This window comes from bacterium, from assembly GCA_026708055.1.
Lineage (GTDB): Bacteria > Actinomycetota > Acidimicrobiia > Acidimicrobiales > CATQHL01 > VXNF01.
This window is the reverse complement of the sequence record JAPOVS010000075.1, coordinates 1-57,671: the sequence shown is the minus strand read 5'-3', so window position 1 is coordinate 57,671 and position 57,671 is coordinate 1. Positions and strand designations below refer to the sequence as shown.

The 57,671-nt window shown below is 68.5% G+C and carries 51 protein-coding genes and 1 riboswitch (1 of these 52 running past the window's edge); of the genes, 10 read left to right on the top strand and 41 right to left on the bottom strand.

What is annotated here, in order from left to right:
* The 7 genes from OXG55_15925 to OXG55_15895 form a co-directional block, all read right to left on the bottom strand.
* A protein-coding gene (locus tag OXG55_15925) for an ABC transporter ATP-binding protein (protein ID MCY4104724.1) crosses the window boundary here: on the bottom strand, positions 1–736 show its 5' portion. It extends 86 nt beyond the left edge of the window; only the first 736 of its 822 coding nucleotides appear in the window; it begins with the start codon at positions 734–736; its stop codon lies beyond the left edge, outside the window.
* Positions 733–1,812: an iron ABC transporter permease gene (locus tag OXG55_15920; GenBank protein MCY4104723.1), complete on the bottom strand. Its 1,080-nt coding sequence runs from the start codon at positions 1,810–1,812 to the stop codon at positions 733–735. The genes OXG55_15925 and OXG55_15920 overlap by 4 nt, the downstream gene beginning before the upstream one ends.
* 22 nt (positions 1,813–1,834) lie before the next feature.
* Entirely contained in the window at positions 1,835–3,016 is a 1,182-nt protein-coding gene (locus tag OXG55_15915; GenBank protein MCY4104722.1) for a helical backbone metal receptor, read from the bottom strand.
* A 49-nt stretch (positions 3,017–3,065) separates the two neighbouring features.
* A riboswitch (adenosylcobalamin (AdoCbl) riboswitch) is annotated at positions 3,066–3,212 on the bottom strand.
* 47 nt (positions 3,213–3,259) lie between these two features.
* Entirely contained in the window at positions 3,260–4,411 is a 1,152-nt protein-coding gene (locus OXG55_15910) for an aminotransferase class I/II-fold pyridoxal phosphate-dependent enzyme (GenBank protein MCY4104721.1), read from the bottom strand.
* Between the two features lie 99 nt (positions 4,412–4,510).
* Complete coding sequence (locus OXG55_15905; GenBank protein ID MCY4104720.1) at positions 4,511–5,029, bottom strand: N-acetyltransferase; 519 nt, start codon at positions 5,027–5,029, stop codon at positions 4,511–4,513.
* Positions 5,026–5,313, bottom strand: coding sequence for a DUF1778 domain-containing protein (locus OXG55_15900; GenBank protein ID MCY4104719.1), 288 nt, complete (start codon positions 5,311–5,313; stop codon positions 5,026–5,028). The genes OXG55_15905 and OXG55_15900 overlap by 4 nt, the downstream gene beginning before the upstream one ends.
* 90 nt (positions 5,314–5,403) lie before the next feature.
* Positions 5,404–7,749, bottom strand: a complete 2,346-nt coding sequence (locus OXG55_15895) for a UvrD-helicase domain-containing protein (protein MCY4104718.1) — start codon at positions 7,747–7,749, stop codon at positions 5,404–5,406.
* A 260-nt stretch (positions 7,750–8,009) separates the two neighbouring features.
* On the opposite strand from OXG55_15895, the gene OXG55_15890 reads away from it, so the two are divergent.
* Positions 8,010–9,512, top strand: a complete 1,503-nt coding sequence (locus OXG55_15890) for a hypothetical protein (protein MCY4104717.1) — start codon at positions 8,010–8,012, stop codon at positions 9,510–9,512.
* A 71-nt stretch (positions 9,513–9,583) separates the two neighbouring features.
* Here the strand turns inward: OXG55_15890 and OXG55_15885 are convergent, their stop codons facing one another.
* The 17 genes from OXG55_15885 to OXG55_15805 form a co-directional block, all read right to left on the bottom strand.
* Complete coding sequence (locus OXG55_15885) at positions 9,584–10,504, bottom strand: nucleotidyltransferase domain-containing protein (GenBank protein MCY4104716.1); 921 nt, start codon at positions 10,502–10,504, stop codon at positions 9,584–9,586.
* 135 nt (positions 10,505–10,639) lie between these two features.
* The gene (locus OXG55_15880; protein MCY4104715.1) at positions 10,640–11,557 is read right to left on the bottom strand and encodes an NAD(P)-dependent oxidoreductase; all 918 of its coding nucleotides are present in this window, start codon (positions 11,555–11,557) and stop codon (positions 10,640–10,642) included.
* Between the two features lie 379 nt (positions 11,558–11,936).
* Complete coding sequence (locus tag OXG55_15875) at positions 11,937–13,052, bottom strand: hypothetical protein (protein MCY4104714.1); 1,116 nt, start codon at positions 13,050–13,052, stop codon at positions 11,937–11,939.
* Between the two features lie 5 nt (positions 13,053–13,057).
* Positions 13,058–14,722, bottom strand: a complete 1,665-nt coding sequence (locus OXG55_15870) for a GH3 auxin-responsive promoter family protein (GenBank protein ID MCY4104713.1) — start codon at positions 14,720–14,722, stop codon at positions 13,058–13,060.
* The gene (locus OXG55_15865; protein ID MCY4104712.1) at positions 14,719–15,612 is read right to left on the bottom strand and encodes a sterol desaturase family protein; all 894 of its coding nucleotides are present in this window, start codon (positions 15,610–15,612) and stop codon (positions 14,719–14,721) included. Before OXG55_15865 ends, OXG55_15870 begins: the two co-directional genes overlap by 4 nt.
* Entirely contained in the window at positions 15,609–16,079 is a 471-nt protein-coding gene (locus OXG55_15860; protein MCY4104711.1) for a hypothetical protein, read from the bottom strand. The genes OXG55_15865 and OXG55_15860 overlap by 4 nt, the downstream gene beginning before the upstream one ends.
* A gap of 133 nt (positions 16,080–16,212) precedes the next feature.
* Positions 16,213–17,172 carry a cyclase family protein gene (locus OXG55_15855; protein MCY4104710.1) on the bottom strand — a complete coding sequence of 320 codons (960 nt, stop codon included), beginning with the start codon at positions 17,170–17,172 and terminating at the stop codon, positions 16,213–16,215.
* Positions 17,169–19,037: an NAD(P)-dependent oxidoreductase gene (locus tag OXG55_15850; protein ID MCY4104709.1), complete on the bottom strand. Its 1,869-nt coding sequence runs from the start codon at positions 19,035–19,037 to the stop codon at positions 17,169–17,171. Before OXG55_15850 ends, OXG55_15855 begins: the two co-directional genes overlap by 4 nt.
* Entirely contained in the window at positions 19,037–20,806 is a 1,770-nt protein-coding gene (locus tag OXG55_15845) for a PEP-utilizing enzyme (protein MCY4104708.1), read from the bottom strand. Before OXG55_15845 ends, OXG55_15850 begins: the two co-directional genes overlap by 1 nt.
* Positions 20,807–20,846: 40 nt before the next feature.
* A complete protein-coding gene (locus OXG55_15840) occupies positions 20,847–22,082 on the bottom strand; it encodes a Xaa-Pro peptidase family protein (protein ID MCY4104707.1) in 1,236 nt (411 codons plus the stop codon).
* Positions 22,083–22,282: 200 nt separating this feature from the next.
* Positions 22,283–22,696: a PIN domain-containing protein gene (locus tag OXG55_15835; GenBank protein ID MCY4104706.1), complete on the bottom strand. Its 414-nt coding sequence runs from the start codon at positions 22,694–22,696 to the stop codon at positions 22,283–22,285.
* Entirely contained in the window at positions 22,693–22,914 is a 222-nt protein-coding gene (locus OXG55_15830) for a ribbon-helix-helix protein, CopG family (protein MCY4104705.1), read from the bottom strand. Before OXG55_15830 ends, OXG55_15835 begins: the two co-directional genes overlap by 4 nt.
* A gap of 183 nt (positions 22,915–23,097) precedes the next feature.
* Positions 23,098–24,534 (bottom strand): class I SAM-dependent DNA methyltransferase, encoded by a 1,437-nt coding sequence (locus tag OXG55_15825; protein ID MCY4104704.1) that lies wholly within the window; start codon positions 24,532–24,534, stop codon positions 23,098–23,100.
* The gene (locus OXG55_15820) at positions 24,531–25,868 is read right to left on the bottom strand and encodes a restriction endonuclease subunit S (protein ID MCY4104703.1); all 1,338 of its coding nucleotides are present in this window, start codon (positions 25,866–25,868) and stop codon (positions 24,531–24,533) included. The genes OXG55_15825 and OXG55_15820 overlap by 4 nt, the downstream gene beginning before the upstream one ends.
* Positions 25,865–28,708: a DEAD/DEAH box helicase family protein gene (locus OXG55_15815; GenBank protein MCY4104702.1), complete on the bottom strand. Its 2,844-nt coding sequence runs from the start codon at positions 28,706–28,708 to the stop codon at positions 25,865–25,867. The genes OXG55_15820 and OXG55_15815 overlap by 4 nt, the downstream gene beginning before the upstream one ends.
* A gap of 215 nt (positions 28,709–28,923) precedes the next feature.
* Positions 28,924–29,244, bottom strand: a complete 321-nt coding sequence (locus OXG55_15810; GenBank protein MCY4104701.1) for an XRE family transcriptional regulator — start codon at positions 29,242–29,244, stop codon at positions 28,924–28,926.
* A 17-nt stretch (positions 29,245–29,261) separates the two neighbouring features.
* A complete protein-coding gene (locus tag OXG55_15805) occupies positions 29,262–29,555 on the bottom strand; it encodes a type II toxin-antitoxin system RelE/ParE family toxin (protein MCY4104700.1) in 294 nt (97 codons plus the stop codon).
* On the opposite strand from OXG55_15805, the gene OXG55_15800 reads away from it, so the two are divergent.
* Complete coding sequence (locus OXG55_15800) at positions 29,502–29,648, top strand: hypothetical protein (protein ID MCY4104699.1); 147 nt, start codon at positions 29,502–29,504, stop codon at positions 29,646–29,648. The genes OXG55_15805 and OXG55_15800 overlap by 54 nt on opposite strands.
* A 130-nt stretch (positions 29,649–29,778) precedes the next feature.
* Here OXG55_15800 and OXG55_15795 read toward each other — a convergent pair whose 3' ends face one another.
* The 7 genes from OXG55_15795 to OXG55_15765 all read right to left on the bottom strand — a co-directional run bounded on the left by OXG55_15795 (position 29,779) and on the right by OXG55_15765 (position 34,776).
* Positions 29,779–31,203: an MFS transporter gene (locus tag OXG55_15795; GenBank protein ID MCY4104698.1), complete on the bottom strand. Its 1,425-nt coding sequence runs from the start codon at positions 31,201–31,203 to the stop codon at positions 29,779–29,781.
* Positions 31,204–31,268: 65 nt separating this feature from the next.
* Complete coding sequence (locus tag OXG55_15790) at positions 31,269–32,234, bottom strand: amidohydrolase family protein (protein MCY4104697.1); 966 nt, start codon at positions 32,232–32,234, stop codon at positions 31,269–31,271.
* Between the two features lie 146 nt (positions 32,235–32,380).
* A complete protein-coding gene (locus OXG55_15785; protein MCY4104696.1) occupies positions 32,381–32,734 on the bottom strand; it encodes a hypothetical protein in 354 nt (117 codons plus the stop codon).
* Between the two features lie 131 nt (positions 32,735–32,865).
* Positions 32,866–33,174 (bottom strand): type II toxin-antitoxin system PemK/MazF family toxin, encoded by a 309-nt coding sequence (locus tag OXG55_15780; GenBank protein ID MCY4104695.1) that lies wholly within the window; start codon positions 33,172–33,174, stop codon positions 32,866–32,868.
* Entirely contained in the window at positions 33,161–33,406 is a 246-nt protein-coding gene (locus OXG55_15775; protein MCY4104694.1) for a ribbon-helix-helix protein, CopG family, read from the bottom strand. The genes OXG55_15780 and OXG55_15775 overlap by 14 nt, the downstream gene beginning before the upstream one ends.
* A gap of 275 nt (positions 33,407–33,681) precedes the next feature.
* Complete coding sequence (locus OXG55_15770; GenBank protein ID MCY4104693.1) at positions 33,682–34,026, bottom strand: hypothetical protein; 345 nt, start codon at positions 34,024–34,026, stop codon at positions 33,682–33,684.
* Positions 34,027–34,071: 45 nt separating this feature from the next.
* Positions 34,072–34,776: a DUF433 domain-containing protein gene (locus OXG55_15765; protein MCY4104692.1), complete on the bottom strand. Its 705-nt coding sequence runs from the start codon at positions 34,774–34,776 to the stop codon at positions 34,072–34,074.
* A 198-nt stretch (positions 34,777–34,974) separates the two neighbouring features.
* Between OXG55_15765 and OXG55_15760 the strand changes: the two genes are divergently transcribed.
* Positions 34,975–35,715 (top strand): serine protease, encoded by a 741-nt coding sequence (locus tag OXG55_15760; GenBank protein MCY4104691.1) that lies wholly within the window; start codon positions 34,975–34,977, stop codon positions 35,713–35,715.
* 141 nt (positions 35,716–35,856) lie between these two features.
* Here OXG55_15760 and OXG55_15755 read toward each other — a convergent pair whose 3' ends face one another.
* The gene (locus tag OXG55_15755) at positions 35,857–36,924 is read right to left on the bottom strand and encodes a hypothetical protein (protein ID MCY4104690.1); all 1,068 of its coding nucleotides are present in this window, start codon (positions 36,922–36,924) and stop codon (positions 35,857–35,859) included.
* On the bottom strand, positions 36,917–38,719 hold the full coding sequence (locus OXG55_15750) for a site-specific DNA-methyltransferase (GenBank protein ID MCY4104689.1): 1,803 nt from the start codon (positions 38,717–38,719) through the stop codon (positions 36,917–36,919). Before OXG55_15750 ends, OXG55_15755 begins: the two co-directional genes overlap by 8 nt.
* A 534-nt stretch (positions 38,720–39,253) precedes the next feature.
* Here OXG55_15750 and OXG55_15745 point away from each other — a divergent pair.
* The 4 genes from OXG55_15745 to OXG55_15730 all read left to right on the top strand — a co-directional run bounded on the left by OXG55_15745 (position 39,254) and on the right by OXG55_15730 (position 41,825).
* Positions 39,254–39,961 (top strand): ion transporter, encoded by a 708-nt coding sequence (locus tag OXG55_15745; GenBank protein ID MCY4104688.1) that lies wholly within the window; start codon positions 39,254–39,256, stop codon positions 39,959–39,961.
* Positions 39,958–40,299, top strand: a complete 342-nt coding sequence (locus OXG55_15740; protein ID MCY4104687.1) for an exonuclease domain-containing protein — start codon at positions 39,958–39,960, stop codon at positions 40,297–40,299. Before OXG55_15745 ends, OXG55_15740 begins: the two co-directional genes overlap by 4 nt.
* Before the next feature lie 90 nt (positions 40,300–40,389).
* The gene (locus OXG55_15735; GenBank protein ID MCY4104686.1) at positions 40,390–40,635 is read left to right on the top strand and encodes a hypothetical protein; all 246 of its coding nucleotides are present in this window, start codon (positions 40,390–40,392) and stop codon (positions 40,633–40,635) included.
* 179 nt (positions 40,636–40,814) lie between these two features.
* The gene (locus OXG55_15730) at positions 40,815–41,825 is read left to right on the top strand and encodes an NADP-binding protein (protein MCY4104685.1); all 1,011 of its coding nucleotides are present in this window, start codon (positions 40,815–40,817) and stop codon (positions 41,823–41,825) included.
* A gap of 196 nt (positions 41,826–42,021) precedes the next feature.
* On the opposite strand, the gene OXG55_15725 is transcribed toward OXG55_15730, so the two are convergent.
* From OXG55_15725 to OXG55_15695, 7 genes are all read right to left on the bottom strand, one after another.
* A complete protein-coding gene (locus tag OXG55_15725) occupies positions 42,022–42,654 on the bottom strand; it encodes a hypothetical protein (GenBank protein ID MCY4104684.1) in 633 nt (210 codons plus the stop codon).
* A gap of 226 nt (positions 42,655–42,880) precedes the next feature.
* Positions 42,881–45,838: a DUF499 domain-containing protein gene (locus OXG55_15720; protein ID MCY4104683.1), complete on the bottom strand. Its 2,958-nt coding sequence runs from the start codon at positions 45,836–45,838 to the stop codon at positions 42,881–42,883.
* An 18-nt stretch (positions 45,839–45,856) separates the two neighbouring features.
* A complete protein-coding gene (locus tag OXG55_15715) occupies positions 45,857–48,598 on the bottom strand; it encodes a DUF1156 domain-containing protein (GenBank protein MCY4104682.1) in 2,742 nt (913 codons plus the stop codon).
* A 55-nt stretch (positions 48,599–48,653) separates the two neighbouring features.
* Entirely contained in the window at positions 48,654–49,121 is a 468-nt protein-coding gene (locus OXG55_15710; protein ID MCY4104681.1) for a hypothetical protein, read from the bottom strand.
* Positions 49,122–49,134: 13 nt separating this feature from the next.
* Positions 49,135–49,659 (bottom strand): hypothetical protein, encoded by a 525-nt coding sequence (locus OXG55_15705; protein MCY4104680.1) that lies wholly within the window; start codon positions 49,657–49,659, stop codon positions 49,135–49,137.
* On the bottom strand, positions 49,656–50,516 hold the full coding sequence (locus OXG55_15700; GenBank protein ID MCY4104679.1) for a hypothetical protein: 861 nt from the start codon (positions 50,514–50,516) through the stop codon (positions 49,656–49,658). Before OXG55_15700 ends, OXG55_15705 begins: the two co-directional genes overlap by 4 nt.
* Positions 50,517–50,583: 67 nt before the next feature.
* Positions 50,584–53,961 (bottom strand): helicase-related protein, encoded by a 3,378-nt coding sequence (locus tag OXG55_15695; GenBank protein ID MCY4104678.1) that lies wholly within the window; start codon positions 53,959–53,961, stop codon positions 50,584–50,586.
* A 346-nt stretch (positions 53,962–54,307) separates the two neighbouring features.
* Between OXG55_15695 and OXG55_15690 the strand changes: the two genes are divergently transcribed.
* From OXG55_15690 to OXG55_15680, 3 genes are all read left to right on the top strand, one after another.
* Complete coding sequence (locus tag OXG55_15690; protein MCY4104677.1) at positions 54,308–55,075, top strand: SDR family NAD(P)-dependent oxidoreductase; 768 nt, start codon at positions 54,308–54,310, stop codon at positions 55,073–55,075.
* A gap of 49 nt (positions 55,076–55,124) precedes the next feature.
* Entirely contained in the window at positions 55,125–55,868 is a 744-nt protein-coding gene (locus OXG55_15685; protein ID MCY4104676.1) for an SDR family oxidoreductase, read from the top strand.
* A gap of 104 nt (positions 55,869–55,972) precedes the next feature.
* A complete protein-coding gene (locus OXG55_15680) occupies positions 55,973–56,164 on the top strand; it encodes a type II toxin-antitoxin system prevent-host-death family antitoxin (GenBank protein MCY4104675.1) in 192 nt (63 codons plus the stop codon).
* Here the strand turns inward: OXG55_15680 and OXG55_15675 are convergent.
* The gene (locus OXG55_15675; protein MCY4104674.1) at positions 56,145–57,269 is read right to left on the bottom strand and encodes an ATP-binding protein; all 1,125 of its coding nucleotides are present in this window, start codon (positions 57,267–57,269) and stop codon (positions 56,145–56,147) included. The genes OXG55_15680 and OXG55_15675 overlap by 20 nt on opposite strands.
* Between the last annotated feature and the right edge of the window lie 402 nt (positions 57,270–57,671).

The following is a 57,671-nucleotide window of genomic DNA, read 5'->3' as shown; positions in this document are numbered from 1 at the left end:
AGACATCGGAGAGTCTGCCCGGTACAAGCACGCTCTGGGGCGGGCCGTCGGCGACGATGCGGCCCCGGTCGATCAGGGCCAGCCGGTCGGCGAAGCGGGCGGCCGTGCCGAGGTCGTGCATGGCGGCGACGACCGAGATCCCGTCGTTGCATCGCAGGTCGTCGATCAACTCCAGCACGGCGTCCCGGTGGCCCAAGTCCAGGGCGCTGGTGGGTTCGTCCAGCAGCAGGATCGGGGCCTGCTGGGTGAGCGCTCGGGCGAGGACGACCCGCTGGGTCTCCCCGCCGGATAGGTGCGTCACGGGGCGGTCGGCGAACTGCTGCAGGTCGAGGCGCTCCAGCACCGACGCCACGATGCGGCGATCACGGCGCGACTCGACCGCCAGCCAGCCCAGATGAGGGCTGCGCCCCAGCAGGGCGTACTCGGCCACTGACATGCCCTCGGGCAGGATCGGGATCTGCGGCACGAGGGCCACGTCGGTCCCTTCGGGCCGCCGGCCGCAGTCCAGCGCCACGGTGCCGTCGTGGGTCACCAGCCCGGCGATGGCCCGCAGCAGTGTGGACTTTCCGGCGCCGTTGGGGCCGATCAGGCCGAGCCACTCCCCGGCTGCCAGGTGCAGGTCCACGCCGCGCAGCGCCTCGGTCTCGCCGAACGTCACGCGCACGCCGCGGCAGGTGAGGGCGTGGGCGCCGGCCGGCTCGGTCGCTATGGTCGAGGCCGCTGCCGCCGAGGTCATGCCGCCACTTTCCGGACGCCGCGCCACAGCACCAGGGCGAAGAACGGGGCGCCCACGAACGCGGTGATCACACCGACCGGCAACTCGGCGGGGGCGGTCAGCGTGCGGGCGCCAGTGTCCACGAGCGCCAGGAAGGCCGCCCCCCCGAGCGCCGAGAGCGGCACGATCACCCGGTAGCTGTGGCTCACCAGCAGCCGGACGATATGCGGCACGACGAGGCCGACGAAGGCGATGAGGCCGCTGACCGACACCGCCGCAGCCGTCAGCAGCGACGCCGAGGCGATCACCACGAGTCGCGCCCTGCCGGGGTTCAGGCCCAGCGAGCGCGCTTCATCGTCGCCGACCCGAAGCACGTCGAGGTGCCGGCGGTGCAGCAGCACGATCATCCCGCAGACCACCACGTAGGGCAGCAGGATCCAAACCTGTCTCCAGCCGCTCGTGCTGAGTTGGCCGAACAGCCACGACAGCACCTCGCGGGTGCGCGTCTCGCTGAGCCGGCCGATGGCGTAGGTCTGCGCCGCCGAGAAGAACGCCGCCATGGCGATGCCCCCGAGCAGCAGGGTGGCCGGTGAGCGCCAGGCGCCCCGGGCGATGGCCGCCGAAGCCGTCACCGCGACCAGGGCTCCCAGGAACGCCGCCGCCGGCAGGGCATCGAATGGCCCCCAGCCCACGTCGAGGCCGAAACCCAGCGCTAGGACCGCCCCGAACCCGGCGCCTGCCGAGACGCCCAGCAGGTACGGATCCGCCAGCGGGTTGCGGAACACCCCCTGGTAGGCGGCTCCTGCCATGGCCAGCGAGCCGCCCACGAGCATGCCCAGCACCAGCCGGGGCAGGCGAATCTGGAACAGGATGCCCTCCTGGCGGCTGCTGAGTGGTGAGTCCACGTCGACGAGCGGCAAGCGGTCCACGAGGCTGGCCAGCACGTCGCCGAACGCCAGACCTGCCGCACCGGTCGTGGCGCTGAGTAGCGCCACCGCCGCTAGGGCCACCAGCGTGCCCGCGGCGGCCAGCGGGGGCAGCCGGAAGGCGCGCCCGGTGGCCCGCTCGGCGCTGTCCGGCGCGGGCGGTCTGGCCATTGTGCCTGCGGCTCCGTGCCGCCTAGGACGCCGCGGCGATCGTCGCCAGCGCTTCGGCGACGGCGCCGATGAACTGCGGCAGGCGAGGGCCCCATCGGGAGGCGATGTCGGCGTCTACCACCAGGATGTTGCCGTCGCGGACCGCGGTCACCGTCTCCCAGCCCGGCCGGGCGGCCACGTCCTCCGCGCCGTAGGCCAGCAGGTCGGTGATGATGATCAACTCGGGATCGGCCTCGATGATGTACTCCTCGGTGAGCTGCGGGTATCCGTAGCCGTCGGTGTCGGCCGGGTCGGCGATGTTCACCGTGCCGAGCGCCGCGTAGACGGCCCCGAGGAAGCTGTTGGAGCTGACTGAGAAGTGTGTGTCGTCCAGTTCGTGGTAGATGCGGATGGGCACGACCGGTGCGTCGGCGAGGGCGGCCGCGATCTCCGAACGCATCCACCCGCTGACCTCGGCCGCCTCGCTGGCGTAACCCGTGGCGAGTCCGAGTGTCTCCACCGACGCGTAGCCTCCCTCGATGTCGAACGGGCTCGGGCTGATCAGCACCGGGATGTCCAGCGCCGTGAGGCCGGCGACCAGTTCGTTGCTGTCGTTGGCGATAACCACCAGGTCGGGTTCGTAGGCGGTGATGGCCTCGATGTTCGGATCGAAGCCCGACAGGTCGGTGGTCGGTGCCTCGGGCGGGTAGGCGGACCAGTTGTCCACCGCCACCACCTGCGGTCCCGCCCCGATGGTGAAGAGGATCTCCGTCGCCGTCGGTGACAGCGACACGATGCGCTGGGGCTGCGACTCGAGTGTCCAGGTTCCCCCGTCGGAGGTGATCGTGACGGGGAATGACAGGGCCTCGGCGGACTCCGCCTCCGGCTCGCCGGTCGCGCTGTCCTTGGCCGGCGATTCCGCTTCGGTGTCCTCCGCGGGTTCGTCGCCGACGGTCGCCGGTGCCGGCTCCTCGGTGGCCGTGGTGTCCGGCGGTGGCTCGTCCTCGGACGGCTCGGGTGGTGCGGGTGCCGGCTCGGGTGTTGCAGGCGCAGGTTCGGGAGCCTCCGGCGGTGCGGGGGCCGGTTCGGGAGCCGGGACGGGTTCGGCTGCCGGTGCGGTTGCTGCCGTGGTCGGTGACTCGTCGCTGCCGCTGCACGCTGCGGCGAGTAGCCCTCCCAGCGCCAGGATCGAGACGAGAATGAGAACGAGGCGGTGTCGGAACATCCGGTACCTCCTGTCGGTCGAGGACGGAAGCTCGATCGACAGAGGCTGCCGGCCAAACCAACCCTGATCCTCGAGGGCCATGTGGTTTGCATCGGCCCGAGGTTCGACCGGACTCAGCGACAGGAGTCGCTTCACCGTTGCGGGACAGTGCCGGATTCCAACCGGACTTCGTCTCCGAGCCGAGTCGCAGTCTAGGCCCCGACCGGCCGGTCGAACTGTCGCCGCCGGCCCGGCCCTTGCCTCCTAGCCCAGGAAGCGCTCGACCGGCTCTCGGCGGCTCCGACCACCGCCGTCTGCGGCGCGCCCGCCGACGGCCGAGTCGCCCGCGTCGGACACGGTGGCCGCGATGTCGGGCCTCCGCCCGGTCCCGGCGCCGTTGCCGGCAGCGCCGGGCGCCGCGCCGAGTCCTGTGTCGGCGGCCTCGTCGGTGAAGCCGGCACGGTCCAGTGCCGCCGCCAGGCGTGCCAGATCACCGGCGTCGCCGACGGCGATCCGCGCCGTCCCGCGCAGTCCGAAGCCGGCGCAGTCCCGTACCAGGACGCCGTGCGGGGCGAGGGCCTCCCGCAAGCCAGGGGCCTGCACCAGTACCCAGGGAGCGTCGGCGGCCTGCACCGTGAGACCCCGTGTCTCGAGGAGTTCCACCAGGTCACGGCGCGCCCCGGCGACGGCCGTCGCCCAGCCCACCGGGTCGGCGCGCTCCAGCAGATCCGCAAGCAACGCAAGCGCCAGCGAGCCCACCGACCATTGCGGTTGCCGGTGCGCGAACCGGGCCACGTCGTCGGCGATGAGGTAGCCCAGCCGCAGCCCCGGGCAGGCGAACGTCTTGGTCAGCGAGCCCACCACGACGCCGTCGCGCCCGGCCGTCCAGCGCCCGGTGGCCAGGGCGTAGAACGCTTCGTCCCATACGTCGGCCGCGTCGTCCGACCCGGCCAGGCGCCCGGAGGGGTTGTGCGGGTCGCTGCGCCAGACCGGCCCCGCGTCGCGGCGCACCCGGGGCGGCAAGACGCGCAGCGCCACGTTGTGCGGGTCGCTGCGCCAGACCGGCCCCGCGTCGCCACGGGGATGCAGCCCGAACTCCGGCTCGGATTGAACACGCCCACCGATCTCGCCCGCCACGAGCCCGATTGCCTCGGCGGCTCCGTTCGTGAGCACCAGCCGGGCGGGATCCACCCCCATCGCCCCGGCCAGCAGCCGGCTGGCCGCCGCCGGATCGGGATAGCGCCGCAACTCCCCCAAATGCAATGCCGCCAGCGTCGCCACGTCGGGGGCGAAGGGGTTCAGGTTCTGCGACAGGTCCAGCAGCGATCCCGGATCCAACCCCAGCGCCCGCGCCACCGCCGGCCCGTCACCGCCATGCCGCCCCGACGGCGGCACAACTCGATCGAGCGAATCCACGCCGCCGACCGTACCCGGTCAGACCGCCTCGCTGCGCTTGGACGGATGATTCCGAGAACGCTCCCTCCGCGACACTGCGATGGAGGGCTGCCTGCGGAGTCAGTCCCGGAACAGTCGGTGGATGTCCTTCATCAGCAGCACGAGATGGAGCCGGTCGGTGGGTGATGATTCGAATTCCGGGACCGCTCGGAGGTAGAAGGATCGGGCGTCGGTGGTCTCGGCGTGGACCAGCAGGCCACGGCACCCGATCTCTTGGCCTGCCCGGGCCGTCCGGCGGATGACGTCGCGCAGCAGTCCGGCACCGAGGCCCCGCCCCTCGTGCTGTATCGATACGCCGAGGCGGGCGAGAAGGGCGACGGGCTGGGGGTACCGGCCGGCCCCGCGCCTCAGTCGCTCGGGGGCGTCCGGGGTTGCGATGGCCGCCATGCACCATGCGTAGTAGGCCACGACCCTCGAGCCGGGCGGCGCGGTGACGACGAACACCCTTGTCGTACCGGTGCCGTGCGCCTGCCGGGCGTGCCGGTGGAGCCACTGGGTCTGTGTCTCGGAGCGGCACTCGAAGCCGTCGAGATCGTCGCCGGGCGCCAGCAGGCGCGGCGGCGGGTATCGGCCGGTCACTCGTCGGCAAAGGGTGATGGGCGGGCCATGAACTCGCGGAGCCCCGGCAGGTCACGCGCGGGGCGTCGGTTCAACTCCTCCCAGGCCTCCTGCGCCTCGGGATCGAGAACGAACTCGGTGCGGTCCGCCAGTACCTGACGCGCCGCCGTCGTTAGGTTGGATACGACGAACTCGGTCAGGCCAACTCCGCAGGCGGCGACTGCCTTGTCGATCAGCCTCCGATCCTCCGGGGTCGTCCGGACCTCCAGGCGCGCACTACGAGTCCGACCCTTGTGCTGCTCCATGTTGCTCCCCTCGGCATCCAACAAGTCCGTACGGCCACTATACGGCCACAACAACGAGACGTCCCGCGAACACGGCGGGTGGTGTCACACCTACGGTTCGATTCGTTCGAAGTGGTCCTCGGCGGGGCTGATCACGGGGCTGAGCCTGCTTCCGTGGAGGATCACTACGAGGTCGCGGGCCCTCGTCATTGCCACGAACAGCTGCGAGACGGCCAACTCGTGGTTCTCGGCGGCCTCCTCGGCACTCGAGCCCTTCTTCGCCTGCGGCGGGAACCGACCGAGGTGGGGCAGGAACACCGCCTTGAACTCGAGCCCCTTGGCGCGGTGGTAGGTGCCCACCTTCACCGCGTCGTTGGGCCGCCCGTCGTAGTCCTCCAACGACTGCACCTCGAGTCCGTGGCTCCGCAGGCGCGCACGGACGCTGTTGGCAGAGGTGTTGAACGGTGCCAGCACGGCCACGTCGCCGGGGCCGATGCCCGCGTCGCAACGCTCGAGAGCCTCGATTCTGCGGGCGATCTCGTCGGTCTGGGCGTCGAGCCCGCTGATCTGCACGACGACCGGGCGGGGTCCGCTCCTGACCGTCGCGATCGGCTCGTCCCCGCGACGGACGTCCTCACCGAGGTCCTCGACGCGGTGGTCGCCGGCGACCGCCATCGCCGCCCCGATGATCTCGGCGGTGTTACGGTAGTTCTCGGTCAGCAAGGTGGTGCGGCCCCGCACCTCGACGCCGGCCTGGCGGAGCGTGAACCCGCCGGGATAGATGCGCTGCGCGGCATCGCCCAGGATGAAGAGGCCGTCGGGTCGATCCCCCTCGACGGTCGGCGCGTTGACGAGCGCCCGCAGGAGTTGCAGTCCCGCCAGGGTGAGGTCCTGTGCCTCGTCCACGATGACCGCCGAGTAGGCGGGGCTGCTGCGCCCGCGGGCGTGGGCCAGCGCCCGCAGGATCACGTCGCAGAAGTCGATGGTTCCGTGGCGGGCCATGTGCGCGTCCCAGCACTCCATGAGTTCCCACACCTGGGTTCTCTGCAGGTGCCCCAGCCGTGCTCGCCGCCCGGTGCGGGGAACTTCGAGATACTCCTCGAGCGTCTCGATGGCCCGCCCCTTGATCATCTTCGTGATCTCGTCCCGCAGGTACTGCGAGGTGAAGCCGCGGTGCAGCGGCGTTTCGGCCACGACGGTCTGCTTGAAGGCTTCGTTGTAGGCCTTGGTGACCTTGTTGGGGTTGACGAAAGCGCTGTCACCCGCCTCGTCGCAGATCCGCCGGGCGAGCCGGTCGACGTTGATGAACTCCACTTCACCGGCTCGGGTGCCCGGCAGCCGGTCATAGAGTGACTCGAACACCGCGGGCAACGACCTGATGTAGGTCGTGAACAGCACCGGCGGCACCGTGGCGGCTTCGCCGCCGTCCTGCTCTCGCTCGGCGACGAGGGCACGGTTGCGCAGCGCCAACTCGGACGCACGGTGCAGGCCCACGACGGTCTTGCCGGTGCCGGCCGCGCCGCGTACCCGGGCCGGGCCCTGGTAGCGCCGTGTTGCGGCACCGCGCTGGTCGGGGTGCAGGAAGACCATCCAGTCCTCAATGGGTCGGCCGACCACCTCGGCCATGTACTCGGGCTCGGTCCGCGTGAACAGCGATCCGGCGGCCTCGTCGTTCAGTAAGTGCTCCAGAAGCCGGTCGGAGTCGTCGGCGACGGGCTCGGCGGCTGCGAGGGCTTGCGGGGCGTGCGATCCCCCGGTGGCATCGTCGGCGTCGCCCGCGGCGGTCGACCCGGTGGACCCTGCGGGCGTCTCGGCCGCGGCGGCGGATCCGTCCGGTGCCGACGTCGCTCTCGGCACCGGTGGCGTCCGACTCTCTGCGGGGCGGCCCGCCGCGTCCCCGGCCGCCAAGTTGAACGCCAGTCCCAGATGCCGCTCGCCGAGGTGCGGTTCCAACGCGAACAGCTCGTCCACGTTGTCCAGGCGGCGCAGATGGGCGATGGCCGGGCCGGGGAGGCCCCGCTCGGCTAGTTCCGCGTCCGTCCACGCCATGAAGAGCTTCCCGATCTGGTTGCGGTGCTCACGGTAGGTGCGCTCGGTGGCGCCGTCGGGCGCCTGTTCGTAAATCTGAACGATCCGGTCGGTCTCGTCGTAGGCCAAGCGCATACGCTTGGCGCGGTCTTGGACTTTGTGCGAGCCGTAAAGGAGCACCACGATCGTTCGATTGAAGATCTGCCATATGAGCCGACGGTCCGAGGCTCGGCCGCCGACATCGGAGGAGAACAGCTTGGAGCCGTTGCCGGCGACGCCGATGTCGTGCGTGGTCAGCCTCGGATTGCGGAACGGCTGACGGCGCAGCTCCAAGAGCGTGTCCACCAGGTCGGCCTTGTAGGGGTCGTTCCGGCGCAGCGAGCTGAGGCAGTCCCAGTACGACTCCGCCTCGACGAGCTGGTAGCTCATGGCGAGCCTCCGGCTGGCACCGGCACCCGCCTGCGGCCGGTCGGTGACTCGGGTGGTCCGCTGCCCCGCCGACAAAGGTCTTCCCGAAGCACGGCCGATCAACTTACCCGACTGCTGTGACAGGTGACCGTCGGGGCGTCGCAGAATCGCCGTGCGACCGCGGTGTCGGCCGCGGCTGATTCGGCACACAAGTATGATCCCGTTTCGTATAAGTGAAGTTTTATAATCAGGCTAGAACAGCGGAAGGTTCGGGGAACGGAGTGCTGCGGAAGCCGGAGAGTCTGTACGACCGGGAAGTCGAGTGGGAGGATCTCAACGGCTTCGTCTCGGCGCCCGGTCCGCGGCTGCGCCTCGGCATCGTGTACGGGCGCCGCCGTTTCGGCAAGAGCTTCTTGCTGAGGCGCCTGGTGGAGGCCACCGGCGGGGTGTATCACTTGGCCCTGCAGGAGGAACGCCGGTCGGCTCTGGAACGTTTCGCCGACTCTTTGAGCCGCCATCAGGCGCCGTCGCCGCCGCTGCACTTCGACGATTGGCGCACCGCGCTGGAGTATGCCGCCGCCCTGCTCGGCGATGCGCGGGGCGGTCCGAAGGTGCTCGTGCTGGACGAGTACCCGTACTTGCGCCGGGGCAGCGCCGAGCTGGATTCGGCACTGCAGGCCGTCATGGACGAGGCCGCTGCTGATCCGGGCTCGCGGCGGGACTCGCCGGTGACCGTCATCGTGTGCGGCTCGGCCATGTCGGCCATGACCGGGATCCTCAGCGGCACCTCGCCCCTGCGCGGTCGGGCGGCTCTGGACATGCCCTTGGCGTCGTTCGACTATCGCGTGGCCCGCGGGTTCTGGGGCATCGAGGATCGGGCGGTGGCCTTCGCTGTAGACGCGGTGGTAGGCGGGGCCGCCGGCTACAAGGATCTGGCCGGAATTGCCGGGATCCCGTCCCGCCGGGAGGATCTGGCAGGTTGGCTCGCCGCGACCGTGCTGAATCCGTCCCACGCGCTGTTCCGGGAGGACGAGTACCTGCTGCGGGAGGACCCCCGCGTGACCGTCGAGGCGCCGTACTACTCCCTGTTGCAGGCGATCGCCGCGGGGCGGGCCTCGCAGGGTCGGATCGCCGAGGCCGTCGGCCGGGCACCTGGCGACATCATCTACCACCTCGGTGTGATGCTCTCCGCCGGGTTCGTCGAACGGACCGACGACCTGTTGACGGCCCGCCGGCCCGCGTACAGGGTGGCGGATCCGATCGTGCGCTTCCATCATCTGATCAGTCGCCGGCACCGAGCGCTGCTCGAGGACCGCCGAGCTGGCGAGGTGTGGGCCGCGGCCGATGCGACCTACCGATCGAAGGTGGTCGGACCCCACTTCGAGTCCGTCTGCCGGCGGTGGGTGGACCGCTACGCCGGCGAGGAGACTCTGGGTGGTCCTGCTGCTCCTGCCGGGCGCGTGCAGGTCCACGACAGGGACCGCCGGCGATCCTTCGAGTTGGACGTGGCGGCCGCGGTGCCCGATGTCGGCGGCGAGTCTCGCCAGGGCACTGCGCTCCAGGTGCTCGGTGAGGCCAAGGCGTCCCGGTTGGGGGTGGGCGATCTCCAGCGCTTGGACCACCGGGCCGATCTGGTCGCCGGACGGAAGCGGGTGTCGTTGGCGGGCACGTCCAAGCGGCTGCTGTTCTCACTGGAGGGTTTCACCCCGGAACTCGCCGCGGTCGCCGCGAGCCGCCCTGACGTGGAGTTGGTGGACCTCGACCGGCTCTACGAAGGCGACTGACCGGCCGGTGCCGAGTCTTGCCGGCCTGCTGGCTGTTCTCTTGATCGATCCTGTGCTCGCCGGTGTGCGGCTCAGGCGATGCCCTGGGTTTCGAGGCGTCCGGCGGTGTCGGTGACGTGGCGGCGCAGCCGGCGGGACTCGCCGCAGGGTCCGTAGAGTTGCTCGTAGGCGTCGATGGCGAGGATCGCCGCGGCGAGGACGTGGCGGGCGAGGCGCTCGCTGTAGGCACCGGTGGCACGCGACGACCGCTCGGGGCGGTCCGCCGGGTAGGCGGCGTCGGTGCGCCAGCGGCTCACCGTGTCCCATGTCTCGTCGTCGAAACAACTCCGCACCTCCGCCCAGTGCCGGTCCGGTAGCTCCGCGGCGAGTTCGGGAATCGTGTGGATGCGCCGCGGATCGTCGCCGCAGATCACATGGATCAGCGCCTTCAGAGCGTTCTCGGCGCACAGCTGCGCCGCCCCGCACAGCGCCCACAGGCGATCCTGCCGGTAGAAGGCCAGTGCCTCGTCATCGCCGTCGGCGATGGCGCCCTCCTCTGCGGTGCCTCGATCCATCACGTTGAGGATCTGCGTGACCTGCGTCCGCAGGTTCAGCAGCCGGTCGAGAGCCTCGCCGGCGTCGCTGTCGGCCATGCCGATCTCCTTGCCCCAGTCCACGCCCACCTCGGGGCGTTCCACCAGAGGCACCACCTCGGGTGCAATGCGACGCTCCAGCGTCCAACGGAGATGTTCCGAGCGGGTCCGCCACTCGGGGCGGTCGGTCACCAGCACCTGCACCGGCCAGCCGCAGGCCTTCCGAGCCGCTTCGGCGAGGGCGCCCTTGCGGCGCCAGCGATCGGCGTAGTCGCCGAGATCGTCGAAGACGGCCACGAGATCGATGTCGCTGTCGGCGGTCTGCTCGCCGCGGGCGACCGACCCGTACAGCAACACGCGGCCCGCCCCGGCGTCGGCCAGTACCTCCGCCGCCCGCCGGGCGTCCGCAACAGTCGGCACCCCTGAATCTACCCCTGCGACAGCCGCGTCGACCACGGGCCAGAAGTTACCTGTCGCACGACCCGGACGGCAGACGGACGGCCCTCTTGGGTGGAGTTTGGCCAGCGCGGGTCTGGAGGCGGAGGGGTGCCTGCCTCAGCGCTCGGTCCAGTCGAGGTCGGAGAGCTCGGCGAGGGCGAGGATGAGGGACTGGGTGCCGAGGCGGCCGCGGTCGGCGCCCATCAGGCGTTCGTAGAACTCGCTGGCCAGGCGCAGGCCGGGCAGGTGGAGGCCCATGCGGTCAGCCTCGGCCAAGGCGATGCCCATGTCCTTCACGAAGTGCGCCACGAAGAAGCCGGGGTCGAAGTTGCCGGCGATCATGCGGGTGCCCAGGTTCGATAGCGACCAGCTTCCGGCCGCACCGCTGGCGACCGATTCCATCACCGTTTCGAGGTCGAGTCCGGCCTGCCAGGCGTAGAGCAGGCCCTCGCAGACGCTGATCATGCCGGCGGCGATGAGCGTCTGGTTCACCATCTTGGTGTGCTGGCCGGCGCCCGGTCCGCCTTGGTGCACCCAGGTGCGCCCCATGGCCTCCCAGAAGGGCTCCAGTGAGGCCACCGCCGCGGCGTCGCCGCCGATCATGATCGACAGGGTTCCCCCTCGGGCGCCCACGTCCCCGCCAGACACGGGGGCGTCCACCGCCGCCACGCCCCGCGCCGCGGCGGCCTCGGCGATCTCGACGGCGAGCGACGGTTCGCTGGTGGTCATGTCCACGATGATCTCGCCGCCGCCGCAGCCCGCCAGAGCGCCGTCGGGCCCCAAGATGACCTCCCGCACGTCAGCCGGGTAGCCCACGATGGTGAAGATCACGTCCGCGGCCTCGGCCACCTGCCGGGGCGAGTCGGCCCAAGCGGCGCCGCGCGCCAGCAGTCCCTCGGCCTTGGCGCGTGTGCGGGTGTGAACTGTGGCCGGATGGCCGGCGCCCATGAGGTGCCCGCACATCGAGGCGCCCATGACGCCGGTGCCGATCCAGCCGATCGGCACCTCCGCCGGGTCACATCCAGCGATGCTCATGGTCGTCTCCCTTCGTACCTGCGCGTGCGCTCCAGCGGGTCACGCTACGCCCGCTGTCCGCAACTCACCTGTCGGCAAATCTGTCTCCCGGACCCATGCCGCTGCGAGGGGTGCTGCTTGCCTTGTTCGCCGCCTGCGTCCGCGAGGTCGTAAGTGAACGTGTCGGGCGTGGGCTTCCGCCCGTACGACGGCGGCGGACTGCTTGAACGGCCGGGGCCGAGTGCGGTCTTCGCCGGTCCGGCGGTTGCGCAGGGGGCGACGCTGTGCAGCCATCCGGTGGCGGCTCGCCGGTTTGGGCCGGGGCGGGTGAACAGGGAGGTACAGGGGCGGATGCCGTGACAGTCCTCCGGCGCGCCGGGGATGTGTGAGGACGCGAGGTTCACACCGCCACGAGCTGCTCCGCCCGGACCCGCAGCCCGAGACCGGCGGCGCAGGCGTCGACGTCCTCGGAATCGAGCACACCGCCGTCGCCGAACATCAGGCAACTCCCGGTCAGGTCCTGCTGCAGCAGGTGCGTGCCGAAGGCTCCTTCGGCGGCGACGAGGCGATCCCCGACCGCGTTCATGACCGCCAACCCCGCGCGGGTCAGCAGGCTGGTCTCCCCCACCTGGGCGCCGACGATGATCCCGAGGCCCCGACCGGCGGCCTCGCTGGCCAGGTGCAGCGACCGGATGATCCCGCCCATCTTCGAGACGCGCACGTTCACGATCCACCGGGCGGGATCGTCCAGCCTCTCCAGCTGTTCGACCCGGGTGATGCTCTCGTCGAGGATGATCCTCGCTCCGCATTCCTCGCCGACGCGTGCGAACCCGTCCAGGTCGCCTGCCTGCAGCGGCTCCTCGACCGCGGAGATGCCGCGACCCATGGCCGTGATGTGTCCGACGCACTCCTCGACGGACGTCCAGCGGTTGTTGGCGTCCAAGCGGACCCGCAGAGACGGGTCGCTCCTGTTGCGGAACACGCGCATCTTCGCCCGGTCGCGCTCGGGATCGCCGGAGACCTTCACCTTGAAGTCCCGGAACCCTCGTTTCCAATAGCGGTGGAACTGCCACCGGTAGGCGAGAGGGGGCGCGTCGCCGAGCACCGCGGAGTACGAGAAACAGCCGGACAGCCGCGGCGCGCCGACGACGTCCTCGACGGGGCGCCGCGTCACGTTGCCGATCAGGTCGAGTATCGCCAACTCCACCGCGCAGAACGCCGCCGGATTCCGGTCGATGAGGCGGCGATGATCCTCGGCCCAGTCCCGGAGGCTCGCGGCGTCGGTGACCGCGCCGATGATCGACTCGGTGACGCCCCGGACGAAGTCGACCGCGCCGGGAACCGTCTCGGCGGTCACGTACGACCTCGGGCAGCCCTCGCCGTAGCCGACGCGGCCGCAGTCCGACCGCGCCGCGATGATCAGGTTCTCGGCGCGGGCCCGGCTGGCAGAGGCGTGTCGGAAAACCACCCTGAACGGGACGGGGAACGCGAAGACGTCGAGACGCTCAATACGCATCGGCCCTACCCGGACCCACCGTCGGCCTCCGTCACGACGGCACCGGCGAAATCGAACCGGCACTCGCGGGCATACTGGAGATGGAGATACTTGAACTGGGCGTCCCTCTGGCCCGACGCCACGCAGCTCGCGCGGTAGCGGTCACCGGTGCCGCTGCGAAGCTGGCGAAGAGCCACAGGGGCTAGCCGCCCGCTGCGACGCTTGGCGCGGTACTCGATGTTCGACGCGCAAAGGCGCTCGTCGACCGACTCGGCCAGGTCCGCCGCACCGATGCGCCCGCCGGCCTCGACGAAGAGCGTGTATCCGGCCGTGTCCTCGTGGGCGATCATGATGAAGAAGTCGGGCCGCACGCCCCGGCCCGGCAGTGCCGAGCGCACCGCCTCCAGCACTTGGCCCTCGGTGAGCTTCTCGCCGGTGATATTCGTGACGCCCGCGCCCTTCTGGACGAACTCGAGGGTCGGCGTCTCGTGTACCCGTCCGGTGACCCGCACGATGTCGTTGATGTCGTACCGGTAGAGCCCGTCCGGCGTCGTCGCGAACACGTAGTACTCGCACCCTTCCTCGAGTTCCTCCAGGCCGCACAGCTCGGCCGTCCCCTCCTCCCATTCCGCCCTCCGGGCGAACTCGAAGAAGACGATGGAAAGCACCGGGAGGCACACGTTGCGCCGCACGTCGACGTTGATGGTTCCGCGGAACTCGCTCGCGGCGTAGCCCAACTCGATAATCCGAGCGCCGTCGGGAAGCAGATCCGACAAACCACCGAGGGCGACCCCGCAACTTCCCCCCGTCCAGGTCATCACGCCCCGCAGTCCCGGCCAGATGTCGGCGTAGCGGAGCGGGCCGGCAGCGGCCAGTTCGGCAAGCTCCCGGGCGCGCCGCGGGCGGGGTTCGGGCGCATCGACCCCCGCGGCGCTGCACCCCAGACCATCAGGTGGGTGCCCCGTCGCAATCGCCTCCAGGATGGTGTCGAGGTTCCGGTCCACGACCGACAGCAGCCGCAGGAACGTCGAGGGATTCGCCGTCGCCATCAGGGTCACCCGCGGCTCCGCAAGGCCGCCTATGGCCATCAGCAGGTAGCAGGCGTCGTAGTCCTCGACGTCGGAGAGTTCGGGCGCCAGCACGCACCGAGACCGCACGAACCTCGACTGGCTCCGGTAGAGCAGCCCGGACGCGGAACCGAACGGCGTGCCGCCGGCCATCCGTCCCTCCACCGCCGGGCCGCTGATGGCGAACGTCCTGCCCTCCAGAACCCGCGAGCCGAGCGACCAGATGTACGCCGAGAGCTGCTGGTCGTTCTTCAGCCGCCGCAGGCTCGTCGCCGTGACCGGGATGTTCTTGGGAGCGCCGCCCGTCCCGCTGGTCCGGTTGTAGTAGACGGGCTGCGCCGCGGTGAGGCACCGCTCGCCCGTCGCCTCCTGACGTTCTATGAGAGGGCGCAGGTCCTCGTAGGTCTGTAGCGGGACGGCCTGCCGGTACTCGGCGAGGTTCGTGATCCGGTGGAATCCGTGACGCTGCCCGAACTCGGTGCCGGCGTTGTGCGCCAGGATGCGCCGCAGCAGCGCCTCCTGGACGGCCAAGGGCGCCTTGGCGTCGTTCAGCAGGCGCTTGTAGCGGCGGCCCTGGGTGAGGCGGAGGGCCGTCGTCAGGAGGCCGTACCGGGCCCTGCTCATTTCTCGAGACCGGCGACGAACGGCGTTCTCATCTGGCTGAGGAATCCTGCCGGATACCGCCTGTTCGGCAGGCCGAGGGGGCCGACGTCGCGGTCCTCGGGCAGGAAACGCGTGCCGAACAGCACGTCCCAGATGATCAGGTTGTTGCCGTAGTTGTTGTTCGACTCGCCGACCAGTTCGGAGTGATGCCAGCGGTGAAGCTCTGGTCCGCTGATGATGCAGTTCAGCGGCCCGAGCCTGACCTTGCAGTTGGAATGCTGGTAGAAGCCGTTGAGGGCGTAGAAGACGAAGTAAGCGGCCAGCACGTCCGGTGCGACGCCCAGCAGAGCGAAAGGCAACGCGTCGACGAGATACTGCACGGCCTTCTCGAGCGGATGGAACCGGCCCACGTTCACCCAGTAGAGGCGATGCGGCGAGTGATGAACCGCATGGAACCGCCACATGGGGACGAACCTGTGAAAGGCCCGGTGCAGCCAGTACCGGGGGAAGTCGGCGGCCGCCAGCATCACGAAGGCCTGCGCCAGGACCGGAAGGCGGTGCGGCCAGATGCCCGAGACTGTGATCCCGTTCGTCGCCAGGAGATCCGCGAGCGCCAGTACCAGCGTGATCGACAGCAGGTACGGCAGCCCGACCTGGACGACGATCATGAACAGGGTGTCGGTACCCACCTCTCGCCGGGCCGGTCGCCAGTCGGTCCGGTACGGCAGCTTCAGCTCGTGCACCGTGACGAGCGCCGCGCCGATCAGTACCGCCACATAGGACGCCGCGGCGACGGGCCATCCCAGCGCCACGAACGACAGGTAGAGCACGAGCCCCAGCGCCATGACCGCGGGGTAGGCGCCAGCGGAGATCAACCTCACCGCGAGCTTCTCGGTGCCGCCTTCGGTCACGCTGACCCCCCGGGGGGTGCCGCGACGCCCGTCGTGGGCACCGGCGCCGCGATCGACCGTCTGCGGAGGTAGTGCCCGAGCGTCAGCAGGAAGGATGCGAGCACCACATGGAAGAGCGCCGGGATGCTCTTGGAGAACCAGGTGTTGTCCGCGAGGAAAGTTGTACCCGCCACCAGGCGGAACGCCATGACCGTGAAGTAGACGCCGCCCAGCGAGAAGCAGGCGCGATGCTGCCAGGCTCGGGGGCGGATCGCGTCGTTCCGTACCCGCCGGAGGATCTCCACTTGCGCGGCAATGATCGCCGCCTGCGCGGCGAGCAGCGCGCCGTACGGCAGGGTGGAGCCCTGGAAGGCGTCGAACGGCGGGAGGAACGAAACCGGGCCGATGGCCTGAACCAGTTGGCCTACCACGCGCAGGACGAACAGTCCTGTGAGGAACAGCAGCCAGCGAAAGTGGCGATGCCCCATCGGCGGCTCCCGTCGTGACCGGCCGTGCGAGTAATCGTAGCCGTACCTCCCGAGAGCGCTCCGGTGCCGGGGGGCGGGGCGGAGGACGGCGTTGTGCTGGCCACCTCTCGGTGGGCTCCTGGCGCGTGTTCCGTTACTTGATGGCCTGGGGGTTCAGCGGCGAGCCCACGGCGCCGGGGATGACCAGCGGCGGCGCCACGAGTTGGAACTCGTAGACCCCGTCGTCGGCACAGTCCTCCGCCAACTCGTCCAGGTACCAGATCTCGCCCACGAACAGCCCCATGCTGGGGATCATCACCAGATGCAACGGCTGGAAGGTGCCGGGGATCTCGTTGGGGCGCACCTCGGCCCCCCAGGTGTCGGTGGCCAGGGCGGCGATCTCCTTTTCCGCCAGCCATGGGGCCGACAGCAGCGACAGGCCGGGCGAGTCGCCGGCGGAGTAGCCGTCCCAGCCGGGCAGGTGGCGACGCCGGGCCATGTCGCCGGTGCGGATCAGCACGATGTCGCCCGTGGTGACCTCCACGCCCTGGTGACGGCAGGTGGCGTCGAGCAGGTCGCCGTCGATCGGCTCGCCCGGCTCGAGGTGGTCGCGCCCCAGCGCCCGCGGCACATCCAGCAGCACGCCACGGGACACCACCGTCTTCTGGTGCTCGATGCCGTTGCGCTCGGCCCCCTGGGCGGTCACGAGGTTGGCGTCGAAGCCGTTGTACATCTTCCCGCTGTGGAAGATGTGCGACAGGGCGTCCCACTGGGTGCCGCCCTGCAGGAACAGGAACAGGGTGTCGTCGGCGACGCCCCAGTCCTTCGGCCAGTTCTGGAGACCGGCGGCGTGGTCGCTGCCGGTGGCGACCATCTGGTGCACGGGGTTGACCCGGCCGAAGGCACCGGTCTGCGGCCCGTTGCCGTCCAATGGCAGCTCCAGCGAGAACACCTTGCCGGTCCGCACCAGCGAGGCGGACTCGATGATCTTCTCCGGGGTGATGAAGTTGAGGGTGCCGACCTCGTCGTCGTCACCCCAGCGGCCCCAGTTGTTGAACCGGGCGCAGTACTCCTCCACCAGCTCCTTGGTGAGCACGTTGCGGGCGATGGTCATGGCTTTGCTCCTTCTGTGTTGATGGGTGCGGTCTCGGTGGACGCGGCCCCGCCTGTGGGGGATCCGGCCGGCGGCCGAGATTCGAACAGGCGGCGCACGGCGGCGACGTCGAGGTCGCTGAGGCCCCCGGCGGTACCCCGCCGGTAGAAAGGCCGGGTGGCGTCGAGCAGCGGTGTCTCGACGCCGACCGCCCGGGCGAAGGTGGCGATGATTCCGACATCCTTGTCGATGATCGCCAGCCGTCCGGCCGGGGGTTCGTAGCTGTTCGCGACCATCATCGGGCCCCGGATGTCGAAGGTGGCCGAGGTGCCCACGCCGGCGGAGATCACCTCCTGGGTCACGGCGGGGTCCAGCCCGGCGGCAGCCCCCAGGGCGTGCGCCTCGGCGGCGGCCAGCGTGTGCACCGCCGCTAGGAGGTTGGCGACGAGCTTCATGCGCGTGCCGTTGCCGAACGCCCCGAGGTGGTAGGTGCGGCGCCCGATCACGTCGAAGATCGGCGACGCCGCCTCGAGCCCGGCGCGGCTGCCGCTGCCGTACACGACGAGCGTGGCGTCGGCGGCCTGCAGTCCGGTGCCGCTGACCGGCGCATCCAGAAGATCGCAACCCGCTTCGGCGAGGAGGTCGTGGGCGCGCTGTTTCACCTCCAGCGGCAGCGTGCTCATCTCGACGGCCAAGAGACCTTCCGGTCCGGCGGCCGCCAGTTCCGCCGACACGGTCTCGAGGGCGTCCGCCGACGGCAGGGAGAGCAACACGATGTCGCTGCGGGCAGCCGCCTCGGCCACCGAGGCGACCTCGCTGGCGGCGGAGGCGGCGACCTTCGCCAACTCGACGTCGTAGCCGCAGACTTCGAACCCCGCGGCGACCAGGTTGGCGGCCATGGCACCGCCCATCACGCCCACGCCGATCACCCCGACTCGCGGCCGATCGCCGCGGCGCACCTCGAGGTTCCTCGGCTGGGGCCGGGGATCCTCGCCTGTGGGGGAATCGGCCGGCGGCGGGGAATCGAAGAGGCGACGCAGGGCGGCGGCGTCGAGGTCACCGAGGCCGGCGGCGAGGCCCCGCTCGTACATCGGGACGGCGGCGTCCAGCAGCGGCGTCTCCGTGCCGACCGCCCGGGCGTAGGCGGCGATGATGCCGGCGTCCTTGTGGATGAGCGCCAACCGCGCCGACGGGGGGTCGAAGCTGTCGGCCACCATCATCGGGCCCCGGATGTCGAACATGGACGAGGTTCCCGTGCCGTTCGAGACCGCGTCCTGGGTGAGCGCCGGGTCCAGCCCGGCGGCCTCACCGAGGGCGTGCGCCTCGGCGGCGGCGAGCGTGTGCACGGCGACGAGCAGGTTGGCGACGAACTTCATGCGGGTGCCGTTGCTGAAGGTGCCGAGGTCGTACGTGCGGCGGCCGATGACGTCGAACAGCGGAGCGGCCCGCTCGAAGCCGGCGCGACTGCCGCTGGAGTAGACGACGAGCGTGGCGTCGGCGGCCTGCAGCCCGGTGCCGCTGACCGGCGCATCCAGCAGGTCGCAGCCCACCGCGGCGAGGCGGTCGTGGGCCTGCTGCTTCGCCTCCAGCGGCAGGGTGCTCATCTCGACGGCCACGAGGCTGGCCGGCTCGGCGTCGGCCAGTTCCGCCGACACGCCCTCCAGAGCGCTCACCGATGGCAGCGAGAGCAGCACGACGTTGCTGCGGGCGGCCACCTCGGCCACCGAGCCGACCGGCGTCGCGGCGGAGGCGGCGACCTTCGCCGGATCGACGTCGTAGCCGCACACTTCGAACCCGGCGTCGACCAGATGCCCCGACATGGCGCCGCCCATGACCCCCACGCCGATCACCCCGACCCGGCGCCGGTCGGCGTCGCCCGGGCCCATCACAACTCCAGGACCGCCACCCGGCCCTCGTCGCCGTCGACGGTGCCGAGGTGGAGCGGGGTGTCCGGTCCCCTGCGACCCGACGCTCCGGTACCGAACAGGTCGTCGACGGGGCAACTCACGACGGCCGGCACGGTGAGTGATCGGGCCACCTCCATGAGGTGCGCCGAGGGAGCGCCACCCAGGGCGACGAGACCGGCGGCGTCCCAAAGCAGGGGAGCGAAGTTGGGAAGCGGGTACTGCACCACGATCACGTCCCGGGGTCGCACGTGGTCCACCGACGTGGGGCTCGACACCCAGACGAGCCGTCCCGCGCCGACACCGCCCGAGGCGCCGATCCCGCTGCGCGCCTCGCCGCCGAGCGCCGCCACCCCGGCCAGGAACGGCTCCCAGCGGTCCCGCCCCACGCGCCCCCGCTCCAGCGAGGCGGTGCCGCCGAGGATCTCGGCCAGCTCATCCGCCGAGTGATACCAAACCCCATGCGGATCGCCCAGGGCATCGCCGAGCCGCTCGATGATCCCCAACACCTCCGCGGCCCCAACCGGATCAGACGCCGCCAGCCCCCCCAGAGCCTCGATCGACTCATTGGGCCGATCCCCCCGCAACCGCCGCAAAACCGACCGGGCCAAAGCCGAAGCCTCCTCAACGGGCCGCCCCCAAGCCGAAGCAGTCAACTCAGCAGAGACCAACCGAGCCCGAACCAACAAGCCCCCCAGCCCCTCCCCACCAAAGGGCTGGCCAGCGGCGCCCGGACCAGGAGAACGGGTAGGGCCGGGGGTGTCCCCGATCGGCCCATCCCCCGCCGGACGTGTACCAATAGACAAACCACCACCCCCGGCCCGGTCAGCAGAAACCCGAGCCGCCGCCCAGCCCAATACCAACTCCTCGCCCAACGCCCCCGGATAGGACATGACCAGCCGCGCCAGGCGCCGTGCTTCGGGATGCCCGAGGGCGGCCGGCAGCACCATGCTCTCGCTCGCAGCCGCCGACACGGTTCGCTGCACCTGCAGCAGCACGGGGGCCCCGCCGGTGACGGCCCACTCCACGAGGTTGCAGTCCAGTTCGGCGTCGGCTTGGCGGGCCAGCGCCGCCACCTCGCCCAGCGTTGCGGCACCGATCAACTCCAGCGCCTCGCTGCCCGAGATGCTGCCGTCGGGGCCCACGGTTGCCCGCACGCCCGGCACCCAGCCCGCCAACAGGTCGCGCGGCGAGCCTTTCACCGCCGAGATGCTCACGGCGCCGATCTCATCGACGGTCGCGGCGCCACCGCAGTCGGGCGCCAGTTCGGTCTGCACCAGCACGCCCATCCCGGCGCTGCCGGGCTCGATGCCGACTGCCTCGAATCGCTCCAGCGCCTCCAGCGTGAACATCGCCGACCAAACGCTGCGCAGCGCCTTGGGCACCTCGTGCCGGCGCAGTTCGGGCAGCGAGGCGAACGCCCCCGCCCAGGTTCCCTCGCCCTCGAGCGCACTGGAGGAGCGGGCGATGAGCGGTTCGGCCAGCTCGGCGGCAGCTTCGGCGATCTCGGCCGCCAGCGCCTCGTCGAGTTCGCTGCGCAGCAGCACCATCCGGGCCGCGCCCGAGCCTCGCCGGGCCAACTCCTCGGCGGCCAGCCGCAGCGGCTCGGCCGAGGCTGCCAGGGTGACGACGAAACCGTCGAGGGCCGGCAGTCCCGTTCGGCGCGCCCGGGCCAGGCCGGCCGCCTTGGCCCCGACGGCCGGGACGTCGAGTGCTTCAGGATCGTCCAGCCGGACGACCCGCGGCCTCATCGCTGCGGGGCCGATGGAGGATCGGTGCCGTGCGGCCCGCTCAGCCGACGGCGATGATCTCCGGCGCCGGCGTGGAGATCATCTCGATGCCGGTGTCGTTCACGATCAGCATCTCCTCGAGGCGCACGCCGAACTCGTGCAGCTTGCCGTGCTGGGTCTCCAGGGCGAAGACCATGCCCGGCTGGATCTCCACGGGATGGTCCAGCGACCAGATCCTGGAGATCACCGGGATGTCGTACTGCGCCAGCCCCAGGCCGTGGCCCCACAGGTTGGCGGCCGCCTCGTCCTCCTCCTCGTAGCCCCAGATCTCCTTCGCCGACGGCCACACCGAGGCGATGTCGGCGGTGGTGACGCCCGGCCGGGTGGCCTCGATGGAGTCGTTCAGCCACTTGAGTGCCAGGTCGTAGTACTGCTTGTGCTCGTCGGTGGGGGTGCCGCCGACGCAGTAGGTGCGGTACACGCAGGACTTGAAGCCGTTCCAGGTGAGCGCCGCCAGGTCGATGATGACCAGCTCGCCGGGTCGGATGATGCGGTCGCCGTGGTTGCGCCAGTTGGGCCAGGCGTTCGGGCCCGACGACACGATCACGTCCTCCACGTTCTCCATGCCGGGGATGTTGTAGAGCTGCTCCATGCCGTAGGCGGTGACCTCGTTCTCGGTCAGCCCGGGGCGCAGGAACTGGCTGAACTGGTAGTGCACGACGTCGCAGATGGAGCCGACCATCCGCATGGCCTTCTGCTCGTTGGGGCTCTTGATGGCACGGGCCTCCATCATCGGCGTCATGCCGTCGGTCCAGTTGATGCCGCGCTCCTCGAAGACCCGGATCATGTTGAGATCCATGAAGTCCACGCCGAGCGGCTTGTCGGCCACGCCGGCCTCCTCGATGTCGCCCATGAGGGCGTTGGTGAACTTGGCAACCTGCGAGCTGGCGGCCGGACCGGCGGCCCCCTTGATCCAGGCGTAGGAGTAGCGCACGTTCTCGGCGGGGATCCACGGGGAGTGCTCCCGCAGGTGGTAGCCGATGTCGCCCTGCTCGTAGATGATGGGCTCGCGCCCCTCCACGAGCACGGCGTAGCGCAGACCGGGCTTCAACTGGTTCCAGCCCGGCGTCAGCGTGGAGGTGACGTAGCGGATGTTCTCGTCGTACATCAGCAGCATGGCGCCGAGTTCGTGGCGGGCCATGGCCTCCCGGGCGCGCCGCAGCCGCCACTCCCGGACCTCTTGCCAGTTGATCCCCTCGCGCCAGTCGGTGTTGAGAACGCCGAACGCTTCCTTCATGGTGATGCCCTCCAGCCGTCGGTCCGGGCGGCGGCTCAGGTGCCGAGGCCGTCGCGCCGGGTCAATCTAGTTGCTGCTGGCCGGCGGGTTCACTTCCTGGGTCAGCCGCACCGGAGCGTCTCGGGCCCGAGTTATCCGGCTAGCGCGCAAGCATTCCGATGAACGTCGCCGCGTACGGCTCGCGCCGGCGCGGATTGTGCTCAGGGGAGGATCTCCAGGGCGTCGATGTGGGCGGGGCGGACGACGGTGAAGTGGCGGCGGTCGAAGGTCGCCACCTGCGTGATCCCGAGGCGCTCGGCAGCGGCGACGATCGAGCCGTCCACGGTGCCGAGCGGCAGATCGCCGTGGCGGGCGACCAGTTCGGCGATCCGCAGCCAGTCATCGTCCGCCACGGGCTCGACGATGAAGTCATCGGATGCCAGATCTCCCAGGAACCGGACCTCGGCGCCGGTGCCGAGCCGCGCGCCGACCAGATAGGCCACCTCGGTTATGACCAGCGTGGGCACCACCAGCGGCTCGGGATGGCTCCGCAGTAGCTCCAGAGCGGCGCGGTGGTTGCGGTCGTCGGCGTCGACGTAGGCGTACAGCGGGCCGGCGTCGACGAGGACGGCTATGGGGTCACCTCGGCGGCCAGGATCTCCTCGATGCGCTCGGAGACGTCGTCGCGCCCGCTGCGACCGGCTCCAGCGGCCCGCAACCGGCGGGGCGGCCCGCCGACATGTTGCTCGATGGCCTCGCGGGTGACTTCGGAGATGGTCATGTTGCGGCGCGCCGCCTCGCGGCGCAGACGCAGATCCAGATCGTCGGGAAGCATCACGGTCGTCCGCCGCATATATGCCAGCATATCCACTGCTCACGCATACCGGTCGCGCGCCGCGACAGCGCCAGCCTGCTCAACTCCGATCAAGAAGGGGATGAGCCTTGGCGAGATCCTTGAGTTACCAGAAGACTGGCCGGGTGAAGTCACGGCTTCAAAATGGCAACACCCAGGCCAGTAGCTGGCACGACGAGACCGTCATGATGTCTTTTGTCCGCCGTTGAGGCTCTCGGCGAGTGCTTGGAGTTCTTCGAGGGCGGCTTGCAGGTCTTCGACGATTTCGGCGGCGAGGATTCCGGGGGCCGGCAGGTTCTCGGTGTCTTCGAGGCTGTCGTCGCGGAGCCAGAAGACGTCGAGGCTCACCTTGTCGCGCTGGATCAGTTCGTCGTAGGTGTATTTCTTGAACCTCTCGGACTCGACTCGCCGGTGGCGGTTGCCGGGTTGGTAGCAGTTGACGAAGTCATCGAGGTCGGCTCGGGTGATCGGGTTCTGTTTGAGGGTGAAGCGCCTGTTGGTTCGCAGGTCGTACACCCACAAGTCGCGGGTCCAGGGGTGCTCGGCGCCCTCTCGGCGCTCGAAGAACAGCACGTTGGCCTTGACGCCTTGGGCGTAGAAGATCCCCGTCGGCAGGCGCAGCAGCGTGTGCACGTCGCAGTCGCCCAGGAGCCGGCGGCGGATCGTCTCGCCAGCGCCGGCCTCGAACAGCACGTTGTCGGGTACCACCACGGCTGCTGAGCCGCCGACCTTGAGCAGGCCGACGATGTGCTGCACGAAGTTGAGCTGCTTGTTCTTGGTGGTTGCCCAGAAGCTCTCCCGTTCGTAGCTGTCCGACGACGACCGTCCGAACGGGGGGTTGGTGAGCACCATGTCGAAGCGGATGCCGGGGTCGTCCCTCAGCGCGTCGTCGACGTGCACCGGCGAGTCGGACCCGGGGCTCTCGATGCCGTGCAGCAGCATGTTCATCGCGCACAGTCGCGCCGGCAGGTCGGCGATCTCCCAGCCCGTGAACGCGCCCGACCGCAGATGGTCACGCTGGTCGGGGTCCAGCGGGGAGTGGCGCTCGACCACTGACCGGTAGGCGCCGAGGAAGAACCCGCCGGTGCCGCACGCCGGGTCGCAGATCCGATCCGCCGGGCCGGGCTGCATCACGTCGACGATCGCCGAGATCAGCGGCCGTGGTGTGAAGTATTGGCCTGCACCCCTGGCGCCCTCGCGGGCGGTCTTCTCGATCAGCCCCTCGTACGCGGCGCCCTTCAGGTCGGCGTCGAGGCTCAGCCACTCGTGTCCGTCGATGAGGTCCTTGATCAGCAACTCCAGCTTGGCCGGGTTCTGGATCCTGTTGCGAGCCTTGCGGAACACGACGCCCAGCATGTCGGCGCCGACGCCGAGGTCGTCGAGGATCTCGTTGTAGTGAGACTCCAGAGCCGCGCCCGACCGGCTCATCAGTGACGGCCAGTCGAGCCCCTCGGGCACCACCCGGTCCTCGCCCAACAGCTCGTACTGCTCGTCGGCCATCTTCAGAAACAGCAGGTAGGTGAGTTGCTCCAGATAGTCGCCGTAGGACAGACCGTCGTCGCGGAGCACGTCGCAGAAGTCCCACAACTTCTGAACGAGAGCCTTGGAATCGTTGGTCATATGGATCTCTTCCTGCTGGTCGGGCGCACTGGGCGCTCGGCGGCGATGCGCGCGAGCAGGGCTGCGGCCGGTTCATCATCGGAATCCTGGGGGACGAGCCTGCCCGCGAACGCCTCAGCCAGTACAGCACGCCGGAAGGCTTGCAGTTTCGACCAAACGATCTCCAGAGCCACTTCGGCAGCGTCAAGGCGCGAGAAGAACTCCTCGATAGCGATGACAATCTGTTCTTGTTCGTCTATTGGCGGGAGTATGAGCGGTATCGAGAGAGCGACCTTCTTGGAAATCTCCTTGAAGGTAGTGCCGCTACCCATTGCCTGGATGTCGGGTGTAGCAAAGCGCAGATACCAGTACAGATACTTGCTCATCAAGCCGGTCTGGGGCACAAAGCTCTTGAAGCCTTGATTTGTGCATACGGGGCCGGAGGAGATTGCGACATATCCGATTGGAGCCCGCGACGAAAAGAGGACGGACCCGGCTGGCATCAGTTGTGCGGAGCACGATTCGTAGCCTTCGCGGGTTAGCGATCTGCGGCCTCGCTCAATGTACATTCCGTTGTGTCTCGAAAGGTCGTCTGGGGTTATCCAGGAGATGCCGTCTCCCCAATTCGCGGCGACGGTTGTTTTTGGAGTCGCACCTCCCACGACGTTAGAGACTTCCCCGATTGTTGCCTGTTCCCAGCCTGCTGGTAGCTGGCCAAGGTCGGTGTCGGCGGCGGCGGGCGGGTTTGTGAGGCGGCCGGCGAAGGCGGCGGCAAGCACTGATCGCCGCAGCGCCTGCAACTTGGATCGGGTGACCTCGAGAGCGGTTTCCGCGAAGTCAAGGCGAGAGAAGTGCTCCTCGATGGCGGCGACGATCCGCTTCTGTTCCGCATTGGGCGGGACAGGTAGCCATATTGAGGCGGCCACAGCCTTTGAGATCTCCTTGAACGTCGTTCCGCTCCCCAGCGCTCGAATTCTCGGGGTAGCAAAGCGTAGGTACCAGTACAGGTATTCACTTCTCAGGCCGCTCTGTGGTACAAAGCTCTTGAAACCCTGATTTGTGCACACCGGGCCGGACGAGATCGCGACATATCCAATCGGGGCGCGAGAGGTGAAAAGGACGGATCCGGCTGGCATCAGTTGCGCAGAACACGATTCGTAGCCCTCGCGAGTCAGTGATCTGCGGCCCCTGTCGATGTACATCCCACTGTGATGCGAGAGGTCATCTGGGGTTATCCAAGAGACGTCATCTCCCCAGTTCGCGGCGATTTTCGTCTTCGGAGTCGCGCCTCCAACGACGTTGGATACGTCTCCGAACGTTGCCCATGCCCATCCAGGTGGCATCTCGTCGTTCATGCGGCGAGAGCTTGCGTGAGTTCGTCCAGCAGCGGGTTGAGATCGGGGCCGAAGAGTTGGCGGGCTCGGCCGAGGCCTCCGTGTTCGCTGAACGGGGTCTCGATGAGGTCACGGGGAGCGATGGTGAGGCTGGCGGCGATGTGGTCCTTGATCAGGTGGAGGTAGGCGAGCTGATCCTCCGTGAAGGCACGGCCGGTGTTGTCCTGCTCCTGTAGCCAGGCGTCGAAGCGCTCGTTCACGAGGTCGGGGTACGCCACGAGTTCGTCAGCGTTGCCGAGGGCGTAGCGGACAAGGCTGACGAGGTCGGTGTTGACGCGGTGGCCTGACCCCCGGACCTTGGAGGCGTCGAGGGTTTCGTAGGCGGCCCAGAGCGTCTTGGGGGTCCACCGGCGCGGCGGGCGCCCGATGGCGTTGGCGAGTTCCCGGACGTCGGCGAAGGTGAGGCCACCTCCGTAAGGCTGGCTGTAGAGGACCTGCAGCGCTGTGATCTCGTCACGGTTGTCCTCGATGTACTGGGTGAACGATGCGATCACTCCCCGTGCGCGGTCGGCGGCGTCGGCGGAGAACTCCCCGGAGATGAGCCGGTCGGCGGAGGCGGCATCGATGACCTGCTCGTAACTGCGGCGGATATCCATGAGCTTTTCCCGGAGTTGCGGGTTCCCGGCGATGGGCTGGAGCGCTTCGGTGACGAGCCGATCGCGAGCGGCTGCGATCTGCTCGGCGGTGGGATCCGCTGAGCCGGTGTCGCCACGGGCGACGTCGAGGTGGCGGCCGGGGTCGAGGGCGTCGACGAGTTGGGCGGCCAGGCCGGTGAGGCTCACACCGGCGACCGCTTCGACCTCCAGACGGTCGGGTTGGGTGATGCGCTTGTCGAGGCGGGCGAGCCGCGAGGCCACCGAGGAGACCACCTCTTCGTCGGTGGATCCGAGACCGATCAGGTTGAGCAGCTTGTCGAAGCCGATGTTGTGGTTGCGTTCGAGCGGCACCGTGTCGTTGAGGTCGGCTTCGGTGACGCCGACGGCGTCGACGATCACGAAGTGATCCTTGGCGGTGGCGTCGGGCGTGACGATCCGCAGGTCGCTGCCGTCGATGGTCCGCACGCCCCGGCCCTTCATCTGCTCGTAGAAGTTGCGGCTGCGGACCATGCGCATGAACACGACGCATTCGATGGGCCTCACGTCGGTGCCGGTGGCGATCATGTCGACGGTCACGGCGATGCGGGTGTCGTAGGAGGTGCGGAACTGTTGGAGCAGGTCCTCGGGCTTGTGGCCGCTGTCGCCCGACCGGTAGGTGATCTTCACGGCGCCCATGTTGGGTAGCCCGAACTCCTCGCGAACGATCCGGACGATGTCGTCGGCGTGGCTGTCGTCCTTGGCGAAGATCAGCGTCTTGGGGATGTGCTTCAGCTGGCCGTTCTCGGCCACGATGCGGTCCCCGAACATGGCCGGCATCGAGTCGCGCAGCGTGGCGATGACGGTCCGGATCTGGTCGGGGGCGACGACCTTGCGGTCGAGGTCGGCGGCGTCGTAGTCGAGGTCGTCGTCCATGCGGTCGAATCGCTGCTCGCGGGTCTCCCGGTCCCTGAACTCCGTGACCATGCCTGCGTCGACCGTGCCGCCCGCCTCGCTGACCTCGGTGCGGATGCGGAACACGTCGAAGTCCACGTTCACCCGGTCGGCCACGGCGCGCTCGTGGCCGTACTCCATGACCAGGTTCTGATCGAAGAAGCCGAGCGTCTGCTTGCCGGGCGTGGCCGTCAGCCCGACGAGGAAGGCGTCGAAGTACTCGAGCACCTGGCGCCACACCCCGTAGATCGACCGGTGGCACTCGTCGATGATGATCACGTCGTAGGACTCGATCGGCACGGCCGGGTTGTAGACGACCTCCACCGGGTCTCGGGGCGCCATGTCGAAGCCGGACCGCTCATCGAGGCCCTCGTCGAGTTCCTCGCCCCGCAGGATCGAGTAGATGCGCTGGATGGTGGACACGTGCACCTTCGTGGCCGACTCGTCACTCATGTCGAGCCGGGAGGATTCGAGGAAGCGGACGTTGTAGAGCTCTGTGAACTTCCGGCGGTCGTCGGGCGTCTCGAACCCCTGGAACTCCCGGACCGCCTGGCGGCCCAGGTTGGCCCGATCCACCAGGAACAGGACACGCCCAGCGCCGGCGTGGCGGAGGAGCCGGTAGACGGCGTTGGCCGCCGTGAACGTCTTGCCTGATCCGGTGGCCATCTGGATCAGTGCCCGGGGCCGGTTCGCCCAGAACGATGCCTCGAGGTTGCGGATCGCCTCCGCCTGCGCTGACCAGAGTCCGACCGGGTCCAACTCGGGTAGCCGCCGGACCCCGCCCCGCAACGTGGCCCAGTTCTCGGGGGGCTTCCGGTCCTTGAGGCGGGCGTGCTCTTGCTGCCAGCGGGCGAAGGTCTCGGGCCGATGGAACGTGAACACCCGCCGTGATGCCGGGTCGGGGTCCAGTCCGCAGGTGAACCGGGTGTCGAGGGCGGTCGATTCGTAGCCGAACGGCAGCGCCTCGTCGACGAGGAACGCCGGCAGTTCGTGCGGGAAGCTCGTTTGGTACCTGCGGGTCTGCCATTCGACACCGGTGAGCGTCGTGCCGGCCTTCTTCGCCTCGATCACCCCGACGGCTTGGCCGTTCACGAACAGCACGTAGTCGGCGCGCCCCGCGGTGGTGGGCATCTCCCGCACCGCCACCCCTTGGGTCTCGCGCACCGCGGCGTGGTGGTAGTCCTGCACCGTCCAGCCACACGCCTTGAGCTGCGCGTCGATCTCCACCCGGGCGCGCTGCTCGGCGGTCAGGATGTCGAACGAATCACCCGCCATGACGCCACATTGTGGGCCATACCCACCCACTCGGCACACTCAGCGTCGAGGACCGGCTACGGGCTGGCCCCTTGACGCCTTGGGGCACCAGGGCGCCGCCGCGCTGCGGTGAGAGAGAGGAACGTCGCCGGTCAGGTGATGACCTCGGTGTCGGGCCGGGGCGGAACGGCCACGACGACAGGGCGGCGTGCGGACGGCTCGTCGTGTTCCGACGTTCACGCCGGCTCGGCGGTCGGAATGGCGATGCGCTCATCGTCGAACACGGCGACGAGTTCGAGCCGGCCGCCCATGCTTTCGACCACCGAGCGCCATGTCGACAGGAGATTGTCGCCGGCGCCCTCCATCGCCGAGATCGACGCCTGGGCCTTCTCGAGGCGCTCGGCGAGTTCGACCTGCGTGAGTTCGCGATGTCGACGGAGTTCCGCGAGGTTGAAAGCCACAGCGTCAGCGCGCGCTTCTTCCTTGATGGCATCGATTCGGGCCCGACGTTCAGGGCTGATGTCGCCGACGATGTCAGCGAACCTGCGATGTCCCATGTCGTGCTCCCTTCCTGTTAGGTGTCGTCAAGGAGGCCCTGTGCCTTCAGGTCTGCGAGGTAGTCCTCGTAGAGCCGCTCTGCTCGGGGGATGGCCGTTGCGTACCACTTCGCCCACTGCCCGCTCTTGTCGCCGCCAAGGAGCAGGATCGCTTTACGACGGGGATCGAAGATGAACAGCACCCGGCAATGCTTGGCCACGCCTCTGGGCCGTAACTCCTTCATGTTGTGGTACTTCGAGCCCCGGACCCGGTCGGCGTGTGGCCGGTCGAGTCCCGGGCCATGTTCGGCGAGGAGCTCAACAACAGCGATGACCTCATCCTGTTCGGCGATGTCGAGAGTTCCGTACTAGGCGGCGAACTCGTCGGTGCCGTTGATCTCCCACGTCACATCTCGAAAGTATAGTCTTAGACCGATATAGGTTCACATCTATACCGGACCGGGGCGGCGCACCGGTGTCTCGTCCACCGGTCGCCCCCGAGGTGGTGCCGAGAGCGACGTGAAACGTGCCGGCTGGCCTGCCGCCTCGGGCCGACTACAGGACAGGGCCGGGTGGTTCGGGCCGGGTCGAGCCGTCGTCGGGCACGCCTGCCGCCTCGGCTCGGCTCGGGCCGCGGGTGCTGCGCCGGTGGATCACGGCGAACAGGGCGGCGACTAGGACCGCGGCGGCGGTGAGGGTCCACAGGCTGGCGTCGAATCCGCCGGTGGCGTCGCCGATGGCGCCCACGGCGAACGGCCCTCCGAACCCGCCGATCTCGCCAGCGGTGAAGAACAGCCCGCTGGCTATGCCCATGTTGCGGCCGTCCACTCCGGGCACGCGCATGAGGGTGAGCAGGCACAGCCCGGCGAGTCCGAAGCGCAAGATGCCGATGAGCATCAGGAACGGCGTCGAGGCGAGGCCCGAGACCAGCGTCAGCATGGCGATGACGGCGCCGAGGCCCAGCGAGACGCCCACGGGCGCGGCCAGCGGGTAGCGGTTGCCCAGGCGCGGCAGCGTCAGCGGGCCCAGCAACCCGGCCGCGTATGCCGCCGCCGTCAGGTAGCCGGCGTTCTCGGCCGACAGCCCGCCGTCCTCGATGATCTTCGGCAGCCAGTTGTTCAGCCCGTGGTTCACGAAGAAGACGGCCACGGCCATGGCCAGCACCAGCCGCATCGCTGGATTGCTCATCAGGGCGGCCACGCCCGCCCGTTCGGTGTTCCCGCCGGTCGGGCCCGGGCCACCCTGCGGCGTCGAGGAGTCGATCCGGGCCGTCAGTATCAGCCACAGGACACAGACGGCTCCCGTGACCGCGGCGAACACCAGCGGCACGCTGCGCCAGCTGCCTCCGGCTACGGGAACGATGACGCTGTTGGCCGCCGCCAGGGCGATGGCCTGCCCGACGACGGGACCGGTGACGTAAATCCCGGTGGCTTTGGCGCGCTCGCCCTCGCCGAACCAACCGACGACGAGTTTGGGGGCGCCGTTGGAGATCATCGGGGCGCCCAGGCCGAAGATCCCCACGGCAACGAACAGCGTGACGCTCCCAGTCGCCAGCCCGCGCAGCACGCCCGAGAGACCCATCAGCACGCCGCCGGCGAACAGTGCCCAGCGGAGCCCGATGCGGTCGAGCAGGCGCCCGCACGGCACCGCGGCGAAGATGAACACCGCCGGCCAGGTCCCCAGGATGGCGCCGAGGCGGGACTTGCTGAGCCCCAGATCCTCGCCGAGGGGGGTGAGCACCGGCGCCAGCGACGCCACGACCAGGCCGAAGGCGACGTACATCGCCCAGATCCCGGCCAGCAGGAGCCATCGCCGCGGGTCCGGCGCTGCGGTCGCCGGGGCCGATTCCCGGGCGGCTGTGGCCGGTGCTGCCGTCTGATCGGCGGGCGTCGGGCGATGCTCCTGCGGGGTGTCCCCGACGGTCGCCGGCCGGGGCTCGATGCCCTGCGGCGGGGTCCCCGCCCCGCCGCCTTCCGTCAAGCCCAGGCACGCGAGCTGTCCGCGGGGTCTGTCCCCCCGAGCTCGCCGGTCGCCGTCGCCTTCCGTCAATAGCCCAGGAACCGCAGGGCGTTGCGCGTGAGTTGCTCCACGTCGAGGCCAGCGGCCTCAGCCGCGCCGACCGGGTCTTTGGCGGCCATGTCGAACGGGTAGTCAGAGCCGAGGGCCAAGCGCTCGGCGCCGGCCACCGAGGCCAGGAAGCGGAGGTGGTCGGCGCTGTGGGTGAGGTTGTCTGCCCAGATGCGGTCCCGGAACACCTCGCTGGGTGGCCGGGTGCAGTCGGCGGACACGTCGGGGCGGGCGCCCCAACCGTGATCCCATCGTCCCAGCACGCCGGGCGCGCAGCCGGCGCCGTGCAGGAACGCCAGCCGCAGCCCGTCGAGCTCGTCGGCGAGTCCCGAGAGGATCACCGCCCCGATGGCCGCCGCCGTCTCGGTGGGGTTGCCCAACAGGTTGATGAGGTAGTGGTGCCCCAGTCCGGGGCCGGGGAGCTGCATCGGGTGCACGATCATGCACATCCCCAGCCGGTGGGCCTCGATGAGGACGCTGCGCAGCGGGTCGGCCTCGAAGGAGACGCCGCACACCAGCGGCGGCACCGTGACGCCGCGCACCCAGTCGATCTCCGCCAAGCGCCGCAACTCCACCATGGCGGCGTCCAGGTCGGCCAGCGGCAGCGACCCCAGCCCCCGCAGCCGGTCGGGCGCCTGCTCGCACATCGCCACGAGCCCGTCGTTCACCGAGGTCACGAAGGCGGCGGCCCGGTCGGCGGGGGCGTCGAGGGCGAACGTGAACGGCGGCGGCGACATGGCCCGCACCGCCAGCCCGTAGGTGTCCATGTCGGCCAGGATCATGTCCATGTCGTACATCGTCACCGTCCGGATCGACAGCGACAGGTTCCCCAAGTGCAGTTCGCCGTTCACCTCGCGCAGCTGCAGTTCACCGGTGGCGGTGGGGATGGCGAGGCAGTTCTCGGGCAGGACGTGCGCGTGGATGTCGATCGGGCCGGATCGCATGGCTCTCCCCCGGATGGGCGACGGAATCCGCCACAAGCTAGCGGCCGGCATCCGGTGCCCGCCTTCCAACTACCTGCCGTTCAGGAGGGCATTTGCGGGCGAATGAAGGGCAGCTCCGCCGGTCCGATAGCGAATCCCCAGGTCAGCTAGCTTCGGCAGCCGCTGAAGCCCGGATCGGGGCCGGGGCGGCGGGGTGGGGCGAAGAAGTCGTTCTCGTTGTCGGCGAGTTGCTTGCGCTTTCGCAGGATCGCCCTGCGCTCGGCTTCCAAGAACAGGTACCGCTGAACGTCCTCCGGAGTGTCGTCGTCCATGAACATGCTCATGGCCATCGGATCGCGGCACAACTCCCCGCGGATGTCATCCCTGGTGACGGCCCCGGCCACGCCGCGGCCGGCCCGCCCGCGCTCCAATCTTCGGCGGTACCAGCCGTTCCTCATGACCGGGACGAGCAGCCCCAGGCCGAAACTCGCAAGTCCGAACCACGCAAACATCGCGATCATCGCTGGCTGCGCCACAGCACTCCACCTCCTGAATGAGTCGACCGTCACCTGGATGACTGGTCACACTATTAGTGAGGTTTCAATATATGTGCAATACTTCCGATTGCAAACCCCGGGCGCTTCAGCCAATCTCAGCAGCCGGTGGCTGCCATGAGTGCCCGGCAAGCATCGGCCATGCGTCCCGGCGAGAGTGTCGTGACACGGCGGCGAAAGTGATCTCGTCGGATCGTGTAGATGGTGTCGAAGTTGACGACACAGTCCCGCGGCACGCCGTCGCGGCGTGTCGTCAGCGTCAACTCGGCGGCGGTTCCCCGCTGCGTGCGCGTCAGAGCGGCGGATACCACCGCGCCGATCCGGTCGGCGACTGGGTCACGGGTGAGCACCAGAACGGGCCGATCTCCGCCGGGTGTGCGGGCGAACCAAATCTCACCCCGTTGCATCGGCCCAGTCGCTCCAGTCTTCGTTCGGGTGCCAGTAGGCGATCTCTTCGAGGGCCAACTCGTCCTCCGTCAAGGGCGTCTCCTCGTAGATCAGAACGTCCTGGTCCGCCTCCAGTTGCTGGAGGTGCCGACGGAGTGCCTCACGCAGGAGCTCTGACCGGTCGATGCCGAGGGTTGCCGCCCAGCGGGTGGCCCCGGCGACCTGCTCCTCGTCGGTCCGGAAACTGAGCATTAGCGTCATACGAAGACTATATATCGTATGACGAACCAACGGCCTCGAATCACCGACCGATCGCGGTCAGGCGTTCACTGTGTCGCCGGACCGTCCTCGATCTCTGACGGTGCCGAGGTCAGTGGATCGGCGTAACCGGCGACGCCCCGACGGTGCCAGTCGGTGGCCGGCGACGGCCGGATGACAGTGTCGTTTCGTCGCTCACCGGTGCCGGGACGGCCGGGAGGAGTGCGATGGATCGACCACCCGCCTGGAACCCGTTCGATTCTCAGTCGCTACGGCCAGCGCTTCTCCAACCGGTCGGGCAGGATCGCGTAGGCGTACGGGCCGCTGGTTTCTGTGCCGCGAAGGATGGCGTCCCAATTGTCCATCAGTCGCCTGACGATCTCGGTGCCTGTCATGTTGGAGTTGGGAATCAGGAACAGCCGGAGGGTGGTGGCGTTCAGCGTGTCTGCATGGTCGCGCGGAATCTGGTTGTCCTTGCTGATTGCGACCCAGCCCTCTCGGCCTGCGCGCCGTATCCAGTCGGAGTCCGGGAGGCGCAGATCTCGACCGTCGGTGTACACGTCGGCCATGGCCCATGCCTCGTAGCCCTTCGCGCGTATCGCGTCAGCGATCATGTGCCGCCCCAACCGCGGTCGAGGAAGAAGACCGGCTTATTCGGATCAGGCTGCTCTTGCTTTGGGCCAGATCGCATGGAGGGATTCGGCGATGTCGTCGATCGGAACCTCGTAGTCGGCGGCGACCGATTCCATGGGCTCGCCTCCCGCGATCCGTGAGTGCACGGCTGAGAGTGGGGCACCCCCGTGCATGAACACCGGGTCACCTCCTGCCACGTCGGCAACCACCCGAAGCAACGGGCGCTCCGTGACAGGCAGGATCAGTTCGGTGGCCCAGTCGTCGCCGAAGGTGATGCGCGTCAAGTACTGCTGGATGACCTCGTGGAAGACCCGCTGGCCCGAACTCACCACAGTCAACAGACGCAACTGGAGGTCGTTCTCGCTGGCGGCGTAGTCGTACAGGACGTTTGCGCCGTCGCTGAAGAGCTTCGTCGAGGCCAGCGCATGTTCGAGTTCACCTTGGTTGACCAAGACCTCGAGAGCCCGGCGGATCCGCTGCAGGGGAAGGCCGGTCTGTCGGAATGCCTGTACGACGGCGGCTTCCACGAGCCCGATGAAGGGGATTGTCCGCCGGTCACCGTCGGCTGTCCCCAGCGAGGTGATCACAGGGCCTTGCCTGACGACCGGCCGCCCCTGAGGTCGCCTCTCGTAGCCGCGTGCCCACGTCTCCAATGTCGAAGGGGGCATACCGACGTAGCGGGCAGCTCCGGTCACTGTGTATAGGCGCCTGCCGAACCGAGGGTCGCTCACGGCCCAACCTCCTGCTCGCCTCATAGTTCATCGTAGACAGGCCGGTGGCTCCAGCCGAGGACAGCAATCACGCCGTTCATCCGGCGAAGTCGGTTCGGGGTTCGCGACCGCAGCAGGGTGATGTGCCCACGGCTGTCATCTTGTCGTCCACGATGGGTGGTGCAAACGGATCCTTAAGCACTAAATAGGGTAACTGTGATGTTCGACGAAGCGGGAGCGGCGACCGCCGTCGTCGGGGATGAAGGGGGTGATCGAGAGCGCCTGCGAACGGCACGGTGGGCGGTGGTGGCTGCTGTGGGGCTGGCGTTGGGGTTGACGCTGTGGGGGGTGCTCGGGGAGGCGCCGCCGGTCGGGTCGTTCGTGTCGGTGACGTCGACCGGTTGTGGCGGTCGGTCTGTCGCCAGCGGGTTCGCCGTGGCGGACGATCTGGTCGTGACCGCGGCCCACCCTGTGGCGGGGCGCCGCCAGGTGGCGGTCACGGACAGCACCGGGCGTAGCCGGAACGGCTTCGTGGTGGCGCTGGATCCGGTGCAGGACATCGCCGCTGTGCGGGTGCCGGGGCTCGGCGCCGAACCGGTCGCGCTCGCTGACGGCGACGAGCCGGAGTTGGCCTCGCCCGGGAGCACCGGTGCCGTGGCGACAGCGCCCGAGGAGGGCGAGTTCGTGGCGAAGCCGGTTCGAGTGACCCGCCGGATTCGGGCCAACATCGACGACATCTACCTCGCGAGCCGGGCCAGCCGCCGCGCTCTCGAACTGAGCTTCGACGGTGCCTACGGCGACTCCGGGGCCGCGGTGTTGGATGCGGGCGGCACCGTCGTGGGCATGGTCTTCGCCACGTCGCGGTTCCGGGAGGACGTGGGCTACGCCGTGCGCGCCGTCGAGGTCCGGGGCCTCTTGGCGCAGGTCGCGGAACTGCCCCAGCGCACCGCCTGCCCGTAGGCGACTGGACACCGGTCAGCGGAAGAAGAGGTTCGGTGCCCCTCGGTGGTGGATTCTGATCCCGGATCGGGGTTCGGGACGGGCCCTGCGCTGGCGTGTCGACGCGACCGACCCGCCGCGCCGCGCGACATTTTCGCCCGCTCAGCCGCCGTTCAGCGGGAAGCTCAGTTGCTCGTGTCCGGGGCCGCGGCCGCGCCCGTCCAGCGGGACGTAGCCCGGCACCTCGTCGTGGTGGGTGTCCAGGTAGATCTTCGCCTCCGGCGGGCCGCAGAAGGGCCGATGGCTCCAGCGGATCTCCACATGCCCGCGCACCTCGCGGCGCTCCCCGCTCGGCCGGTCCCGATAGCGGGCCGTCCAGTTGACCCGCGGCTGGCCGCGACCGTCGGGTGCTGCCGCGAACGACCGGAACTCGAACGCCTGCCGCCACTCCCAGGGCGTCATCACCCGCAGCCGCATCGTCCGCCGCCGGTCGATGCCCAGGATGTAGTAGGTGGCCGAGTACGTGCGCAGCAACCGCCACAGCATGCGCTCCTGCTGGGCGGGCTCTCGCAGCGCCTCCTGCCAGCGCTCGGCTGACTGTTTGCTCACGGCGGTGATGAGGGCGTCGTACGGCGCGCGGAGTTCGCCGGGCATCCCCCGGCTGCCGTGTTCTCGGAAGGCGTCCCGGAGCCGCCTCCGCTGCGCCGCGTCCAGCCAACCGGGCGTGTCCGGCATGCCGTCGAGGCCGAGCAGCTTTATCGCGTTGCGGTAGAGCGCCAGGTGCTCCCGGGACGCCACCGTGGCGAACCAGTCGGGGTGTCTCGCCTGTGATGAGGGGGCGAGGATTTCGTCGAAGAGCCGCGCTGGGGCCGTGTTGTGCAGGATCTGCGACAGGTACTTGCAACTGACCATGTAGACCCGGTCGATCAGCAGGTCGGCCGGGACGGCCTGGTCGCCGGGGATGCGCCTGTCGCCGCTCCACTCGATCAGCCGCGGCGCCCGCCCGTCGAGCCCCGCCGGGTGGCGGGCGAAGAATGCCCCGTTGGCGAACGCCGCCAGAGCCATGGCCGAGTACTTTCCGACTGCAAGGATCCGCTCGAGTCGCTCCCAGGACTCGTCGCTGATGGCCAGGTTGCCGGGACGTTCGGCCATCGTCTCCTGCAGCGAGTCGGCACCGGTCGTTCCCAGTCCGGTTGCCAACTCGGTGATGGTGGTCCGGTCGTCAGCCACCTGCCTCTTCGAACAGTGGCGTGAATTGGAGTTCGAATTCGATCGGCCGGTCGTCAGGGGCGGATCCCCAGACCGGCTCATCGGGGTAGCAGTCGACGACGTGGCCGGTGGCACCCATCCAGGCGACCACGGCGTCCGCCCAACGGCGCTCCAGAAGCGCTCCGCGGATCTCGCCGATGCTCGAGCCGAGTTCGCGCGGCGATGTCCTCGCAATGACGTGCAGCGCAATTGCCTGACCGATGCTCTCCTCGTCGTCCGCGATCAGCACCCGGCCCGGATCACCGGGTCGGTAGATCTGGGCGAAGGCGACTCGAGGGCGTTTCCGCTCCCAGTCGATCAGGTCACTCATCGCCTCGGGGTCGCCCCTCGCTAGGGCGGCGAGGCGCTTGATCCCGCCCGGCTCGCCCAAGTCGATGACCGCCGCGACCGGCCGGCCGAGACCGGTCACGGCCGCCAGTGCTTCACTGCCGGCGCTTCCGACCGGCGGCAGGGCGGTGGTCAGGAGAACCAGGGGCGCGGGATTGGCCACATGCAGCATGGTCGACTTCCCTATCGCCTTCCACAGCGACTCATGCGGGCCCAGTCCAGATTGGGACACCTGAGTGAATCCTCCAGATACGTCGAAGCGCCAGCGAGTATGTCGTTCATCTATTGCAGTGTAAGTAATTGTAACGTTATTACCACAACTCACATGTCGTCGAATGTCCCTGAAACCGGATTCCCGAATCAGGAGACGCGCGATCTGAGTCGCGCTCCGCCCCTCGGCCAGCGCCCGAATCTGCGGATCCGTGTCGCTGGGGTGGGGTGGTTCGGACTTCGCCGGGATCGATACCTCCCAGCGCCGGAACCCATCATGCTTCCCACCGCACGCCCGCTCGGTCTCGACGCGCTGCTCGGCCAGGGTGACGTAGCCGGCGTCGGTCTCAAAGCCGACATAGTGGCGACCGGTCCGCACGGCGGCGACCGCTGTCGTCCCCGCGCCCATGAACGGATCCAGGACGAGGTCGCCACGGTACGTGTACAGATCCATCAGCCGTTGCGGCAACTCGATGGGAAACGGAGCGGGGTGCCCGACCCGCGTCGCCGAGGCCGGCCGAATCTCCCATACGTCGGTCGTTGCCTCCATGAACTCGTCGGCCGTGGCCGAGCCCGTGGCGGGCAGGCCGGCGGCTGCTCGCGCGTCAAGCGATCTTGCTCGGTCGAAGCGGCCTTTCGAGGCGATGACCACGCGCTCGGTGAGGTCTCGCAGGGCGGGCGAGCCCGGCCGCTGGAACGAGCCCCAGGCGCAACTGCCGGTGGAGCCGCGGGCCTTCTGCCAGATGACCTCGCCGCGCAGCAACAGCTTGAGGCGGTTCTGCAGGATGTCGATCACGTCGGCGGACAGCGACCGGTACGGCTTGCGCCCCAGGTTGGCGACGTTGACGGCGATCCGCCCGCCGGGCTCCAGCTTGCGCACGCACTCCGCGAAGACGTCGTGCAGCATCTCCAGGTAGTCCAGGTAGCTGGCGGGAATGTGGCCTTCGCCGACGGCCTCCTCGTACTCCTTGCCGGCGTAGTACGGCGGGGAGGTGACGACCAGCGCCACCGAAGAGTCGGCGATGTCGCCGTAGCGGTCCATGTCGCGGGCGTCGCCCACCCAGAGCCGGTCGACGCAGCTGGGACGGGCGATGTCTGCATCCTCGCTGGTCTCCGGCACGGGGAAGCGGCTGTAGAAGGCGGAGGAGTCATGCGCCTCCCGCCGACCCACCCCGAAGGTGGACGTAGCGGTGCTCCCGCGCTTCGCCGGTGTGCTCACGCTGCCTCCCAGACGGTCCCGAAGTGCCGGCCGACCAAGGGGAACTGCGGAAATCTCCCGGTCAGCGCCTGTGTGCAACCTACACGAGTGGTGTGACAGTCTTGGGGAATCCGAGGGGAGAAAGGCCCGGTCGGCGGTGGACATTGCCGGGCGGGCGGACCGATCGCAGGCACCGCGGCTCGTCAGTGCACCTGCTGCTGTCGGCCGCCGAAGCCAGGACGTGCCCACCGAGACTGCTGAATGATCCACGGTCCACGCCGATCGCGTGATCGAGTCCCGGACCCCGACACCGGATTGAGTTTGGGGCAGGCACCGGGACGGGGTCCGGGAAATGCCTTCCCCTGAATGACATTCGGCTCGGGGCGTCCGCGGCATTCTTGAGCAGTCTGCTCGCGCACAACGCCAGCAATTCACGCAAGGTTCTGTCGTCGGACTGATCTGTGTGCCCGTCTCCCTGGGGCGCTTTCGCCCAGAGGAGTGTCACAACCCCCTGCTACTTTGGCGCGCCGTGCAGGCGCCTGGGGATCCGGCTTGATGTCCGGGCGGATTCTCCGGGATCCGTTCGACATCGCCACGCGCCGCGGGCGCCTCGTCGAGGGCGGGCTGGCGCTGGTGGTCCTGGCCTCCATCGGAGTTCTGGTGGCCGAGACCACTGTCGATCGCTCCTCGACTGCCTTCCATTGGCTCCGGACGGCGGATTTGGCGATCTGGGTGGTGTTCTGCCTGGAGTACGCGGCTCGGCTGGTCGCCGCTCGGCCGCGGCGCAGATACATGTTCTCGTTCTTCGGGCTGGTGGACCTGCTGGCCGTGCTGGCAGGGGCTCCGGGCCTCGTGGGGCTTCGCTCAGTCAAGATTCTGCGGATCCTGCGGGCCGTGCGCGTCCTCAAGCTGGTGCGGCTCAGCAGCGCCATCGACCGCTTCAAGGCGGCGTTCACCGACATCCGCGACGAGCTGACCATCTATATGGGCGCCACCGCGGTGCTGACCTTTCTCGCCTCCTACGGCATCTACGAGTTCGAGCACGAGGTGAATCCCCACTACGGCAACATCTTCGAATGCACCTATTGGGCGGTGGCCTCCATGACCTCCGGCGCCGAGGGCTACGCGCCGACGACCGTAGGCGGCAAGCTCCTAGCGATGGTGCTCGTGTTGTTCGGCCTGGGCATCGTCGCGGTGCCTTCGGGCCTCATGGCCTCCGCGCTCGCCAAGCAACCCAATCCCGGAAGCGAGGACGGAGAATGATCAAACCGGGTGCCCGGATGGAGCGTTTCGCCGTTCTCGACACCGAGACCACCGGCTTCGCCCGGTCGGACAGGATCGTCGAGATCGCTCTTCTGACCGTCGTCGCCGGTGAGGTGGTGGACGAGTTCGACACGCTCGTGCAGCCCGGTCGGGATCCCGGACCAGTGCATGTCCACGGGATCACTCCGGCCATGCTGCAGGCGGCGCCGCGGTTCGCGGATCTGGCACGGGATATCGCAGCGCGGCTGAACGGCTCGGTCATCGTGGCCCACAACATTCACTTCGATCTCAGGATGCTGAGAGGTGAGTTCGAGCGGATCGGAGCGGCCTTCGACTGAGGCCGACCTGGCGAGAAGAGTCGCCCGTTCGCTCGATCTTGCGTTCGAGGATCTGAGTCTCCCGACAACCGGTCCGCCCGTCGTGGGCTCGTGCCCGGACAGCGCGTCTGCTTCACCGGCACTGGCAGAATCGACGGCAGGGTGATCGCGCGGGATGCGCTCGAGGGCGCCGCCTCCGCTGCCGGGCTGGTGCCGGTCGCTGGCGTGACCCGCAAGTGCGCTCTCCTTGTCGCTGCCGACCCGCTCTCGCAGTCGACCAAGGCCCGCAAGGCCCGCGAGTACGACATACCTGTGCTCTCCTGCGAGGACTTCCTGGAACTGGTCGAGGGACACTGAGCGGGAGAGTCGGTCGCTGAGCCCGGCACTCAGCTCCCGACCGGCGGCTCGGGGCAGGGTGTTTCGTCGACGCCTCATCGCGGCGGGGTTAGTGTCGCGGGGACGCGGTCGGGACATGGTGCCGGGTTCGCTGCAGCTGTAGCGGCGACTCCCTGCCCGGAGTGGTTGCGAGGTGCGCGATGAGTGAGATCCGACTCGTGTTGTGCGGCGTCGGCGGCGTGGGGCGGAACGTCGCCCGGCTGGTCCTCGGCCGGCATGGCGGGGACGTGGTGGCGGCCTGCAGCCGCAATCCCGCCCTGGTGGGATCCGACATCGGCGAGTTGGCGACCGGGGAGCCGATCGGCGTGACCGTGACCGATCGGGAGACGGCGCTGGCGGTGCCCGCCGACGTGCTGCTCATCGCCACGACCTCGTTCGTCGCCGAGGTCGCCGACGAGATCGCCGCCGGGGTGGACGCCGGGCTGAACGTCATGTGCACCGCCGAGGAGATGGGCTACGCCTGGGCGATCGATCCCGACTTCTCCGCCGACATCGACGCCAGAGCCCGCGCGGCCGGCGTCACCGTCATAGGCGCCGGGGCCAACCCCGGCTACATCTACGAAGTGCTGGGCTTGGCGCTGACTGGCGCGGCCTGCCGCGTGGACCGTATCGAGGTGCGCCGGGTGGTGGACCTGTCGGGCTTCAGCCACACGGTGCAGCGGCGCCTCGGGCTCGGCTTCGACCCCGACGAGCACGCCGCCGGCGTGGCGGCCGGGCGCATCTACGGCCACATCGGCTACCCGCACACCATGCGTACCTTCGCCCGGCGCTTCGACACCAGCGTGGATCGCTTCGGTGAGACGATCGATCCGATCCCGGCGACCGAAGCCATCGACACCGTGGCCGTGCCGATCGCCCCGGGCCAGTCCGCGGGATTCAAGCAGGTCACCTCGGGCTACACCGTCGACGGCGACGAGCCGTGGTTCCAGGCCACGTTCCTCGGCCACGTCGACTTGGCCTCCATCGGCCTGGCCCCCGAGGACTCCTACAATGTCATCGGCGACCCGAACCTGCACGCCGTCGTCCGCCCCGGCTTCAACCCCCAGGCCACCACGATGGCCGTGCTGGTCAACCTCATCCCCCACGTCGTGGCCGCGCGCCCGGGCCTGCTGTCGGTCACCGACCTGCCCATCCCCGCCCCTTGGGGCTGACCGGCCGTCCCCAGAGCCGTGGGAGCACTCTGGAGAGGATGATCTCTTGGGCTGACGTAGTCCGCTCTGGAGGGGTGAACCGAGCGTGTTGGTAGAGAATTGCCAACCGTCTATTGCCAACAGCATCGCCCGGAAGCTCATCCAACGGGGTGCCTCTCGCCGGAATCACTCATCGCTGAGAACCGAAGCTCCGGTTTCACGCCTGCTTCACTCGCCCCGACGAGAACCAGTGGACGAGGAGTGCCGCCGTATGAACGATCATCTCGCATCGTTGTCCTGTTACGTCAAGCGGTTCATTGGGGTTTCCGTGTCGGAGATGGCCCTTCCAGACTGTAGTCATCAGGTTGATGACTATTTCTATCCCATCGAGGTCTGGGGAGGTCAGATCTGTGGTCCATTTCATGGGCTTGGCTTTCATTGCCGCAATCATTGTGCCAAGAGTCGCTCTCGAATTGTTTGGTTCAATTGTGTCTCTGGCAGCTGCTTCGATAGCTTTTGCGGCCTCCACACATGCAGAGTTAAGTTCGGGGTCGCGTGAGAAGGCCAGTGACCAAGCTCGCTGCAGGTGTTCAGCCGCTCTTGTGCGACTGGATACAACATCCTCGATTAGGGTTGTGATTTCTGACGGCTGACGGTAACCGAGTTCGTATTCAAGGTCCTTGATGTGAAACACATCGTAGACACTGCGGGCATCGGCCAAGTGAGACTTCAGCGTTCGCGCTGAATCGTGGGGGTTGTGCTCGATGTAGGTATCCCGTTGCCGCACGTCGGGATAGCGTAGCGCATGATCGATCGCGTCCAGAAGGAGTTCCTCGTCCTGGCAGAACAAGTTCAATAGACTCGAACAGTCTCGTGGAAGCGTGCGCTCAGTCAAGCGTGCCAGGTGCTCTGTGCGTTCAATCCTTACGGAATAATCGATTGTAAAATATTGCGCCACAAAGTCCAGCAGGGAGTTCAGTAGCCCATTAGGTATTCCCGCTCGCAGAGCGAAGAATCTCTCCAGACTCTCAGGGTTCTTTCGCCGCGACCAAGGCGGCCTTGGAGTCATCTGCGCCTCATATGGGGGTGACGTTTACACTGGTTCCGGCTTCTTTGGCGAGGGCTTCGAGCCTATCGGCGTCGGCTTGTTCGCCGGTGATGGTGACCATGGTCGTCTGGGTGATGTGTTCGACGATGCCGTCGTCGATGCGGTTGGTGAGTTCGCGCAGGAGATGGACGAACTCTTCGGAGGCGGCGTCGGGGTGGAGCGCGGTATTGATGTTGAGGGTGATCTGCCAGTGCCTCTTGGCCGGGGCCGTCGGGGCCGCTAAAGGTGGGGGTTTCGGCTCTGGCCCGGGCTCGACGCAGATACAGGCGTCTACGGGCCGTTGGCATTCCTGGCAGGTGGGATGACCCTCGCATTCTCGTGAGGGCTTGCCGCAGGCGGGGCAGGTGGCCCTGTGGATTCTGATGCTGTACGACGAGAGGTTGATGTCGCCGCCGGTGTGGACCTCATGGAGCTCGCCGCTCGGTCCGATGAGTTCCAAGTCTCCGCTCTTGATGGCGTCGAAGAGGGCGTCGCGCAGTTCGCCGGCTCCGGAGAACAGTAGCGGCTTGTGGGGGCTCGACCAGAAGCTGTCGCGCATCTCTGACAATGGTCGGCCGTAGTCGTTGTCTTTGAAGTTGTGCAGCAGCACACCGCGGTCGAACTCGCCTTCGCGGAACGCCTTGCGCTCTTCGCGCAGTTCGCCCCAGACGTCTGCCCCGCTGAGGGCGCTCTGGGTGTCCTTGCGGAGCCGCAGGAAGGCAATGTCGCGTTGATGTTCGCCCTTTGGGGCGAGATAGACGATGTGCTTATAGCACTGGCGCACCATCTTGTCGAGGCGCTTCTTGGCTTCATCGGCTTCTTCGCGTGCCCGCTTTCCCATGTCGTCGTCGGCTTGAACCGCGGGAAGCGAGGCGACTCGTTCACGGGCCAGCCATTCGGCTGCAAGGCCTCGGGCCTGTTGCCGCACCGCGGTGTGGGAGCACGCGAAAACCGCTGATGATGCCCATTGAACGCTCATCGGATCTGGGCCGACGCCCATCGCTGACTGCAGAGACTCGCGGGTGGCGGAGTCGTTGCCGTTGAACAGGGAGAACCAGCGGGAGTCGAGCACCACTAGCCTGGTCTGATGCTTGTCGTCAACGCCTGCCTGCTCGAGCACCCCGCGGCAGTCTTCTGTGGTGACTTCGTCGGCTTGGATCGCGCCGCCAGCCACCGTCACGATCTTGTCGAAGGGCCCCGAGGCGGCGATTTCGAAGGCTCGCTCGGTGACTGCCGCATCGCGGTCGGCTTCGCTTACAGTCTTCTTCTCGGCGCGGGTGAGCATCGCGAGGGTCTTGCGTGTCTCGAACACCCACCGCCTCGCAGCGCCGCCGCGGCCGGGCAGCACGTCAACCGACGCCAGACCGTCGTCGGTCTCAAGAAGCTGAGTGGCTACTGCCTCGGCATCACCGGGACCGTAGCTGCCTCCAGGAACGAACGAAGCGGCTAGCAGCTCCGGCTCGGCGGCACCGCGCGCGCCGTTGGCGCGGGGGCAGAGCGACCGAAGGAACAGCGCGGTGGCCATACGCTCAGCTGGCCTTGGGTTGTGCAGCGTCCAACTTTCGTCCCGGACTGTGTCGAGGCGGCGGGCCGCTCCCCGCTCGGGGTTGTGCGGGTCGATGATGTCCACGCTGGCGACCTCGCGCAGGTTCGCCTGGGTCTTGTCGTCGGCGACAAGGCCCGAGCTGAGCAGCGACTCCCGCAGCAGGTTGGACTGCAACGGCAGGTCACCGGTGTCGATGAGTTCGGGTGCCCACTCGCCCGCGGTGGCACGGCTCGCCTGCTCGTGCGCCGCGGATGCGAAGACCCTGATGATGGAACGCACCCGCTGGAACCCGGCGTGCTGTGCCCATTCGTCCTCGGCCAGCGCCATGAGGTCGGGGTGGAACGGGTAGCAGCGCTCGACGCGCCGGCGGAACTCCGAGTCGCTGTAGCCGCGGAGCTTCTTGATCACCTTGGCCTGCCATGAGGCGCTCATGCCAGTGAGGAACCGTTCCGCTGTGGCGCGCGCGGCGTCCACCGGCGCTCGGGTGGCGAACAGGCGGCGTCGGATTATCTCCGCGAAGTCGCCTCCACCGGTGACAGAGGTGGTGCGAGCGTTGCGGGTCAGCAGGGCCTCCATCTCGGCGCGGTGCTTCTCGCCCTCGCGGTTCATGGCCATGTCGTCTTTGTCCGAGGCGATCATCACCACCACCGCGACGCAGTTGGGCACATCGTTGACCACATCGAGCAGCACCCTCAGGAAGGCCATGTCCAGCACCGCGCCGTCGGGGTTTGCGGCCGCGGTGACCCTGACGTAGTCCATGATCTCGTCGATCAACACCAGCACGGGTCGGTCGACGCTGCTCAGCGCCTCGGCCATCTTGGCCTTGCTGGTGATGTGCGCCTTGAACTTGTCGTAGCGGTGTCCGTCTTTGTCGAAGAGACGCCACAGGAACCGCTCCCCGAGCCGGTTGGCCGGTCCAAAGTCTTCCTCGGCGGCGGTGGTGTTGTCGCAGTCCAGAACAACGCAAATCGGGTTGCCGAGGTCGGCGCGCACCTGTCCCCGCCCGGCGATGTCCTCCGCAGACGACATCACCTTCCTGCCGAGGTCGCAGAGAGCCAGCGTCTCGGGGTGCGCGGCGAGATGCCATAAGCCGATGAGACCGTGCGACTTGCCGCCGCCCATCGCCTGGTTCAGCCGCCACATGGCGCTCGTCCGAGTCGAGCCCGGCACTCCGAGGCGCACCGCGACACGCGCCATCAATTCCACAAGGTTCCCCGTCGGATGGGTTATGTCGCCGTAGTAGCTGGCGTCGGCGTAAGGGGTGCGCCCCGCACCGACTCCCTGCCTGCCGAACACGGCGTCGTGAAGCGACATCTGCACATCGTCGATTGCGCCGTCGCTGGCTGTGACCTCGTCGCGTAGTGCGATGACTTCCCACCACGGCGCGCTTGTGCTGGACATGGACTCGTCCTCTCTCTGCTAGAAGATCGTGCCTTGCGCCGCCTCTGAGGTCATGCGCTCCCGTTCTCGCTCCTGCGCGTCGCGGGCGCGCAGCGCACGGTCACAGATGAGGTTTCGTTGCCGCACCACCCACGTCCAGGTCTGCCCGTCGCGGTCGCCTTCGCCGACGGCGCGGGCCAGTGCCGCCATCGCCGCCCACAGCATCTCGTCGTTCTCGCGGTCCAGCGCATGCAACGCCTCGGCGATCTCCGCCAGGGCGCGGCCCTCGGCTGCTACCGCTAGCGCGATGTCTACGACGGCGCTGTTGGCATGCAGGTCAAGCTTGTCGGCGATCTCATCCCCGAAGGCCAGCCTCGGCCCGCCCTTGACCTTTTGGATGATGCCGCCCACATCCTTCTCGGTCATGTCGTATGACAGCCGCTGCCACCGCGCCTCGGAGCCCGCTGCCACCCGCCTGCCGTGCTGGCGCGCCCAAGACAGCGCGAAGCGGGTGCGCTCATCGAAGTCGGCGAGACGGAACTTGTCAATGCGCACATCGGCGGCCTCCTCCACGGCCTTGTGCGCCAACCCCAGGAAGTGCTGTATCGGCACCGGGGCGCCCGTGAAGTCGCGTACCTCGCAGTAGCGGCCCACAACCTCCATCGCCGGGGCAATCGCCGCCATCCGCTGGTCCGAGTCGGCCAGCCCGTCTGCGGTCCATGCCGGCACACGATTCGCGATCTCCGCCCGCACCGCGTCGTCCACGTATCGCACATCGCCCACAGGGCGGTCCGCGGCACCGGCGCGGCAAGCCATCACGATCGTGTTGTCGATGTACTCGCCGGTCTGCTTGCCTCCCTTCTCGGTGCTGCACGGCCACGACCCCGTAAGCACCAGGCCCGCGTCGGAGACCGCTGTCAGCACCCTCGCCCATGCGTCGGGGTCGCCGTGGCCGAACACGATGGTCACCACCCCGTCAGCAGTGACCTTTCGGCGCGCCTGCTCGAATGCCTTGGTAATGCACGACCGGTAGTTGGCCTCGCTGCGGTGGTCGTCTCCGACCGAGCCGAACCTGATGACCGCCTCCTCGGTCTTCTCCTGCAGGCCGTGAGGATCGGTCGTGGCCCCGAACCAGGGATGCGCTGACCGCAGTGCCCGCTTCAGCCAGACATACATCAAGTCCGACGAGTCGCAGTAGTTGATCATGGCGTCGTAGGGCGGGTCGGTCATCACCGCATCAAGAGAGCCGTCCGGCAGCGGCAACTCGGTTGCTGTGCCGCGCTGGATCGTGGCGCTACGTCCTGCGTTTCGCGCGACCTGTCTCCCCATGTAGCGAACCGTCTGCGTGGCGAAGGAAGCCCACGTACCAGGACCCTTCCCGCAGCCAGTCTCGAAATAGTCGAAGCTGTGCGAAATCCCAGAGTCATTGAAGAAAATATGGCCAACTGCTTGCTCCGGTATCTGAAGTGTCGCGCTCCGACTGCTGTATTTCATGCGCCTTGCGAGATTGGAGCTCCCATAGCTGGCGAGCGCCGCGGCGTACTCGATGCTTGCTCCTCCCGCCACTAGCTCCCCGTGCAGGCCGTCGATGATGCGGGCCAACCGCACGAACCCGAGCGTCTGGCGGGCGTTGCACAACTCGCCCCAGGATCGGTAGCCGTAACCGGCCGGGCCGATGAACGCCGACAGGCCGGGATCGAGTCGCTCGGTCGGGACTGCGGGCAAACCGCGTCCGAAGGGAGGTTCTGTTGCCAACGCAGCCGCTACCGGCACAATGGCGTCGAGATCGGCCGCTGCTGGCGCCCGGTAGCCCTTGCCGACGGAGTCGTCGCAGTCGGCGACCGCGAGCATGGCGTCGTCCTTCAGGCCGTCGCGCATCATCCGCTTGAGGGTGTCGAGGGGATGAGGGTTGGAGCAGAAGCAGCAAACGCCGGTCTTGCCCCTGCGGCCGGGGGTCTTGACAAGCGTCGGCGCGCCCTCAGGCGGCCCGTCGTGAACCTCGGTGTGGAACCGACCCGTTGACGCATCTGCGACGATCCGATAGGACTGGCCTGGATCGGCGGGCTTTGGGTGTCTGCCGGCCTTGGCGGGTCTGGGTCTGCGAAGTTCGAGGCTGCCGGTGAGCGGGAACCGGTTGCCGCAGTTGGTGCAGGGCAGCGTGACCGCCCACACGTAACCCCAAGGGCGTTTGCCGTTCACGACCGGGTAGAACTCGCCCATCGCGTCCTCGTAGCGCTGCCCCACTAGGTCGAGCACGAAGCGCACGTCGCGAAGCAGCCGCGGCTCGGTGAAATGTCGAGCTTCGTGGTCTGGGTAGCCGTCAAAGGGCAGGCCGGGCTCGCAGTCCCAGTCGCGCAGCGGATACTCGGCCAGCAGCTTGCCCGCGAGGGTCGCCACCGGCGAGTAGTCGATGCCCCACGACCGCACGCCGAGCCGGGCGGCTTCAAGGGGGATCATGGCCCGTCCCGAGAACGGATCACACATACTGGCACCGTCCGGGTAGTGCTTCGCCAGCTCCTTGCGCAGCTCGCTGTTGCTGGCGTCGTAGCCCTGCATCGCTCCGCGAACCAGGCGCTTCAGACGCTCCTGCTCGTCCTTGTGCTCGTCGTCGGGCCAGGGCAGCAGCGAGCACACGACGGCCGCTTTCGCCTGAGCCAGCGGGCGCGACGCGAACCAGGTGAACAGGCTCTTCTCGGCGAACCCGCTACCCCAGCCCCTTCCAGCGCACTGATAAGACACCTCGCCGCAGGGGAACCATCGTTCGATCATCCGTGTGGTCATGAGACGGCTCCGTCGTCTCGGCCTTTCCGCCTGCTCACACGGCAAGCGCGCCGAGTCACCTTGCGCTCGCTGATCGGGGAGGCGGCACCACGATGACCGAATGGCGAGCGAGTGCCTTGCTCTGACCGTTCGTCTTCTTGCGGCCTGACCGTGCGAACACGAGGCAGTGGGCGGGGCTGTCCGGCAGTGGATCTCGTGCCACGCCCTGGCCTTCGAGGCGGGCTTGCCCTGCGGTGATGCTCGCGACTCCGTATCCGCCCCGCCAGCGGCCGTCCTCCACCAAACTCGCCGGATCGATTCCGTCGCGCTGGAGGACCGAACCGAGATACACCGAGAGCGCTACGGCCGGGTATCCCATTTGCTGTGCCCGTAAAGGAGGCTGATCCTGGAACGCATTCGTCCGCGCCCGCACCGCGGTCTCGCCATCCCAATGAACGGTGTCGTAGCGAACCATCCGGTACAGGACGTCGGAGTCAAGAACGGTCGGATCGTCTTCGAAGACATCACAGGGGTCTTGCAGCACGCCAGCAGTTGCATCAGGTCAGGCGGACAATGTGGGACAGCGCCTCGGACAAGTCGGCGAGGTGATCTCGGACCGGTCCCTCTGCCTCGATCCGGGCCGTCTTGAGGTACACGTTCACGCAGCCCCGGGAAGGGAACTCGATGATGATCTCGGCGCCGTCCGCGTCCCACTCGACCAGGACTCCCCCTTCCGTCGAAGCCATCACGTCCGGGCGCAGCGCGCGAGGAGGCCAAGTCTCCACGGTGACGAGGAACTCGTGGGCGCGAGTCAACGCCTCGCCAGAAGGTGCCAGGGCGCCATGACCGTCCCAGTCGTCGCCCAGCGACTCCATCTCACGCAGCGTGCCGTATGCCCAGCCGGCCGACAGCACGGGCGGTTGCGGTCGCTCCGGGGCCGCGGCGACCCGAGTGAGGGCCGGGCCGTTCGCGAAATGCAGGGCCTCGTCGGCCAAGAATCCCGATGTCGGCCCGTAAGCTGCTGTGACTGGCCAACTCGTACTCAGCAGACGGCTTCCAGAATGCGACTCTGCGATCGTCACGGTGCGGCTCCCTTGTCGGACTCTCCGTCCTCGCGTTCCCATTCGGCGTGCATCTCCAGCGTGGTCAGATCCGCGAAGGCGCGCACGATCCACTCCCGCGCGAGATGGGCGAACTCTCGAACGCCCTCCAACGAAGGCGACCTCGGGTTGCCTCTCGCCGTCAGCGTCAGAACCAAGAGCGGATGCAGGCGCTTCTCGTGCCACGCGGGACTGGCCGAAACGCTCAGCCAGCCTGCTGGTGTGTCGCATCCGGACTGGCCGATTCGAAAGTCCAGACCGGCGTGACAACGCTCGGCGGGGCCCAGAAAGCCGTCAGTGAACTCATCGTCCGCGGCCAGGAACGACAGCGCCCGAGCGGGGTGTCTGTGCAGCGCCGCAGCGTCGTCCAACTCGATGTGGTTCAGGTAGGTGACCTCGACGCCCCCGAACCGGAAGTCGCCGCCGCCGAAACAAGTCTCCGCGAGCCGAGCACGGCGCTCGAACGTGTCCCAGCGGCGCGGCCAGCGCGGATACTCCGCGTCTTGGGACGCCTTGCGCCAGTTGACCGCGATCCAGTCTGTTTGCACCTGCACCATCTCGTCGCCCGCAGCGTTGCGCATCATGTGTCGCACAGGCGGAGCCCCTGAGCCGAGCAAAACATCCAGCGAGGCTCCGACAGGCGTCTCAGCAGGGTCGGCGCGCTCGGGGCGAACCTTCACAGCGGGCATCGCCTCCTGCACCGACAGACCCTCAGCCGCGAGGGCGGCCGCGAACTTGCCCAAGGCCTGAAGTGAGTGAGGCACCGCGCCGACCATCTGCGCGCCGATCACCATCTCGACAACGGGCGGGCGTCGAAAGCTGGGCAGTGCCGCCTGCATCCTCTGATGCCCTTGCGTCACCGAGACGACTGTAGCAGGCGCAAGCGTGAAGGCTGCGGGAACCTGATCACGAGATGTCGCCCTGCTTGCCGAGGGCGGCTTTGAGTTCGCTGCCGGGCAGTCGCCACAGCCGGACGCCGGTGAAGCCTCCTTGGAACGTCTGGATCGGGTTCTGCCACGCGCCGTAGAGGTTTCCGGTGCCGTCGGCGCATTGGTCCACCACATACAGCCAGTAATCGTCTCCGAGTTGTGCGGCCTGCGCGAGTTCGCCTCCGGTGAGGGCGATGCCGGTGGCGGACGCTCGACCTGCGCGCCCTTTGACCTCGACGCATCTCTGCTCGGCCCCTCGCACGGCGTGTAGGTCGTAGCCGCGGCCTTGGGTGTGCACGTCTTCGACGTGCCAGCTGTCGCCCTCGAGGAGGTCTGCGACCAGGCGCATCGACACCGCTTCGCTGGCAGCTTGTTCGTCCGCGGCCTCTTCGGGTTCGTCGCGTGCGGCGGAGGCGACGATGTGTGCCCATCCGACGCGCCGAGGCTCACCTCGTGTGACTCGCGCGGCGGTCTTGGCGTCGTTCAGTCGGTGGCGGATGGTCGATTCGATGCGTGCTCGGGCTGTTGTCCTGCGCTTGGCGTCGGGGATCTGGTCGGTGAGGTCGTTCGGCAGGCGCCGCAGTTGGTTGGAGAGTTGCTTGACCCAGCCGTCAAGCATGGTGGCGCGCCGGTCGCGTTCGGCGTCGGCCGCTCGGACGGCCGCGGTCTCGGCGGTCTCGGCGGTCTCGATTGAGAGCGGGACGGGTGCCAGGTCGGGCGCAGCGGCGAGGTTTGGCAGCGTGTCCCATGACACCGGACGCGCCGAGCCGGTGCCGTCGACGCGTATGAGCCATGACGCCGTGCTGGTGCGTTCACGGTGCCGGGGGTCCGTGCTGTCGGAGCCCTCGGCGATGTCGCATTCGTAGACGAACAGAGTGCAGTCATCGCGGGCGCTCTCGTCGTAGAGGGTCGCGCCCTGCCACATCTCCGGGTTGACCCGTTCGCGCAGGCTACCGATGAGCGCTGCAAGTCCAGGGTCGCTCGGTCCGAGCATCACCGCGTCCGCGGCGCGCTTGCGGCCGCCGGCGATCGCCTTGTGGCGGGTGTCGGCTCGGGTGGCGACAAGGGCGCTGCCGTCGCTGGGGTGCAGCGCTTCGGGGAGTTGCCAGCCGTGCTCAGCTTGTGAGGCCGTCAGGTAGTAGAAGCCCTCGTCGTCTACGGGAGCGCGGCTGCGTCGCAGCAGTCCGCCGTCTGCGATGCGGACTAGGAAGAGCTCGACGATGATCGGATTCACGCGGGCGGTGTGGTCGTCGTGGCAGGCGGCATTGGCGGCTGCTTCGTCGACTCTGGTGCTCAGCGCACGCACCTCGGCGTAGTAGTCGTCACGGGCCTGCCGTATCTGCTCCAGCGTCGGCCAGTCTCCGCCGACCGATGCGCCGGAGTCGGTATCGTAGAAGAGCCGAAGCAGTCTCTCGGGCTCGTAGGCGCCGGCGCCGGTGCGGATGCGCTCCATGATGGCGTTGAGGCTGTCGAACATCTTGCCGTCGAGTTCGTTGGCTGCCTCTATGAGCCGATCCAGCAGCTTCTCGTGAGCCTGTCCCTCTCGGGTGCCGAGCGCGACGAGGTTGTAGAGGTTGACCTTGTGCTGCTGGCCGATGCGGTGGATGCGGCCCATCCGCTGCTCCAGGCGCACCAGCGACCACGGGATGTCCCAGTTCACGAGCACGTGCGCGGCCTGCAGGTCGATTCCCTCGTTGCCGGCGTCGGTGGAGACGATCACCTCGAAACCGCCGTCCATGAACCGCGCCTGGATAGCCGCCCGCTCGGCGTGGTCCAAGGTGCCGGAATACTCCTCGGCGGCGAAGCCCTCAGCAATGAACATGCGCACCAGCCACTTGGCGGTGTCCGCGTACTCGGTGAACACCACGAGTTGCTGACCTGAGCCGGCAGCGACGCCGTTGCCGCGCAGGCACTTCAGCATCGGTGCCCACTTGGAGACGTCCAGGTCGCCGAGCGTCAACTGCCCGGAGCCGGACCCGAGCAGCGGTTGCAGTTCAGCCAACAGCGAGTCGATGGCTTTCTTCTCCTCGCGGGCGTTGACCGAGCCTGCGGCAACGACCCGCTCCTCTCGCTCGTCTTCATCGTCGGGATCGTCCTCACCGCCGAGCACGTCCGCGGTGCCCATCTTGGCCAAGCGTCGCCGCAGTGTCTCTCTCAGCGCATACAACGAGGAAGCGGACCGCTTGCCGTACACCATGGCGGCGAGGGCACGGCCACGCTCATGGAAGTACTCGGCCACCAACTCCTGCGCCCAGTCATAGAAGCGCTGCTCGTCGGAGTTCATCGGCACCCTGATGTTCTGCGCCTCGCGTGCCTTGAACAGCAGGCTGCGCGAGTCGTAGTCGACTAGCTCCTCCTTCATGCGTCTCAGGAAATGCAGCGGCCCCGGCTTCAACGGCGCGCCGGCCCGGGGCTTGCCGCTGTCAGGGCGCGGACGCTTGGGCAGGCCGCTGTCAGGGCGCGGACGCTTGGGCAGGCCGCTGTCAGGTGCCCGGCTCGTCGGGAACACGTCGGGGTCGACAAGGTGCAGCAACTCCCGGAAGTACCACTCGTCACCCCGATGGGGAGTCGCGGTCAGGAACACCGCGTGGGGAACCTTCGCGGACAGCTCCCTGCCCACCCTGTAAAGCGTCTCGGCTGTTGGCGTCATACGGTGCGCCTCGTCAAAGATGATGGCGTCCCATCCCGCCTTGTCGGGATGCAGCGCCTCGCGCACCGTCGGATTCACCGCGGCCAGGTTCAGCGACACTACCCACAGGTCCTCGCCCGGCACCGACAGGGCTCGCTGGCGGACGGTCTCCGCGGTCACCTCCCTCAGCCCTCCGCCGAAGAACCTCTCGAAGTCGGCCCTCCACTTGATCGCCAGATGCGCCGGGCAGACCACCAGGGCCCGCTTTACCAGGCCCTTGCGCTGCGCCTCCCGCAGCCACAGTCCAGACATGACGGTCTTGCCTGTGCCGGGCTCATCGGCCAGCAGGAACCGCAGCAGCGGCTGGGTGATCATCTTTCCGTACACTGCCGCCATCTGATGCGGCAACGGCCGCAACGTGGTGGACGCCAGCACCGTAGAGCCGGCCGAGCGGACCGCGCTCAGCATCCACTCGTTCCACAACCCAGCCAGTACCACCTCGGGTGCCGCTGCACCGTCCTGGGTGACCACCCGGATCTGTTCGACGCGAGCCTGTGTGAGCGACACTTCGCGAACAGCGTCGCCGTCAGCGACGAACAGGTCCACACCGTCAGCTCGCCGTTCGATCCCTCGAAGCACGACGACCCCTGCCTCGCCCGGCAACACGAGCCGCTGGCCCCGCGCGAGCCCCTCGGCGGCGACAGCCTGCCTCACCATCCCGACCATGCCCCGACCCCTCCGCCACAACCGACACAACGAGGCCGCGTTATGGTGCCGAGCCGACTCGAGACACCAGAGATCGTCATGTCGCTTCCGCGGCCCCAGGGTCGACGTCGAACCTCAGCAGTCTTCCACACCGGCCTCGCGGTGCGGCGGCGAGCGCAACTCCCGAATACCGGAGGCGCGATTGACGCCGAAGCCGTCGCCGCTACCCGTGCGAAGCTTGCACGGTCCGAGTTCGAGGAAGGAACGCGGCGAGGATGAGTTCTCGAGTGAGAGAGCGCCCGCTCTGGACCGGTGGGCCGACCGTGCCGAGCCGGGGCTGCTTAGAACGACCGAACAGGAGGCAACGATGAGCGACTCGAGTGGACCCGAGCGGGTGGCGCTCCTCACCGGGGCGGGCGGCGGTCTGGCCGGCGCCGCGGCCCGCATCCTGGCCGAGCGGGGCGGCTACCGGCTCGCCCTGGTGGACAATCGCACCGACGCCCTGGAGGGGACGCTGAGCGATGTGCGGGCGCTGGGCGCCGAGGCGCACGGCATCGTCGTGGACCTGGGTGACGCCGATCAGGTGGAGTCCGTGGTGCCGCAGGCGGTGGCGCACTTCGGGCGGGTGGACGCATTGGTGAACGCCGCCGCCGTGCTGTTCCGCACGCCGCTGGAGGAGATCACCGGCGAGCGGTTCGACTTCGTGTACCACATCAACGCCCGGGCGCCGCTGCTGCTGATGCGCGCCGCCATGGCCGACATGGCCACCCGCGGCTGGGGGCGGGTCGTGAACGTCACCTCCACCGGCGTCTACGAGGGCGGGTTCACCACCACCTCGCTGCTGTACGAGACCACCAAGGGGGCTGTGGCGGTGATGACCAAGATGTTCGCCAACTTCGGGGCGGCCGACGGGATCCTCGTCAACACGGTCTGCCCCGGAGCGATGCGCACCCGCATGCTCACCGAGCAGACCGACCCGGCGCTCATCGAGGTGGCCGAGCGTGAGATGATCCCGCTGGGCCGTCTCGGCGAGCCGCAGGAGGTGGCGGAGATCATCGTCTGGCTGCTCAGCGACGCCAGCAGCTACGCCACGGGCGCCGAGTTCGACATCACCGGCGGCATCGCCCTGCACTGAGCAGCCCCTTTGAGCCGCACCTCCGAGCCGCGTCGCTAGCGTCTGCGGGATGACGGGGATGCGCAGGTTCGAGGGGAAGGTGGCCGTCGTGAGCGGTGCCGAGGGCGGCATCGGCGGCGCCACGGTGGCGCGGCTGGCGGCCGAGGGGGCGACTGTCTGGTCCGCCGTGCTGCCGGGGCTGGAGCCGCCGGCCGGCCACCCGGCCGTCGAGGTGGACGTGACCGTCGAGGCGCACTGGACCGCCGCGTTGGACACCATCGTCGAGACCTCCGGGCGCCTCGACGTGCTCGTCAACAGTGCCGGGATCCTGGGAATCGGCAACGCCGTGGACACCAGCCTCGAGCAGTGGCACCGCGTGCTGGACGTGAACCTCACCGGCGTGTTCCTGGGTTGCCGCGCCGCCATTCCCCACATGCGCCGCAGAGGCGGCGGGGCGATCGTGAACCTCAGCTCCTTCGCCGGACTGCGCGGCCTCGTCGGCATGGTGTCCTACGCCACCTCCAAGGGTGGCGTCATCACCCTCACGCAGTCGCTGGCCAAGGACCACGCCACAGACGGCATCCGGGTCAACGCCGTGTGCCCCGGATCGGTGAACACCCCGATGATCGCCGCAGTGGTGGCCGCCTCCGACGACCCCGAGGCGCGCCGGGCGCGAACGATCGAGGGCTACCTGATCGAGCGGCTCGGAGAACCCGCCGAGATCGCCGCCGCCATCGCCTATCTGGCCAGCGACGACGCCTCGTTCATCACGGGTCAGGCCCTACCCGTCGACGGCGGCCGCACCATCCACTGAAGTGCCCCACGGCAGTGGTGTCCTCCGCCGACGAGCGGGGACTTCGGTCTGCCAAGGGGGAGACAGGCCCCGGGCGGCCTCACCTTGATGCCATCGTGTAGCTCATGGAGTCGATCGGTGTGCGCGAACTTCGCCAGCACGCCAGCCGGTGGCTGCGGCTGGTCGCGCAGGGCGAGACGTACAGGGTCACGGTCCGGGGCGTGCCGGTGGCCTACCTGTCACCGCTTCCTGAACCGGGCGACACGCTGGCGCGTCTCGTCGCGGAGGGTCGCTGGGTCACCTTGTGTTGTCTCTGATGAATGAAGCCATCCCGGGAACGGTGAAGGCCACGAGGCCGCGTGCGGGGGCATAGACGAGGCCGCGACGGATCAGGTGGTCGCGGCTGGTGCTCAATTCCCTGTGCGACTTGCCGACCCGGGCGGCGACGTGCCCGCTCGGCACCGTGCCGTCGGCTGTCTCCTCGGCGGCCATCGCACTGAGGTAGGCCTTCTGGGCCGGGGTGGCCCGTTCCCATCGCGGCCCGTAGAAGCTGTCCCGGAGTTCGCCCTGCGCCGCCAGGACGCCGACGCGGGCGTCGTCGTCGGCGATCACGTTGGGGCCCGGAGCACCGTCCCAGATCTGTTTCCCGAAGACTTGCAGGAAGTACGGGTAGCCCTCGGCGGCGTCGACGGCGTGATCGAGCCCGTCGGGCTGCCAGGTGACGGCCAGAGCCTCAGCAGGGAGCCGGAGCGCGTCTGCGGCCTCCGATCGAGTGAGCGTCCCGATTCTGCGGTAGGCGAACAGCCTCTCCGCGTACGTCTTGGCCTCGGTGAGCAGGGCAGGCAGGTTGGGAAGGCCGGCGCCGCAGACAGCCACGGGGAGCCGGAGACGATCCGTGCGGTGCGCGGCCCCCGCCAACGCGGCGATATCGGATCGAGGGACTTCCTGAAGCTCATCGACGAGCAACAGCACACCGGCGCCGAAGTCGGCTGCAGCTTCGCCCAGGTCGGTCAGCAGTTCGGAAAGATCCAGCTCGAGGTCGCCCGAGTCGGCGCGCCCGTCCAGCGGATCAACATCGATGCCTATGCCGATCGAGCCGTCGGCCGACGCCTGCAACGAGAATGACTTGAACGCCCGGAGGGCGCTTCGGAGTCGAGCGGAGGTTCGGTGCCGCAGCGACGTGGCGCGGAGCGAACTCGTCAATGCCTTGCTCGCCAGGAGGCGAAACGGTCGGTCCGAGTCGGCCTCGATGAAGGCCGACACCCAGCCGCGCCGGTCGGCAGACGAGCGGAACTCCTCCAACAGCACGGTCTTGCCGACGCCTCGCAGTCCCGTCAGGAGGACACCACGCTCAGCGCGTCCCGCGGCAATCCGATCGAGCACCACCTCGAACATGGCCAACTCGGACTCGCGGCCGGCCAGTTCGGGTGGCCGCTGCCCGGCGCCGGGGGAGTACGGGTTCTGGACGGGATCTACGCTAGAAAGTCTATCAGTGTCTACGAGAATTCTTTAGACAAGTAGAGCGTGTGATAGACAGGACTTCGCAAGCGGTCCTGTCGGGCGCGCCGAACGGGCGATCCCGGGCCACGCGGCGCACGCACGACCGCCTCCTTGCGGACCGCTGGCGAGTCGTAGGTGCTGGTGGCCGTGCGAGGGTCCTCCTGCGAGCGGACGACCGCCCGCTCGCGCTTCGCTGGCGGGCCGCGGCCACAAGCAGGCCGGCACTTCGGTCGGCTCGGGTTCCTACCCGGCGGCCGGCGCTAAAAGGACGCCCCAGCAGGTGATGGCGCCGTCGCGGTCCAGCGCGCACGAGTGGCCGCGGCC

What these genes read in the sequence shown, in the direction of transcription:
- OXG55_15920 (MCY4104723.1), bottom strand. Translation starts at nt 1,812, where the DNA reads ATGGCCAGACCGCCCGCGCCGGACAGCGCCGAGCGGGCCACCGGGCGC.
- OXG55_15915 (MCY4104722.1), bottom strand. Translation starts at nt 3,016, where the DNA reads ATGTTCCGACACCGCCTCGTTCTCATTCTCGTCTCGATCCTGGCGCTG.
- OXG55_15900 (MCY4104719.1), bottom strand. Translation starts at nt 5,313, where the DNA reads ATGGAGCAGCACAAGGGTCGGACTCGTAGTGCGCGCCTGGAGGTCCGG.
- OXG55_15895 (MCY4104718.1), bottom strand. Translation starts at nt 7,749, where the DNA reads ATGAGCTACCAGCTCGTCGAGGCGGAGTCGTACTGGGACTGCCTCAGC.
- OXG55_15880 (MCY4104715.1), bottom strand. Translation starts at nt 11,557, where the DNA reads ATGAGCATCGCTGGATGTGACCCGGCGGAGGTGCCGATCGGCTGGATC.
- OXG55_15875 (MCY4104714.1), bottom strand. Translation starts at nt 13,052, where the DNA reads ATGCGTATTGAGCGTCTCGACGTCTTCGCGTTCCCCGTCCCGTTCAGG.
- OXG55_15870 (MCY4104713.1), bottom strand. Translation starts at nt 14,722, where the DNA reads ATGAGCAGGGCCCGGTACGGCCTCCTGACGACGGCCCTCCGCCTCACC.
- OXG55_15860 (MCY4104711.1), bottom strand. Translation starts at nt 16,079, where the DNA reads ATGGGGCATCGCCACTTTCGCTGGCTGCTGTTCCTCACAGGACTGTTC.
- OXG55_15855 (MCY4104710.1), bottom strand. Translation starts at nt 17,172, where the DNA reads ATGACCATCGCCCGCAACGTGCTCACCAAGGAGCTGGTGGAGGAGTAC.
- OXG55_15850 (MCY4104709.1), bottom strand. Translation starts at nt 19,037, where the DNA reads ATGGGCCCGGGCGACGCCGACCGGCGCCGGGTCGGGGTGATCGGCGTG.
- OXG55_15845 (MCY4104708.1), bottom strand. Translation starts at nt 20,806, where the DNA reads ATGAGGCCGCGGGTCGTCCGGCTGGACGATCCTGAAGCACTCGACGTC.
- OXG55_15840 (MCY4104707.1), bottom strand. Translation starts at nt 22,082, where the DNA reads ATGAAGGAAGCGTTCGGCGTTCTCAACACCGACTGGCGCGAGGGGATC.
- OXG55_15830 (MCY4104705.1), bottom strand. Translation starts at nt 22,914, where the DNA reads ATGCGGCGGACGACCGTGATGCTTCCCGACGATCTGGATCTGCGTCTG.
- OXG55_15825 (MCY4104704.1), bottom strand. Translation starts at nt 24,534, where the DNA reads ATGACCAACGATTCCAAGGCTCTCGTTCAGAAGTTGTGGGACTTCTGC.
- OXG55_15820 (MCY4104703.1), bottom strand. Translation starts at nt 25,868, where the DNA reads ATGAACGACGAGATGCCACCTGGATGGGCATGGGCAACGTTCGGAGAC.
- OXG55_15815 (MCY4104702.1), bottom strand. Translation starts at nt 28,708, where the DNA reads ATGGCGGGTGATTCGTTCGACATCCTGACCGCCGAGCAGCGCGCCCGG.
- OXG55_15810 (MCY4104701.1), bottom strand. Translation starts at nt 29,244, where the DNA reads ATGGGACATCGCAGGTTCGCTGACATCGTCGGCGACATCAGCCCTGAA.
- OXG55_15790 (MCY4104697.1), bottom strand. Translation starts at nt 32,234, where the DNA reads ATGCGATCCGGCCCGATCGACATCCACGCGCACGTCCTGCCCGAGAAC.
- OXG55_15785 (MCY4104696.1), bottom strand. Translation starts at nt 32,734, where the DNA reads ATGATCGCGATGTTTGCGTGGTTCGGACTTGCGAGTTTCGGCCTGGGG.
- OXG55_15780 (MCY4104695.1), bottom strand. Translation starts at nt 33,174, where the DNA reads ATGCAACGGGGTGAGATTTGGTTCGCCCGCACACCCGGCGGAGATCGG.
- OXG55_15775 (MCY4104694.1), bottom strand. Translation starts at nt 33,406, where the DNA reads ATGCTCAGTTTCCGGACCGACGAGGAGCAGGTCGCCGGGGCCACCCGC.
- OXG55_15770 (MCY4104693.1), bottom strand. Translation starts at nt 34,026, where the DNA reads ATGATCGCTGACGCGATACGCGCGAAGGGCTACGAGGCATGGGCCATG.
- OXG55_15760 (MCY4104691.1), top strand. Translation starts at nt 34,975, where the DNA reads ATGTTCGACGAAGCGGGAGCGGCGACCGCCGTCGTCGGGGATGAAGGG.
- OXG55_15745 (MCY4104688.1), top strand. Translation starts at nt 39,254, where the DNA reads ATGTCCGGGCGGATTCTCCGGGATCCGTTCGACATCGCCACGCGCCGC.
- OXG55_15740 (MCY4104687.1), top strand. Translation starts at nt 39,958, where the DNA reads ATGATCAAACCGGGTGCCCGGATGGAGCGTTTCGCCGTTCTCGACACC.
- OXG55_15730 (MCY4104685.1), top strand. Translation starts at nt 40,815, where the DNA reads ATGAGTGAGATCCGACTCGTGTTGTGCGGCGTCGGCGGCGTGGGGCGG.
- OXG55_15720 (MCY4104683.1), bottom strand. Translation starts at nt 45,838, where the DNA reads ATGTCCAGCACAAGCGCGCCGTGGTGGGAAGTCATCGCACTACGCGAC.
- OXG55_15715 (MCY4104682.1), bottom strand. Translation starts at nt 48,598, where the DNA reads ATGACCACACGGATGATCGAACGATGGTTCCCCTGCGGCGAGGTGTCT.
- OXG55_15700 (MCY4104679.1), bottom strand. Translation starts at nt 50,516, where the DNA reads ATGCAGGCGGCACTGCCCAGCTTTCGACGCCCGCCCGTTGTCGAGATG.
- OXG55_15695 (MCY4104678.1), bottom strand. Translation starts at nt 53,961, where the DNA reads ATGGTCGGGATGGTGAGGCAGGCTGTCGCCGCCGAGGGGCTCGCGCGG.
- OXG55_15690 (MCY4104677.1), top strand. Translation starts at nt 54,308, where the DNA reads ATGAGCGACTCGAGTGGACCCGAGCGGGTGGCGCTCCTCACCGGGGCG.
- OXG55_15685 (MCY4104676.1), top strand. Translation starts at nt 55,125, where the DNA reads ATGACGGGGATGCGCAGGTTCGAGGGGAAGGTGGCCGTCGTGAGCGGT.
- OXG55_15680 (MCY4104675.1), top strand. Translation starts at nt 55,973, where the DNA reads ATGGAGTCGATCGGTGTGCGCGAACTTCGCCAGCACGCCAGCCGGTGG.